At 68.8% G+C, this 57,303-nt stretch carries 47 protein-coding genes, 6 tRNA genes and 1 pseudogene (1 of these 54 cut by a window edge); 28 read left to right on the top strand and 26 right to left on the bottom strand.

What is annotated here, in order from left to right; translation table 11 throughout:
- The 4 genes in view from FS787_RS14795 to FS787_RS14780 are tightly spaced (at most 37 nt apart) and all read left to right on the top strand, a layout consistent with a single transcriptional unit that may run on beyond the window.
- A protein-coding gene (locus FS787_RS14795; protein WP_144673499.1) for a cytochrome ubiquinol oxidase subunit I crosses the window boundary here: on the top strand, window positions 1–139 show its final stretch. The gene continues 1,457 nt to the left of window position 1, outside the view; the window shows 139 of its 1,596 coding nt (coding positions 1,458–1,596); its start codon lies off the left edge, out of view; it ends in the stop codon at window positions 137–139.
- Window positions 140–176: 37 nt separating this feature from the next.
- Window positions 177–1,226 (top strand): cytochrome d ubiquinol oxidase subunit II, encoded by a 1,050-nt coding sequence (gene cydB, locus FS787_RS14790; protein WP_144673497.1) that lies wholly within the window; start codon window positions 177–179, stop codon window positions 1,224–1,226.
- Window positions 1,227–1,232: 6 nt separating this feature from the next.
- The gene (cydD, locus tag FS787_RS14785) at window positions 1,233–4,904 is read left to right on the top strand and encodes a thiol reductant ABC exporter subunit CydD (protein WP_144673495.1); all 3,672 of its coding nucleotides are present in this window, start codon (window positions 1,233–1,235) and stop codon (window positions 4,902–4,904) included.
- A gap of 22 nt (window positions 4,905–4,926) precedes the next feature.
- Complete coding sequence (locus FS787_RS14780; protein ID WP_144673493.1) at window positions 4,927–5,919, top strand: GNAT family N-acetyltransferase; 993 nt, start codon at window positions 4,927–4,929, stop codon at window positions 5,917–5,919.
- A gap of 15 nt (window positions 5,920–5,934) precedes the next feature.
- Here FS787_RS14780 and FS787_RS14775 read toward each other — a convergent pair whose 3' ends face one another.
- A complete protein-coding gene (locus FS787_RS14775; RefSeq protein ID WP_144673491.1) occupies window positions 5,935–6,453 on the bottom strand; it encodes a DinB family protein in 519 nt (172 codons plus the stop codon).
- A gap of 300 nt (window positions 6,454–6,753) precedes the next feature.
- Window positions 6,754–9,273: a DNA topoisomerase (ATP-hydrolyzing) subunit A gene (locus FS787_RS14770; protein WP_144673489.1), complete on the bottom strand. Its 2,520-nt coding sequence runs from the start codon at window positions 9,271–9,273 to the stop codon at window positions 6,754–6,756.
- 67 nt (window positions 9,274–9,340) lie between these two features.
- Here FS787_RS14770 and FS787_RS14765 point away from each other — a divergent pair, with 67 nt between their 5' ends.
- From FS787_RS14765 to FS787_RS14755, 3 genes are all read left to right on the top strand, one after another.
- Window positions 9,341–12,031 (top strand): GNAT family N-acetyltransferase, encoded by a 2,691-nt coding sequence (locus tag FS787_RS14765; RefSeq protein WP_144673487.1) that lies wholly within the window; start codon window positions 9,341–9,343, stop codon window positions 12,029–12,031.
- A 163-nt stretch (window positions 12,032–12,194) separates the two neighbouring features.
- Entirely contained in the window at window positions 12,195–12,938 is a 744-nt protein-coding gene (locus tag FS787_RS14760) for a DUF5998 family protein (protein ID WP_144673485.1), read from the top strand.
- 1 nt (window position 12,939) lies between these two features.
- Entirely contained in the window at window positions 12,940–14,178 is a 1,239-nt protein-coding gene (locus FS787_RS14755) for an alkaline phosphatase family protein (protein ID WP_144673483.1), read from the top strand.
- Between the two features lie 112 nt (window positions 14,179–14,290).
- Here the strand turns inward: FS787_RS14755 and sepH are convergent, their stop codons facing one another.
- Complete coding sequence (gene sepH / locus FS787_RS14750) at window positions 14,291–15,697, bottom strand: septation protein SepH (RefSeq protein WP_144673481.1); 1,407 nt, start codon at window positions 15,695–15,697, stop codon at window positions 14,291–14,293.
- A 357-nt stretch (window positions 15,698–16,054) separates the two neighbouring features.
- Between sepH and FS787_RS14745 the strand changes: the two genes are divergently transcribed.
- On the top strand, window positions 16,055–16,354 hold the full coding sequence (locus FS787_RS14745) for a DUF4193 domain-containing protein (protein ID WP_144673480.1): 300 nt from the start codon (window positions 16,055–16,057) through the stop codon (window positions 16,352–16,354).
- Here FS787_RS14745 and FS787_RS14740 read toward each other — a convergent pair.
- Window positions 16,351–16,833 carry a DUF3093 domain-containing protein gene (locus FS787_RS14740; RefSeq protein WP_144673478.1) on the bottom strand — a complete coding sequence of 161 codons (483 nt, stop codon included), beginning with the start codon at window positions 16,831–16,833 and terminating at the stop codon, window positions 16,351–16,353. The two genes, FS787_RS14745 and FS787_RS14740, sit on opposite strands and share 4 nt — an antisense overlap.
- 120 nt (window positions 16,834–16,953) lie before the next feature.
- Between FS787_RS14740 and dut the strand changes: the two genes are divergently transcribed.
- From dut to FS787_RS14720, 4 genes are all read left to right on the top strand, one after another.
- On the top strand, window positions 16,954–17,478 hold the full coding sequence (gene dut, locus FS787_RS14735) for a dUTP diphosphatase (protein WP_144673476.1): 525 nt from the start codon (window positions 16,954–16,956) through the stop codon (window positions 17,476–17,478).
- 166 nt (window positions 17,479–17,644) lie between these two features.
- A complete protein-coding gene (locus FS787_RS14730; protein WP_144673474.1) occupies window positions 17,645–18,373 on the top strand; it encodes a DUF3710 domain-containing protein in 729 nt (242 codons plus the stop codon).
- Window positions 18,366–18,836: a hypothetical protein gene (locus FS787_RS14725; protein WP_144673472.1), complete on the top strand. Its 471-nt coding sequence runs from the start codon at window positions 18,366–18,368 to the stop codon at window positions 18,834–18,836. The genes FS787_RS14730 and FS787_RS14725 overlap by 8 nt, the downstream gene beginning before the upstream one ends.
- Complete coding sequence (locus tag FS787_RS14720; protein ID WP_144673470.1) at window positions 18,833–19,612, top strand: DUF3159 domain-containing protein; 780 nt, start codon at window positions 18,833–18,835, stop codon at window positions 19,610–19,612. Before FS787_RS14725 ends, FS787_RS14720 begins: the two co-directional genes overlap by 4 nt.
- Before the next feature lie 60 nt (window positions 19,613–19,672).
- Here FS787_RS14720 and FS787_RS14715 read toward each other — a convergent pair whose 3' ends face one another.
- Together FS787_RS14715 and FS787_RS14710 are read right to left on the bottom strand one after the other, a co-directional pair.
- Window positions 19,673–20,398, bottom strand: a complete 726-nt coding sequence (locus FS787_RS14715; RefSeq protein WP_144673468.1) for a TrkA family potassium uptake protein — start codon at window positions 20,396–20,398, stop codon at window positions 19,673–19,675.
- On the bottom strand, window positions 20,399–21,070 hold the full coding sequence (locus FS787_RS14710) for a TrkA family potassium uptake protein (RefSeq protein WP_144673466.1): 672 nt from the start codon (window positions 21,068–21,070) through the stop codon (window positions 20,399–20,401).
- A gap of 227 nt (window positions 21,071–21,297) precedes the next feature.
- On the opposite strand from FS787_RS14710, the gene FS787_RS14705 reads away from it, so the two are divergent.
- The 12 genes and pseudogenes from FS787_RS14705 (at window position 21,298) to FS787_RS14650 (ending at window position 36,758) form a co-directional block, all read left to right on the top strand.
- Complete coding sequence (locus FS787_RS14705) at window positions 21,298–23,274, top strand: APC family permease (protein ID WP_186329213.1); 1,977 nt, start codon at window positions 21,298–21,300, stop codon at window positions 23,272–23,274.
- Entirely contained in the window at window positions 23,271–24,617 is a 1,347-nt protein-coding gene (locus tag FS787_RS14700; RefSeq protein ID WP_144673462.1) for a class I SAM-dependent RNA methyltransferase, read from the top strand. Before FS787_RS14705 ends, FS787_RS14700 begins: the two co-directional genes overlap by 4 nt.
- A 169-nt stretch (window positions 24,618–24,786) precedes the next feature.
- Window positions 24,787–27,600: an aconitate hydratase gene (locus FS787_RS14695; protein ID WP_144673460.1), complete on the top strand. Its 2,814-nt coding sequence runs from the start codon at window positions 24,787–24,789 to the stop codon at window positions 27,598–27,600.
- 130 nt (window positions 27,601–27,730) lie between these two features.
- On the top strand, window positions 27,731–29,704 hold the full coding sequence (dxs, locus tag FS787_RS14690; RefSeq protein ID WP_144673458.1) for a 1-deoxy-D-xylulose-5-phosphate synthase: 1,974 nt from the start codon (window positions 27,731–27,733) through the stop codon (window positions 29,702–29,704).
- Window positions 29,701–30,246, top strand: a complete 546-nt coding sequence (locus FS787_RS14685; protein ID WP_144673456.1) for a DUF402 domain-containing protein — start codon at window positions 29,701–29,703, stop codon at window positions 30,244–30,246. The genes dxs and FS787_RS14685 overlap by 4 nt, the downstream gene beginning before the upstream one ends.
- On the top strand, window positions 30,243–30,800 hold the full coding sequence (locus tag FS787_RS14680; RefSeq protein WP_144673454.1) for a hypothetical protein: 558 nt from the start codon (window positions 30,243–30,245) through the stop codon (window positions 30,798–30,800). The genes FS787_RS14685 and FS787_RS14680 overlap by 4 nt, the downstream gene beginning before the upstream one ends.
- Window positions 30,801–30,866: 66 nt before the next feature.
- Window positions 30,867–31,085: a hypothetical protein gene (locus FS787_RS14675; protein WP_144673452.1), complete on the top strand. Its 219-nt coding sequence runs from the start codon at window positions 30,867–30,869 to the stop codon at window positions 31,083–31,085.
- Between the two features lie 117 nt (window positions 31,086–31,202).
- Window positions 31,203–32,180 (top strand): aldo/keto reductase, encoded by a 978-nt coding sequence (locus tag FS787_RS14670; protein WP_144673450.1) that lies wholly within the window; start codon window positions 31,203–31,205, stop codon window positions 32,178–32,180.
- Window positions 32,181–32,252: 72 nt separating this feature from the next.
- A complete protein-coding gene (locus FS787_RS14665; protein ID WP_144673731.1) occupies window positions 32,253–33,284 on the top strand; it encodes a nucleoside hydrolase in 1,032 nt (343 codons plus the stop codon).
- A 62-nt stretch (window positions 33,285–33,346) separates the two neighbouring features.
- Window positions 33,347–34,244: pseudogene (locus tag FS787_RS14660) on the top strand (ECF transporter S component).
- A gap of 19 nt (window positions 34,245–34,263) precedes the next feature.
- A complete protein-coding gene (locus FS787_RS14655) occupies window positions 34,264–35,022 on the top strand; it encodes an energy-coupling factor transporter transmembrane component T (protein WP_144673448.1) in 759 nt (252 codons plus the stop codon).
- Entirely contained in the window at window positions 35,019–36,758 is a 1,740-nt protein-coding gene (locus tag FS787_RS14650) for an ABC transporter ATP-binding protein (protein ID WP_144673446.1), read from the top strand. The genes FS787_RS14655 and FS787_RS14650 overlap by 4 nt, the downstream gene beginning before the upstream one ends.
- Before the next feature lie 27 nt (window positions 36,759–36,785).
- Here the strand turns inward: FS787_RS14650 and FS787_RS14645 are convergent, their stop codons facing one another.
- From FS787_RS14645 to FS787_RS14600, 10 genes are all read right to left on the bottom strand, one after another.
- The gene (locus tag FS787_RS14645) at window positions 36,786–38,948 is read right to left on the bottom strand and encodes a 3-hydroxyacyl-CoA dehydrogenase NAD-binding domain-containing protein (protein WP_144673444.1); all 2,163 of its coding nucleotides are present in this window, start codon (window positions 38,946–38,948) and stop codon (window positions 36,786–36,788) included.
- A complete protein-coding gene (locus tag FS787_RS14640; protein ID WP_144673729.1) occupies window positions 38,945–40,237 on the bottom strand; it encodes an acetyl-CoA C-acyltransferase in 1,293 nt (430 codons plus the stop codon). Before FS787_RS14640 ends, FS787_RS14645 begins: the two co-directional genes overlap by 4 nt.
- A 344-nt stretch (window positions 40,238–40,581) precedes the next feature.
- The gene (locus FS787_RS14635) at window positions 40,582–41,955 is read right to left on the bottom strand and encodes an HRDC domain-containing protein (RefSeq protein WP_144673441.1); all 1,374 of its coding nucleotides are present in this window, start codon (window positions 41,953–41,955) and stop codon (window positions 40,582–40,584) included.
- Between the two features lie 85 nt (window positions 41,956–42,040).
- A complete protein-coding gene (locus tag FS787_RS14630) occupies window positions 42,041–42,688 on the bottom strand; it encodes a DUF3000 domain-containing protein (protein WP_144673439.1) in 648 nt (215 codons plus the stop codon).
- A 72-nt stretch (window positions 42,689–42,760) separates the two neighbouring features.
- A complete protein-coding gene (locus FS787_RS14625) occupies window positions 42,761–43,849 on the bottom strand; it encodes a low specificity L-threonine aldolase (RefSeq protein WP_144673727.1) in 1,089 nt (362 codons plus the stop codon).
- A gap of 80 nt (window positions 43,850–43,929) precedes the next feature.
- Window positions 43,930–44,742: an SDR family oxidoreductase gene (locus FS787_RS14620; RefSeq protein ID WP_144673437.1), complete on the bottom strand. Its 813-nt coding sequence runs from the start codon at window positions 44,740–44,742 to the stop codon at window positions 43,930–43,932.
- Window positions 44,739–46,148 (bottom strand): DUF6421 family protein, encoded by a 1,410-nt coding sequence (locus tag FS787_RS14615; RefSeq protein WP_144673435.1) that lies wholly within the window; start codon window positions 46,146–46,148, stop codon window positions 44,739–44,741. The genes FS787_RS14620 and FS787_RS14615 overlap by 4 nt, the downstream gene beginning before the upstream one ends.
- Window positions 46,149–46,534: 386 nt before the next feature.
- Complete coding sequence (msrB, locus tag FS787_RS14610) at window positions 46,535–47,047, bottom strand: peptide-methionine (R)-S-oxide reductase MsrB (RefSeq protein ID WP_144673433.1); 513 nt, start codon at window positions 47,045–47,047, stop codon at window positions 46,535–46,537.
- Between the two features lie 14 nt (window positions 47,048–47,061).
- Window positions 47,062–47,550, bottom strand: a complete 489-nt coding sequence (locus FS787_RS14605; RefSeq protein WP_144673431.1) for a hypothetical protein — start codon at window positions 47,548–47,550, stop codon at window positions 47,062–47,064.
- A gap of 9 nt (window positions 47,551–47,559) precedes the next feature.
- Window positions 47,560–47,739: a hypothetical protein gene (locus FS787_RS14600; protein WP_144673429.1), complete on the bottom strand. Its 180-nt coding sequence runs from the start codon at window positions 47,737–47,739 to the stop codon at window positions 47,560–47,562.
- On the opposite strand from FS787_RS14600, the gene FS787_RS14595 reads away from it, so the two are divergent.
- Window positions 47,738–49,054, top strand: coding sequence for a S9 family peptidase (locus FS787_RS14595; protein ID WP_144673427.1), 1,317 nt, complete (start codon window positions 47,738–47,740; stop codon window positions 49,052–49,054). The two genes, FS787_RS14600 and FS787_RS14595, sit on opposite strands and share 2 nt — an antisense overlap.
- 79 nt (window positions 49,055–49,133) lie before the next feature.
- On the opposite strand, the gene ybaK is transcribed toward FS787_RS14595, so the two are convergent.
- Genes ybaK through FS787_RS14580 form a run of 3 tightly spaced genes read right to left on the bottom strand, consistent with a single transcriptional unit; the run spans window position 49,134 to window position 51,069 of the window.
- On the bottom strand, window positions 49,134–49,631 hold the full coding sequence (gene ybaK, locus FS787_RS14590; RefSeq protein WP_144673425.1) for a Cys-tRNA(Pro) deacylase: 498 nt from the start codon (window positions 49,629–49,631) through the stop codon (window positions 49,134–49,136).
- A 40-nt stretch (window positions 49,632–49,671) separates the two neighbouring features.
- Window positions 49,672–50,130, bottom strand: a complete 459-nt coding sequence (locus tag FS787_RS14585) for a SufE family protein (RefSeq protein WP_144673422.1) — start codon at window positions 50,128–50,130, stop codon at window positions 49,672–49,674.
- Between the two features lie 21 nt (window positions 50,131–50,151).
- A complete protein-coding gene (locus tag FS787_RS14580; protein ID WP_144673420.1) occupies window positions 50,152–51,069 on the bottom strand; it encodes a sulfurtransferase in 918 nt (305 codons plus the stop codon).
- A 240-nt stretch (window positions 51,070–51,309) separates the two neighbouring features.
- On the opposite strand from FS787_RS14580, the gene zapE reads away from it, so the two are divergent.
- Window positions 51,310–52,347, top strand: coding sequence for a cell division protein ZapE (gene zapE / locus FS787_RS14575; RefSeq protein ID WP_144673418.1), 1,038 nt, complete (start codon window positions 51,310–51,312; stop codon window positions 52,345–52,347).
- A gap of 177 nt (window positions 52,348–52,524) precedes the next feature.
- On the opposite strand, the gene FS787_RS14570 is transcribed toward zapE, so the two are convergent.
- The 6 genes from FS787_RS14570 to FS787_RS14545 form a co-directional block, all read right to left on the bottom strand.
- Complete coding sequence (locus tag FS787_RS14570; RefSeq protein WP_144673416.1) at window positions 52,525–52,794, bottom strand: antitoxin; 270 nt, start codon at window positions 52,792–52,794, stop codon at window positions 52,525–52,527.
- A gap of 173 nt (window positions 52,795–52,967) precedes the next feature.
- Window positions 52,968–53,042: transfer RNA gene (locus FS787_RS14565), tRNA-Val, on the bottom strand.
- Window positions 53,043–53,080: 38 nt separating this feature from the next.
- A tRNA-Gly gene (locus FS787_RS14560) sits at window positions 53,081–53,153 on the bottom strand.
- A 56-nt stretch (window positions 53,154–53,209) separates the two neighbouring features.
- A tRNA-Val gene (locus FS787_RS14555) sits at window positions 53,210–53,284 on the bottom strand.
- Between the two features lie 39 nt (window positions 53,285–53,323).
- Window positions 53,324–53,394, bottom strand: a tRNA-Cys gene (locus FS787_RS14550).
- Between the two features lie 45 nt (window positions 53,395–53,439).
- Window positions 53,440–53,512: transfer RNA gene (locus FS787_RS14545), tRNA-Gly, on the bottom strand.
- A 327-nt stretch (window positions 53,513–53,839) separates the two neighbouring features.
- Between FS787_RS14545 and FS787_RS14540 the strand changes: the two genes are divergently transcribed.
- A tRNA-Val gene (locus tag FS787_RS14540) sits at window positions 53,840–53,911 on the top strand.
- Between the two features lie 117 nt (window positions 53,912–54,028).
- Complete coding sequence (locus tag FS787_RS14535; protein WP_144673414.1) at window positions 54,029–54,877, top strand: cytochrome; 849 nt, start codon at window positions 54,029–54,031, stop codon at window positions 54,875–54,877.
- Window positions 54,878–55,616: 739 nt separating this feature from the next.
- Here the strand turns inward: FS787_RS14535 and FS787_RS18215 are convergent.
- Window positions 55,617–57,290: an HNH endonuclease signature motif containing protein gene (locus FS787_RS18215; RefSeq protein WP_260982583.1), complete on the bottom strand. Its 1,674-nt coding sequence runs from the start codon at window positions 57,288–57,290 to the stop codon at window positions 55,617–55,619.
- Window positions 57,291–57,303 lie beyond the last annotated feature (13 nt).

Genomic DNA, 57,303 nt, shown 5'->3' with positions numbered 1-57,303 from the left:
GGTCAAGTACATCCGCGGCGGGGTGGTCGCCGCCATGCCGGAACTCGCGCACGTCCCCGTGGACGAGAACGAGGATGCCACCCCCAAGGGTGGTGGCCCCGGCAAGCCCGGGGACGATGTCCTAGCCTTCGCCTACTAAGCCTTCGCTCGCACAAGAAACGCAGAGGATACTCAGCATGGAACTGCTTCCCACCATCTGGTTCATCGCCATCGCGGTGCTGTGGACGGGCTACCTCTTTCTCGAGGGCTTTGACCTCGGGGTCGGGATGCTGATGAAAAGCTTCGCCCGGAACAACACCGAACGCCGCGTCCTGCTCAACACGATCGGCCCGGTCTGGGACGGCAACGAGGTCTGGCTCCTGACCGCGGGCGGTGCCACCTTCGCGGCCTTCCCGCTCTGGTACGCGTCCTTGTTCTCCGCCCTCTACCTGCCGTTGCTGCTGGTGCTCGTGGCCCTGATCTTCCGGGCCGTGGCGTTCGAGTACCGCGGCAAAGTGGACAACCCGCGGTGGCGGGCCCGCTGGGACTGGGCCATCTCCCTCGGCTCCCTCGTGGCGGCCTTCGGCGTGGGAGCCGCGCTGGGGCTGACCACCACCGGACTGCCGATCAACGCCAACGGTGACCGCGAAGGCGGCCCCTTCGCCTGGTTCAGCGGCTACGCCGTGCTCGGCGGGCTCGCCGTCGTCGGATTCTCGCTGCTGCACGGCCTCGCGTTCCTGGCGCTGAAGACCGACGGCGACGTCCGGCACCGCGCACGCCGGTGGTTCGTCCGGCTCCTGCCCGTCCTGCTGCTGCCGATGGCGGGCTGGGCGGTCAGCCTGCAGCTGATCAGCGGCGAAGTGTGGACCGTGGTGGCAGTCGCCGCCGCCGTCGTGGCCGCCGTCATGGCCTGGAACTTCGCCCGCACGGGTGCCGAAGGCCGTGCGTTCCTGGCCCTGGGCACCTTCCTCCTGCTCGGCAGCGCCTCGATCTTCGGCGCCGCGTTCCCCGTTGTGCTGCCGTCCACCCTGAACCCGGAGTTCCACCTGACCATCTCCAATGCCTCCTCCTCGGACTACACACTGGGGCTGATGAGCATCGTCGCCTGCATCGGGCTGCCGCTGGTCCTCGCTTACCAGGCCTGGACCTACTGGGTGTTCCGGCGCCGGGTGAGCCACGCCCACATCCCCGAGGCCCACAACTTCCTCCCCGCCATCGCCGCCAAGGCACTGGCACCCAAGGACTAGCACCCGATGAGACCGCAGTTCCCCTCCGGCCCCGCGAACCGGGCCGCCCTCTACCTGCTGGGCCTCCTCGCTGCGCTGAAAGCTCTGTCCCTTGTGCTGATGGGGCAGGCTGTCGCCTCCATGCTCGCCGGGCTGATGGCCGGCGACCCCGCCTGGGGTGCGCAGCTGTACTGGGGGGTCGCGGGCGTGGTGCTCCGGTCCCTGACGGTCTGGGCGCAGGCCGTGGCATCGCGCCGGGCCGCGCTGGGGGTGAAGGAGGAACTGCGCTCTCAGCTGCTGGAGCGGGCATTGCGCAACGGCACCCGGTCCGCCGGCCCCTCCGACGGCGGCCTCGCCATCCTAGCGACCCGGGGGCTGGACGCCCTGGACAACTACTACACCCAGTTCCTGCCCGCCCTGGTGAACTGTGCCGCGATCCCGCTGCTGCTGGGCGCCCGCATCCTGTACGCCGACTGGATCAGCGCTGCCGTGATCGTGCTGACCGTGCCGCTGGTGCCGCTCTTTATGGTCCTGATCGGCCGGTACACCGAAGACCGCGTCCGGGAGGCCCAGTCGGCCCTGTCCCGGCTGTCCGGCCACATGCTGGAGCTTGCCAAGGGCCTGCCCGTGCTCGTGGGACTGGGACGTGCCGCCGCCCAGCGCAAAGCCCTCGAGGACCTCTCCGAGGAATACCGCCACCGGACCATGGGAACCCTGCGGACCGCTTTCCTCTCCGCCCTCGCACTCGAACTTATCGCCACCATCTCTGTCGCGGTCGTTGCGGTCTTCATCGGTGTCCGCCTAGTTCACGGCGATATGGCGCTGGAAGCAGGGCTGCTGGCCCTGATCCTCGCCCCGGACTGCTACCTTCCGCTCCGGGAGCTCGGCACCGCCCACCACGCCAGTGACGAAGGCCGTGCGGCGCTTGCCGAAACCACCGCCGTCCTCGATGCCCCCGAGGCCACGCCGCTGGTGCCCGATGCTGCAGCCACTGCCGCTGTTGCCGGGGCAGGACCCGGATCCCGCGGGCCCGCGGCCCCTCCCGCCATCAGCGTGGCAGGGCTGACCGTCCGCTACGGCGGCAGGACGGATGCCGCCGTCGGGCCCTTGAGTTTCACCGCCGCCCCGGGCCGGATCACCGCCCTCGACGGCCCCAGCGGCGCCGGCAAGAGCACCGTCCTCGGGGTCCTGGCAGGCACCATCGGAACCGGCGGCGGCTCCGACCGACCTGACGGGCAAACAACCGTCGCCGGACGGCTCGCGGGATTCACGACGGCGGACCTCGCCTGGGTGCCGCAGCATCCCGTCATGGTTGCCCCCACCGTGCTGGACGAGGTCCGGCTGTATCTGGGAGGTGCCGGGGGGCTTGCGACCGGCGCCGACGATCCGGGGCGCGCCGGCGCCGGCGCGGGCGCGACCGTCGACGCCACCACGGCTGACGCCACCGCCCTGCGCTGCCTGGCAGCCTGCGCCGCGGAGCATCTCGCCGCCAAGCACCCCGCCGAGCTCAGCCCGGGGGAGCTGCGCCGTGTCGCGCTGGCCCGCGGCCTCGCCCGGATCGAGGCGGGAGCCCGCGTGTTGCTGCTCGATGAACCCACCGCCCACCTGGACCGGGAATCCGCCACCGCCGTCAGCCGCGCCATCGCCGCGCTCCGCGGAGAGGTCACCGTCCTATTGGTGGCCCACGACCGGCAGACCCGGGAACTCGCCGACGTCGTCGTCGCCGTGGCGCCGGGCGCCGCGGGCACGGCCACCGCCGCCGCTGGAGAAGATGCCGACACCGCGACCGCCACACGCACAGGCGCAGGCGTGGTTGCGGCACCCGGCACCGGCGCCGCGGCCGGGACAGCCGCCCTTGCCGCAGCCTCGTCCGCAGCCGGCCGGTCCTCAGCCGGGCTGCACGAACCTCTGCCGTCCGACACCACGGGCACCGGCGCGACCCAGACACACGCCGCCCAGACACGCGCGCCGCAGGCCGGCACGACCCCGGCCGCGGACCCACGACGCTCCGCAGGCGGTTCCACGGCAGCCCGGCTCCGCCGCCTGCTGGCACCGGTCGCAGCCAAATTCGCCGCGGCCGGCGTCGTCGGCACCCTGGCGGCGCTCTTCGCCGTCGCCCTCGCCGGACTCTCCGGCTGGCTCATCATCCGGGCCAGCGAGCAGCCGCCCATCCTCTACCTGCTCACGGCAATCGTGGGCGTAAGGTTCTTCGGCATCGGCCGGGCGGTCCTGCGGTACCTCGAACGCCTCCTGCTGCACGACGCCGTTTTCGCCGCCCTGACCCGGCTCCGCGGCAGGCTCTGGGAATCGCTGAGCCGCCGCGCCCTTTCGCTGCGCCGGCTGCTGCAGGGCGGCAACGTCCTGGGCACCGTCGTGGACGACGTCGACACCGTCCGGGAGCTGCTGCCCCGCGTGGTCCTGCCGCCGGTGACAGCCGTCGCCGTCGCGGGCGCCGCCGTCGTAAGCTTCGCATTGCTCCTGCCGGCCGCGCTCCCCGCCGTCATCGCGGCCGCCCTGGTCAGCCTGGTGGCAGCCCCAGCCCTGGCACTGGCCGCGGACCGGATGTCCGCCGGAACCGAGCAGCGGCTCCGCTCCGGAGTGCTCCGCCAGGTGGCGGCCGCCCTCGACGCCCGCGCCGAACTCCACGCCAACCACGTGGCCGGCCCGGTGCTCGGCGCCATCACACACGCCGACCGCTCTGCAACCGCCGCCTCCCAGCGCTCGGCATGGGCCGAAGGGCTCGGCCAGGGGCTGACCGTACTGGCCTGCGGCACCGCAGCCCTGGCCAGCGCCGTGCTGGCCGCCCCGCTGGCCCTCAGCGGAGCCGTGGAAGCTTCGACGGTTGCGGTGGTGGTGCTGCTGCAGCTGGCGCTCGTGGAACCCTACGCGGCCATCACGACGGCGGTCCGCCAGTATCCGGCGCTGCGAGCCGTGCTGGAACGCATCGGCGAAGCCGGCGTCCTGGACGGCACCGATGCCGATGCGTCCGGCGGTCTGGTTCCCGTGGCCGGCAGGCCCGGCGGCAAGCCCGGGATCGAACTCCGGGACCTGGCCGCGGCCTGGCCGGGCGGGCCGCTGGTCTTCACCGGCCTCGACGCCACGGCCGAACCCGGGCGCTGGCTTGCCGTCACAGGTGGGTCCGGGTCCGGAAAGTCCACCCTGCTCGCCGTCGTCCTGGGCTTCCTCCCGGCAGCAAACGGCCAGATCCTGCTCAGCGGGCGGGCCGCCTGGTGCCCGCAGGAGGCGCACCTCTTTGACTCGACCATCCGTGGCAACCTGCTGCTGGGGCTCCCCGACGGCGACCGCGGGGGAGCGCCGGAGCAGCGCTTGCAGGACGCCCTGGCCGCCGTGGGCCTCGGGCCGCTGGTCGGTCGGCTGGAGCATGGCCTGGACACACGGATCGGACCGGGAGGGGACTTCCTCAGCGGCGGCGAACGGCAGCGCCTCGCGGTGGCCCGCACCCTCCTGACCGGGGCGGACGTGATCCTGCTGGACGAACCCACGGCCCACTTGGACGCGGAGTCCGGCCGGGCGATGCTCGCTGAGCTCCGGCACGGCCTGCGGGACCGCACGGTGGTGCTTGTGACGCACAACCCGGAGGACATCTCCCCGGACGACAGCCGCCTGGACCTTGACCGCGCGGCGGCCGGGCGTGCGGCACCTGTGGCGGAGCCAATGCCCTTGCTGGCGCGGGGGTAGGCCGGACGTTTAGCCTGTTGCCATGAACGGATACGCCGACCCCTTGGCCAGCCTGGATACCCGCCTGCAGTGGCGTCCCGCCGTGACCGACCACCTCGACGGCTGGGCGGCGCTCATCGCCCGGACTGCCGACGTCGAACGGCCCGTCTGGTTTGAGCGCCGCGCCGACCTGGAACAGGTCCTCGAATCTCAGAAGAACCCGGCCGCGGCGAATACGATTCTCGGCTTCGACGCTCAGGGAACCGCCAGGGCGTACGGCCGGATCACCAAAAACCCGGAGGGCGAGAAGGCGATCGGGTACGGCTGCGTGGACCCGGCCTGGCAGGGCAGGGGCATCGGCACCGGGCTGCTGGGGTGGATGGAGGCCAGGACGCGGCAGCGGTTCGCCGAGGACGCCGTGCCGGGTTCCAGCCCCCGGCTGCGGCTCCACATGGAACAGCAGCACACCCACCAGGCCACCCTCTTCGGCGACGCCGGCTACCGGATTGTCCGCTACTACAACGAGATGCACCGGCCCCTCACGGACGGCCTCCCGGAGCTGCTCCTGGACGACGAGCTGGAGATCGTGGGCTTTGGACCCGCGTTGCACGAGCCCGTCCGGCTGGCACACAACGAGGCCTTCCGGGACCACTGGGGCAGCGAGCCCCGGGACGAGGAGGCCTGGGGCTTTGTGGTGAATGATCCGCTGGCCCGGCCGGACCTGAGCGCCGTCGCCGTCGAGCGCTCCACTGGGCGGGTGGCCGGCTACCAGCTGGCCAGCTACGACGCCGAGAGCGCCCGGACGCGGGGCTACAAGGAGGGCTACACCGACCTGCTGGGCGTGCGGCGCGAGTTCCGCGGCCGCGGCGTGGCTCAGGCCCTTCTCGCCGACGCGATGCGCCGCTTCGCCGCCGCGGGCATGGACAAAGCCTCGCTCGACGTCGATTCGGAGAACCCCACCGGTGCGCTGGCTCTCTATAGCAAAATGGGCTATGTCCCCGTCAACAGCAGCATGGCGTGGGACAAGGAGCTGTAGCTATCCATCCACACGCTATCCGTCCACATCGTGGAGGTGATGGACGACGTCGTGCAGGAAGTACTGCGCGAACGTCAGCACGGTGAACTCCGAGCCGTTGCTGCGGGTGCCTTTGCGGTCCCACTGTTCCTCGGGGACGCGCCCGAACGAGGCGGCGATCTGCTCGCCCTCCGCGGTGAGTTCCGTGCTGACCACGGCCGGGTCGGCGTTGGCATAGTCCTTCTCGACGGCGGTCGCGTCCTGGTCCCAGTCCGCGAACCGGGCGTCGTCCTCGGTCAGCATAAGGCCGAGCCGGTGGTCGAACAGGCTGAACACGTCGCGGACGTGGCAGGCGTATTCGAGGACGGACCACGTGTTTTCGTCCGGGCGTTCAGCCACGTCCGGACGCCGCAGAGCTACCCGCCAGCGGGGTAGCATACTCTCCAGGATCCCTGGCGCTGTGGCAGGTGTCGCCGCGGAGGCATCAAAACCGCATTCCGCGCAGGGCCGCTGCAGCACCCACGTCCAGTCTTTGGTGTCCGGGATGATAGGCATGCGAGCAGTCTAGGGGTATTTCTTCCGGGGCACCGGATCGGCGGAGAGAGCCGTCGGGGGCGGAACGCGGTCCCAATGCGACGCGTGCGGAGCGGAGCGGGGCCCGGCGGCGGGCTTAGTGCAGGCTCGGTGCCGGCCATTCACCACGAATGGCCGCCATGTGGGGACCTATGGGGGCCATTCGTGGTGAATGGGCGGGCGATAACGGCCATTCGTGACAAATGAGCGAGCGGCGGGCGTCACGGCTGCCCCGGGCGCCGCCGGATGGCCCGCCGCCAGCCCCGCAGCCCCCGGGAGGGTCTAGGCTTCCGTCCCGGGCTCCGGCTGCCAGGCCATGCTCGGGCCGATCGCGTCGATGGCCTGGGAGAGCGGGATGCCGGACCCGTCGCGGCGGCCGTGTTCCCCGGGCAGGGACCGTGCCACGCCGGCCAGCGAGGACGCCTTGGCGGGGCCGTGACCGGCCCAGGCGAGCAGCAGGGTGTCCTCACCCTTGAGGAACCGGTGCGCCCGGACCCCGGCGGTGGCGCGCCCCTTGGCGGGGTATTCGGCGAGGGCGGTGACCTTGGCGGCACCCGGGGCGGTGCCGGGCAGTGCACCCTCTGTGCCGGCGATGGTGACAACGACGGCGTCGCTGTCGGCCGGGCTCGCGGCGCCGAAGAACAGCACGCGGTCCCCGGCTGCCAGCTTGATGCCGGCCATGCCACCGGCGGTCCGGCCCTGCGGACGGACCGTACTGGCCGGGAAGCGCAGGAGCTGCGACTGCCGCGTCACGAAGACGAGGTCGACGTCGTCGGACCCCGCGGGAGCCACGCCCACCACGGTGTCCTTGTCCTTGAGCGCGATCACTTCCCAGTCCTCGCGGTTCAGCGGATAGTCCGGCTGGACGCGCTTGACCACGCCCTGGGCGGTGCCGATCGCCAGGACCTCGTCCAGGGGCGCGAAGGCCACCAGCGATTCGCCCTTGAGGAGGGTAATGAAGTCCTTGGCCGGTACTCCGCCGGCCAGGTTCGGGGTGCCTGAGGTGGGCGGCAGCACGGGCATGTCCATCACCTGGAGCCGCAGCATGCGCCCCTGCGAGGTGATGGCCGCGATCTCGCCGCGTGCGGACGTCTTGACCACGGAGGTGAACACGTCGTGCCGGGTGCGCGGGCCGGTCTCGGCGAGGCTGTCCTGGTTGGCGGTCCGGGCGATCTGGCCGGAGGCCGTCAGGATCGCCCAGCAGGGGTCGTCCGCGATCTCCAGTGCCAGGGGAGCGGCCTTGCCTTTGGCCCCGGGCGCGGCGGCCAGGGCAGCGACGGTGGGGGAGACGGCTTCGGATTCGAGAAGCACGGTGCGGCGCGGGGTGCCGTATTTCTCGGCGATCTCGGCCAGCTCGGAGGACACGAGGGCGCGGAGCCGCTCGCTGGAGCCGAGGATGGCTTCCAGCTCGGCAATCTCGCGGCGCAGCTCATCCTGCTCCTTCTCGAGTTCGATCCGTGAGTACTTGGTCAGCTGCCGGAGCCGGAGTTCCAGGATGTAGTTGGCCTGGATCTCAGAGAGGTCGTAGATGGACATCAGCCGGGTCCGGGCCGCGGCCGCCTCGTCCGAGGACCGGATGATCTGGATGACCTCGTCGATGTCCACAATCGCGATCAGGAGGCCCTCCACCAGGTGCAGGCGGTCCTTCTTCTTGCCGAGGCGGAAGGCAGTGCGGCGGCGGACGACAGTGATGCGGTGTTCCACGTAGACGGAAAGCAGCTGGAGGAGCCCCAGGGTCTGCGGCTGCCCGTCCACGAGGGTGACGTTGTTGATGCCGAAGGAATCCTCCATCGGCGAGTAGCGGTACAGCTGCTGGAGCACCGCGTTGGGGTTGAAACCGTTCTTCAATTCGATCACCAGGCGCAGGCCGTGCTTGCGGTCCGTGAGGTCCACGATGTCGCTGATGCCGGTGAGCTTCTTGCCGTTGACGGCGTCCTTGATCTTCTCGATCACCTTCTCCGGCCCCACCATGTACGGCAGTTCCGTGACCACCAGCCCGGTGCGGCGGGCCGAGAGCTGCTCGACCTCCACCTTGGCCCGGGTCTTGAAGGAGCCGCGGCCGGTGGCGTACGCGTCGCGGATGCCGTCCAGCCCGACGATCCGGCCGCCCGTGGGCAGGTCCGGGCCGGGGACGAACTTCATAATGTCCTCGAGCGTGGCGTCCGGATGCTCGATCAGGTGCCGCGCGGCGGCGATCACTTCCACCAGGTTGTGCGGGGCCATGTTCGTGGCCATACCGACGGCGATGCCGGTGGCGCCGTTGACCAGCAGGTTCGGGAACGCGGCCGGCAGGACGTCCGGCTGGGTCAGCTGGTTGTCGTAGTTGGGGACGAAATCGACGACGTCCTCGTCGAGGTGGTCCGTCAGGGTCAGCGCCGCAGCAGCGAGGCGCGCCTCCGTGTACCGCGGGGCTGCCGGGCCGTCGTCAAGGGAGCCGAAGTTGCCGTGCCCGTCGATGAGCGGCAGCCGCAGCGAGAAGTCCTGCGCCATGCGTACCATCGCGTCGTAGATCGCGGTGTCGCCGTGCGGGTGCAGCTTGCCCATGACCTCGCCCACCACGCGGGCGCTCTTGACGTGGCCGCGGTCCGGGCGCAGACCCATCTCGCTCATCATGTACAGGATGCGCCGCTGGACGGGTTTCAGCCCGTCCCGGGCATCCGGAAGGGCCCGCGAGTAGATCACCGAATAGGCGTACTCGAGGAACGATCCTTCCATCTCCGACGTGACGTCGATATCGACGATATTTTCTACAAAGTCCTGGCTGGCTTCCCCTGCCGGGGACGGGGTTTGGCGGCGGGCCATGAGGCGGGTGGGTCCTTCTGAGGGGGGCTGAACGTGTGCTGCAAGAGTTTATGACTAGGCTAAGCCTATGGTGGATCAGCCCGTGGACGGTGTATATCCGGAATATTGGGAAGCCGATGTTGTCCTGCGCGACGGCGGGACGGCACATCTGCGCCCGATCCACCCCGCCGACGCGGACGCGGTCCAGGCCTTCCACGTGGGGCAGTCGCAGAAGTCCATCTACATGCGGTTCTTCGCGTTCAAGTCCAAACTCTCCGCGAAGGAACTCAAACGGTTCACCGAGGTGGATTACAAGGACCGCGTTGCCCTGGTGATCACCATCGGCGGCGAGATCATGGGCATCGGGCGCTATGACCGGCTCGATGATCCCGCGGAGGCCGAAGTCGCGTTCAACATCGCCGACGCGCACCAGGGCCGCGGCATCGGCTCCATCCTGCTCGAACACCTCGCCGCTGCCGCCCGGGAAAACGGGATCCGGAAGTTCAGCGCCGAGGTGCTCCCGGAAAACCGGAAGATGCTGATGGTGTTCTCCGACGCCGGCTACGACGTCAAGCGGCATTTCGACGACGGCGTGGTCAGCCTCGAATTCAACATCGACCCCACGGACAAGTCCCGCGCCGTGATGGAATCCCGGGAACACCGGGCCGAGGCCCGAAGCATCCAGGAGCTGCTTGCCCCCTCCTCTGTGGCCGTGATCGGCGCCAGCCGCAAATGGGGCACCGTGGGCTACCAGCTGCTGGAGCACATTATTGAGGGCCGCTTCACCGGCCCGGTCTACGCGATCAACCCGGAGGCCTTCGAGCTCGCCGGTATGCTCTCCTTCGGCCGGCTCTCTGAAGTGCCGGGACCCGTCAAGCTCGCCATCGTCGCCGTCCCCTACGCCGAGGTCCCCAAAGTGGTGGAGGAATGCGGTGCCGCCGGGGTCAAGGGAATCGTGGTGGCCACCGCCGGCTACGCGGACGACGGCGAACGCGGCCTCGCCCGCCAGCGCGAACTCGTCCGGCAGGCCCGCGCCAACGGCATGCGCGTGATCGGCCCCGCCTCGCTGGGCATTATGAACACCAACCCGGCCGTGTCCCTCAACGCCTCGATGGCGCCCTCGCTGGGGCGCCGCGGCGGGCTGGGCCTGTTCAGCCAGTCGGCCGCGATCGGCGTCTCCCTCTACGCGGCCTCCAGCCGGCGCCGCGTCGGCATCTCCACGTTCCTCTCGGCCGGCAACCGCGCCGACGTCTCCGGCAACGACATGATGCAGTTCTGGGAGGACGACGCCGACACCACCGCCGTCGGGCTGTACCTGGAGTCGATCGGCAACCCGCGTAAGTTTTCCCGGCTGGCACGGCGCCTGGCCCGCACCAAGCCGGTCATTGTGGCGAAGTCCGATGCGATGGGCCTGGGCCTGCCTCCCGGCCACGCCGTCCGCACCACGCAGGCGCCGCCGGAGGCCCTCGACGCGATGATGCGCCAGGCCGGTGTGATCCGGGTTGAGACCATCGAACAGCTCATGGACGTCGCGCAGATCGTCTCCAGCCAGCCCCTGCCGGCGGGCCCGGGGGTCGCTGTGTTCAGCAACTCGCAGGCGCTCGGCAAGGTGGTTGCGGACAGCGCGGCAGCGCAGGGACTCGGCGTGGAGCGGATCGTCACCAACGTGGACCTCGACGCCGGGATGTCCGTGGCGCTGCCGGCGCTGCGGCACAGCCTGCAGGAAGTCCTCACCGTGGACACCGTTCACTCTGCCGTGGTGGCGCTGTTGCCCGCCCGCGGCCTCACCGTGGAAAAGATCGCCGGAGTGCTCGCCGAATGTTCGGTGGCGGCCGGCAAACCCGTGGTGGCGGCGTTCAGCGGGCTGCTGGACCCCTCCATCTACGTGGAAGGAATGGTGGGGGACGAGGCCGGATCAACGATGGTTCCCTGCTACTCCAACCCCGGCGCGGCCGTGGCCGCGCTGGGATCCGTGGTCCGCTACGCCCAGTGGCTGGACCGGGACCAGGGCCTCTTTATCGAGCCCGAGGGCTGTGACCCGGACGGCACCCGCGACGAGCTGGAGAGGCTGCTGTCCGGCGTCGGGGGCGAGCAGCTCGTCCGGCTGGACGCAGAGACGGCCGCGGGCCTGCTGGCCCGCTACGGCATCAGGGTGGTTCCCTCCGTTGGCTTCGACACCGCCGACGAGGCGGTGGCTGCCGCGGACCGGCTCGGCTGGCCGGTGGCCTTGAAGACCACCGACCCCGCGCTGCGGCACCGCCTGGACCTCGGCGGGGTGCGTCTGGATATCCAGGACGCGGACTCGCTGCGGCGGAACGTGCTGGAGATGCGCAGGTCGCTGGAACGCTATGGCTCGCCGTCGCTGGAAGTGCAGACCATGGCGCCGGTGGGGCAGGCCTGCACGTTCCGCGCCATCGAGGACCCGCTGCTGGGCCCGGTGGTCTCGTTCGGCCTGGCAGGTGACGCGGTCAACCTGCTCGACGACTGGGCCCACCGGGTGCCGCCGCTTTCCGGCTCCGACCTCCATGACTTCATCCGGGCCCCCCGGGCCTCGCGGAAACTCTTCGGCTACCAGGGGCTGCCGGCCGTGGACGCCGGGGCGCTGGAGGACCTTGCCGCGCGGCTCACCCGGCTCAAGGACAACCATCCGGAGATCGCCCTGGTCGACTTCAACCCCGTGCTCGCCGGGCCGGACGGGGCCGCCATCCTCTCCGCCGACGTCCGGATCGCCAACGCCGCCCAGCGCACGGACAGTGCCCGCCGCGCCATGCGCAGCTGACGGCCCGCCGCGGCTGACGGCCAGCGATAACCGGGGCCGTGGCTGCTGACGGCGGACCGGCGCCGCTGACGGGCCGGGGGAGCGGAGTGTTGCGGCAGCGGCGGGGCGCCGCCGGGCCGGCAATGGTTAGCATGTCCCCAGCCGATCTGTGAAAATGGAGACCATGAGCTTTCAGTCTCCGACACCCAAGCCCCAGGCAACCATCTCCGGACGCCCGGGCACCCACCACCACGGCCTGCATGACCACAGTGCGCAGGGTCAAAGCCTGGAGGGGGCTCTCCAGCAGGCCGGGTTCTACCCCCGGCTGGTGGCCGACGTCGTTGCCGACGCCCTTGACGGGCGCGACTGCGTGGCCCACCTGGTGCACCTCGAGACGCACTTCGACCGCGCCGAGGTCCGCCGCCACATCACGGTGCTGGTCCTGACCGAGGACATGCTGGTCATCACCCACGTGGACGACCAGCAGCTGGACGACGCCGGAGAGCAGACGGTGGCGCAGGTCTCCACCGAATCCGTGCCCGTGACGCAGATCCGCTCCGTGGTGCTCAGCTACGTGTACGCCCAGCCGCAGGACTACAAACCATCGGATCCGGTCCGCGAGCTGACCCTCTCCATCGCCTGGTCCGGCGGCCAGCGCCTCGACATGGGCCCGGCCAGCTGCGGCGACCCGCAGTGCGAAGCCGATCACGGCTACAGCGGCACCATCGCCCAGGAGGACATTGTGCTCCGGATCAGCGCCGAGGCCGACGGCCTGCAGGCTGTCCAGGACGCCAAGCTGTTCGCCCGTGCGCTCCGCGCCGTGAACACCGGGTCCTCCGCCCCGATGCCCCACACCGGCCCCGGGCTCCCGCCCCGCCCGCGGATGGGCGTCTTCGGAAACCGCGCCAGCCGCGGCCACCAGCGCTGAGATGACGCCGGTCCGCGTGTCCGAACCGACGTCCTCCGCCCCGTCCCTCACCGATGCCCCGGCCCGCAACCTGCCCGCGGCTCCGGCCTTCGGCGACCGCTCTGTCGCCGAAGTGCTCACGAGCGCCGCGGCCAGCCTGGGTGTTCCCGGCTTCGAGAACCGCCTGCACCTGCCCGCCTCCAAGCGCGTCTGCGTGGTCCTCGCCGACGGCCTGGGCCGCAACCTGCTGAAGCAGAAATCGGCGCACACACCGTTCCTTCGCTCCGTGATGCAGTCCGGCCAGGGGCAGGTGCCGGTCGCCCTCGATTCGGCTTTCCCCTCCACGACGGCGGCCTCCCTGGCCAGCTTCGGCACCGGACTCGCGGCAGGGCAGCACGGCATGGTGGGCTACGACGTGCTGGACCCGGATCAGGACCGCGTGGTCAACATGCTCGGCGGGTGGGACGCCGGCGTCGATCCGCAGCAGTGGCAGCCGTTCCCCACCGTCTTCGAACGGGCCGCGGACCACGTCGAGGTCACCACGGTCAGCCTCCCGCAGTTCAGCGACTCCGCCATGACCCGGGCCGCGCTCCGGGGAGGCCGCTATGTCACCGCCACCACCTCGCACGCCAGGACCGCGGCCGCTGCCGAGGCGATGGCCGGTGCGGACGGCTCGTTGATGTACTTCTACGTCAATGAACTGGACAAGGCCGGACACCGCCACGGCTGCCAGTCACCGCAGTGGGAGCACCAGCTCGAGGAACTCGACGCCACCGTGAAACGGCTCAGCGCCACCCTGCCGGCGGGCACCACCATCCTGCTCACGGCGGACCACGGGATGCTCGACGTGCCGGAATCCCAACGCATTGACTATTCGGCCGACCCGGACCTCATTGCCGGGGTCCGCCACACGGCGGGCGAGCCGCGGATGGTCCACCTCTATCTCGAAGAGCAGGACGACGACGCCGGCCGCGTCCGGCTGGTTGACGCCTGGCGGGCCCGTTTCGGCGAACGGATCTGGGCCTTTACCCGGGAGGATGCCATCGCGGGTGGGCTCTTCGGCGAGGTCCGGGCCGAGGTGGCCCCGCGGATCGGCGACGTGATGATCGCTGCCCGGGAGCCGCTGGCTCTCTATGACACGCGGCGCGTCCGGCCCACAGCACTGGAAGTCGTGGGCCAGCACGGTTCACTGACGAGGGCTGAACGCGAAGTCCCGCTGCTGTGCTTTCAGGCGGACGGAAAAAGGGCTCCCCGCTCCTGACTGCGCGTTCAGCCTGCCGGCCCGTTTTGACTGCCGGCCGTTTTTGCCTGTCAGCGGTGTTTGCCTGTCAGCGGTGTTGTGCCGGCCGGCGGGCCGGGACCCGCGGCTTCAGCTAGTCGCCGCGGGCGCCAAAGACGATTTCGTCCCAGCTGGGGATGCTGGAGCGCTTCGATTTCGCCGGCTGCCGCTCGGGTTGGTCCGCATCGCGGTCGTCCGGGGCCGGGGCCGCGGATTCACGCTGCTGGCGCCGCGAGGTCCCGCCGCCCAGGAGTTCGTCGAGCCCCGGGCTGGTTGTGGGACCCTGCTGGCCGACGGGCCGCAACTGGGACGCCGCAATGGTGATTTCCGTGGTTTCGGTGCTGACACCGTCATGCAGTTTGAGCGCATCGTCCGGACCGTCCTCATGGCGCGGAGCAAGAGTCAGCCGCGACATGATCGAGGGCCTGCCGTCGCGGCGGCGTTCCCACGGATCGGAGGCCGGTCCGGGTTCCGTCTCCGCGGCCTGCGGCGCCGGCGTGTCGCCTCCGTCTGCGTAAAGGTCATGGCCGCTGCCGGCCTCGACGCGGTCCTGCCCGTTGCTGTCCTGGTCATCGCCTTCCAAGCCGGCAGGTACTTCGGCAAGGACCTCCGAGGGCCTTGGGTGCGCCGCGGGAACGCTGCTGGTCAGGAGTTTGGCGAGGGCGTCGTCGGCGTCTTCGTCCACGCCGAGGCGCTGGCCCCGGCGGGAACGCAGCATGTCGAGCAAGCCGTCTGACTCCTGCTCCTGCTCCTGCTTCAGCTGCTGGACCACCTGAAGCTGCGCGGTCGCGGTGCGTGCGGCAGCATCGGCGTCGGTCTCAAAATCAAAAGGGCGGTCCGAGACAGCCGTGAGCCGGCGCGCGGGGACCGGTCCGTCGAGGGGCTCCAGTTCGCTGAGCTGCTGAGCCCAGCGGTTCGCGTTCTGCAGGGATTTCCGGGCCGGGCTGAACGTCCACATGGCCGGCGGTTCCTCACCGATACCGACAGGGCCGCCGGGCTTGGCCTCGAAGCGTGCCACCACGTTCCAGCTGCCATCGGGGCGCCGCCAGGAGTCCCACTCCACCGACGAGACTTCGATGCCGTGTGCACTGAGCCGGTGGGCAACCATGTCGCCGAGCAATGCCGGCTGGTCTCCGAACACCGAACGGTACACGTCGTGGCCGGGGGAGGGGGCGGCAACTTCCACCTTGCGGGCCTGCTGGGCAACGTACTCGCGCTCAGCGAGCACGGGACCCTCGTAGCGCTGGACTTTTGCGAGCGGAATCCCGGAGAGCTCCGCCACCTCCGCCGCCGTCGAGCCGCCGCGGATCCGCGCCTGGATATCGCGCGGTGACATGGAAATGGGTGCGGCGGCCGCGACGGAGGCGGCCTTGGCCGTCGTCCGGCTGGCTGCCACCCGCAGTGCTTCATCGATTGGCAGCTGGAACATCTCGCCGCCGGCGCCGCTCAACAGGAGATGCTCCCCGTCGTCGTGGACGCCTACAAGCCGTAGATCCTGCATACAAATCCTCCACCCTGGCATTACTAACAATCGAAACTCTGCCACCGATGCGGACCATTTCCGGTGAGGATGGAGGGCGCGCCGTGATTTTCCGCGAATTTGCGGCTCATTCCGGGTCATCGGCTGCCCCGGCGGGCGCCCGGGCCCGGATGCGGCGGCCGGTGTCCGCAGTCCCGGACCAGAGGACTCTGGCTTTCACCGGAGGCTTAAGCAAAAATGACCCGACATCGGGCACAAAAACCGCGTGACCGGCGTTGACATCGGAGAACCGCTCCCGGAGGGCCAGGGCCACCGCCCGGCAGGACCTTCAGAGGACGGCAACCCAACGGAACGACTGCGGAGTGTGAGCAACAAATAATGGCGACAGACTACGATGCGCCGCGCAAGACCGAGGAGGACCTCAGTGAGGACTCCCTTGACGCGTTGAAAGCGCGCCGCACGGAAAAGCCGTCCACAGTGGTCGATGAAGACGAATCGGACCTTGCCGAAGGCTACGAACTCCCCGGCGCCGACCTGTCCGGGGAGGAACTGCTGGTCCGGGTGCTGCCGGCCCAGGCCGACGAATTCACCTGCGCCTCCTGCTTCCTCGTCCGCCACCGTTCGCAGATCGCCCGTGAGAAGGACGGCCTCAAGTACTGCAAGGACTGTGAGGGCTAAGCCTTCAGCGCGGCGAGCAGTTCGTCCGGGTGGCGGGAGGACGTGAGCCAGTACGGCGTGCGGTCGGACGGATCAGTGATTTCGATCCGGACCACAGGATCGATCCACCCGCGGATGCACAGGAAGGCCAGGCCGTTGAGGCGGGTGCCGCGTTCCGCCGTCGCCTCTTTGCCGCGGTAGGCCGAGGCGGTGCCCACGAAGCGGCGGTCGATGCTGGCCCGGCCGATGCGCAGCGTGGAGCCGGTGACGGTGATGGTGGGGGTGGAGAGGACCAGAAGCACGGCGATGATCGCGAACAGGACAACCGCCGCGGTGAGTCCTGCAGCCATGCTGATGGGCGCGAACACGAAGATCCCGGCGCCCGACAGTCCCGCCGCCACCAGCCAGATCCAGACGTTGGGCCAGAGCTTCTCGTTGTACAGAACGGCGTCGCTGGGGGTGTTGTTGGGGGCAGGCACTGCTGCACTGGATTCGGGCATAGGCCCAGCTTTCCACTTTTCCCGGGCTATTTCACCTTGGCGGCGGAAGCGGCGGCGGGGGTCTGAGAGCGCCGGCCGCGGCTAGGCCGTTCTTCCGTGCTGGCGTTAGAGTGAGGGACTGTGACTGAAGAAACGACTGCAGGAAAGCCCCCGGCACAGCAAGAGACCGCTACCGCGGCGGAATACGGCGCCGCCACGCTGACGGTGGAACTGAAGATGCTCGACGACGGCCTGGAACCGCCGTCGTACGCTCACCCGGGCGACGCCGGTGCGGACCTGCGCGCCCGCGAGGACGTGGTGCTGGAACCGGGGGAGCGCAGGCTGGTCCCCACCGGTGTTTCCATTGCCCTGCCCGATGGTTTTGTGGCCCTGATCCACCCGCGGTCGGGGCTCGCGACGAAGCACGGACTGACCGTGGTGAACGCCCCCGGCACCGTCGACGCCGGCTACCGCGGGGAAATCGCGGTGACCCTGCTCAATACTGACCTCCGGCAGGCGATCGAACTCAAGCGCGGCGATAGAATTGCACAAATGGTCATTCAGCGCGTGGAGTACGCCCGGTTCCTGCCGGTCCAGGAGCTCAGCGGCTCGGTTCGCGGCGGCGGAGGCTTCGGATCCACCGGCGGTTTCGGCGCGCCGGTCTGACCGGCAGCCCGCACCACCCGCAGTATTTACGCAGGGACTTATGAGCAGGACCAACGACAGGACGTATCGGCCGGCCGCTGTTGCTGCACAGAGAGCATCAAGCGGCAGGCGCCGCGCGGTCGCGGACGACGCTGCGGCACAGGATCACAACTAAGGAGAGAACCCCATGGTTTTTGGGCGTGGCAGGAAAACCAAGCAGGAACCGACGGACCCCGGGGAAACCCCGGAGGCAGTTGCCGACGCTTCCGTCGATGACACTGCCGGGACGCCCTCCGCTGTCCCCGGTCGCGGCGCCACGGGTCCCTTCGACGTGTCGGAAATCGAGGACCAGGACGGCTACGTGGACCTGGGCGCCCTCCTGATCGCTCCCGCGGAAGGCCTGCAACTGCGGCTCGAGGTCGAAGAGGCCACGCAGCGGGTCGTCGCCGTCACCATGGACCTGAACGGTTCGAGCCTCCAGCTCCAGGCCTTCGCGGCTCCCCGCTCCGAAGGCCTGTGGGACGAAATCCGCGAGCAGATCGGCCAGTCGGTCGGCAGCCAGGGCGGCCAGGTCGAGGAAGTCCAGGGCGGCTTCGGCACCGAACTGCTCGCCAAGCTCCCGGCCAGCGGCGCCGACGGCAGCCACGGCTACCGCGTGGCCCGCTTCATCGGCGTCGACGGTCCCCGCTGGTTCCTTCGCGGCGTGCTCGGCGGCGAGGCTGCTGTGGACCGCGACGCGGCCGCCGGGCTTGAGGCGCTGTTCCGGCAGATTGTGGTGGTCCGCGGAGAGAACCCGATGCCGCCGCGGGACCTGCTGCAGCTGCGCCTGCCCAAGGACAATGCCGCACCCGCCCCGCAGTCCGCCCAGGACCTCGAGCGGCCCGAACGTGGACCGGAGATTACCCAGATTGGCTGATGCCCGTCGCCAGGATCCGGCTTCCCCGGTCTCCGTGAGGGGGCTGCCGGACCGCGGTCGGGTGGTGTGCCACGGCTTCATTGAGTCGGTCACTTACGCCCCGGCCAGCCAGGTGGCTGCCTTCACGGCGGTTGTTGTGGACCACGATGCGCCCGGCAGTAAGGCGCTGGGGGCCAAGAGCCGCGGCACCGGGGCAGTTCCCGCGGGCCCGGCAGCCGGCCGGCCCGAAACAGTGCAGCCCGGCGCAGCCCGACCCGCCGCATCCCAGCCTGCCGGCGCCCGGCGCCAGCGGCCGTCCGGTCCCAAGGACCGGCTCCGGGTGGTCTGGCTGGGACGCCGCCGCATCCCCGGAGTCGACGCCGGCACCGAACTCCGCCTGCAGGGCATGGTCACCATCCGCGACGGCCTGCCCACCATGTTCAATCCCCGCTACGAAATACTCTCCCGCCAGGAGGAGCAATGACCGTGCCCGAGAAGTCCGAACCAGCAGCCGGGCAGGACCCGGCAGGGCAGAACCCGGCACGGAAGGTTCCAGCCGGGCAGGTTCCGGTTGACCAGCCCGCGGCACCTCAGCCGACCGTCGCGGACCTCGCCGAAGGCTACGCGGCCAAGGCCGGGCTCCACCGTTCCAGCAACGGCAACATCGACGTGCTCAAAAGCGCCGGCGGGATCCAGGGCATCGCCGAAAGCATCCTTCCCGGCCTGGTGTTCCTGGTCACTTTCACGATCACCCGCGAACTGCCCCTGGCTCTGATCCTTTCGCTGGCCGCGGCCGGCACGTTCACCGTTGTCCGCCTGGTCCAGCGCAAACCGCTGACGCAGGCACTGGCGGGGATCGTCGGCGTCGGGATCTCCGCGTGGCTTGCCAACAGCACCGGCAAGGCGGAGGACTTCTACGTTCCGGGGTTCTTCACCAACGCCGCCTACATTGTGGCGATGGTGATCTCGATTGCCGTCCGCTGGCCGTTCGCGGGGCTGATCTTCGGCTTCATCCGGAACGAGGGCCTGGACTGGCGGAAGGATCCCGCCAGGGTCAAGGCGTACCAGATCGGCACCTGGGTGATCATCGCGGTGCTTGCCCTGCGGTTGCTGGTCCAGGTCCCGCTGTACTTCATGGGCGAGCAGGGCTTCGCGGCCCTCGCCACCACACGGCTCCTGATGGGCGCGCCGCTGTACATCCTGGGCATCTGGATCGCCTGGCTGCTGACCAAGCCCGCTCCGGCCGCCAAAACCGTTTGACCTGTCAGTTGGAGCGGTTATCCGGGTGCGATAACCGCTCCAACTGATAGCGCAACGGAGTCAGCCGTCGAAGCCGTCGTCGGCGGCAGCGGCCGCCGGCTCATGCTCAGGCTCGTCCTCGTCCGCAGGCTCAGCGGAGAGCAGGGCGCGCAGCTCGTCCTCAGCCGCAATCGTGGTCACGAAGAACAGTTCGTCCCCGCCGTCGATTACGTCGTCGCGGCTCGGGGTGATGGGCGCCTGGTCCCGCAGGATCGCCACGAGGGTGGAGTCCTCCGGCCAGTCAATGCTTCCCACCGTCAGCCCGATCACGTGCGAATCATGGGGAACCGTGAACTCGACCAGGGATGACACCCCGGTCTGCAGGGTCAGCAGGCGGACCAGGTCGCCGATCTCCACCGCCTCCTCCACCAGTGCGGTCATCAGCTGCGGGGTGTTAACCGCGACGTCGACGCCCCAGGAATCATCGAACATCCAGTCGTTCTTGGGGTTGTTGACCCGGCCCACCGTCCGTCCGACGCCGAATTCGGTTTTCGCGAGCAGCGAGACTACCAGGTTCACCTTGTCGTCGCCGGTGGCGGAGACCACGACGTCGGCGTCCTCCAGTTTCGCGTCCTGGAGCGTGCTCAGCTCGCAGGCGTCGCCGACCAGCCAGTGGGCACCGCGCAGGCCGCTGCGCCCGATCACTTCCGGCTTCAGGTCGATCAGCAGGATCTCGTGTTTGTGGGCCAGCAGTTCGCGCGCGATCGAGGAACCGACGCTTCCCGCCCCGACAATGACGACTTTCATTTAGGACTCCTTGGCGGGGGACTTGGCAAGAATGTGGGCGACTTCGGTGCTCCGGTCCACGCCCAGCATGGCATGCACGGTGTCGCCGTCCTGGTACAGGGTGCCGGCCACGGGCAGCATGCCCTCGCCGAACCGGGTGAGGTAGGCGACCCGGATACCTGCCGCCTTCTCGATCGCGGTCACCGGGTGGCCGATCCACTCAGGGTCCAGGTCCACCTCGGCGAGGACCAGCCGGCCGGAGGGGTCCCGGAAATCGCCGGCGAGGTGCTGTTCGGGCAGGATCCGCCGGAGTACCTGGTCGGCGCTCCAGCGCACGGCGGCGACCGTGGGGATGCCCAGCCGCTGGTAGATCTCCGCGCGGCCCGGATCGTAGATCCTGGCGACGACGTGGGGCACATGGAAGGTTTCGCGGGCCACCCGGGTGGCCAGGATGTTGGAGTTGTCGCCGCTGGAGACAGCCGCGAAGGCATAGGCGTCCGTGACGCCGGCCTGCTTCAGGGTCTCCCGGTCGAATCCGACGCCGGTGACCTTGCGGCCCGTGAAGCCCGCGCGGAGCCGCCGGAACGCGCGGTCATCCTGGTCAATGATGGCCACGGAGTGGCCCGCGTCCTCGAGGGTGTGCGCGAGGGTTGCCCCCACGCGGCCACAACCCATGATCACGAAGTGCGCCAACCGTGCCTCCTACTTATTCCTTTGACTGCTGCTGCGTAAAACAATACCGGCCACTGCCGGGCACGGAGCCAGCCGCGCAACCTGCCGCGCAACCTGCCCTGCAGCAGCGCGGAGCCACCCGCCCGGCAGCCTGCCCGGCCGCCCGCCCGGCGGCCCGCACGGAGGGCTAGACGGGCAGGGAATGCCGCCGTCATGACATCGGGTCCGATTGGGACTAGCTTTGTGTGGTGCCGACAATTTTCAATGCCGTGAAGCGGGTGCTGGTAGGCAGGCCGTTCCGGAACGACAACCTGGCCCACACCCTGCTTCCCAAGCGGATCGCCCTGCCCGTTTTCGCCTCTGACGCGCTCTCCTCCGTGGCGTACGCACCGGACGAAATCCTCCTGACGCTGGCGCTGGCCGGCGTCAGCGCCGTGGCATTCTCGCCGTGGGTGGGACTCGCCGTGATGGTGGTCCTGCTGACCGTGGTCGCTTCCTACCGCCAGAACGTGCACGCCTACCCCTCCGGCGGCGGCGACTACCAGATCGCGAACGAGAACCTGGGCAAGTACGCCGGACTCACCGTCGCCTCCGCACTGCTGGTCGACTACGTGCTGACCGTCGCCGTGTCGATGTCCTCCGCCGCCACCTACCTGACCACCGCCGTTCCCGCGCTGCACGGCCAGCAGGCGGGCATCGCGGCGATCGGCGTCGTGATCCTGGCCCTCGTGAACCTGCGCGGCATCAAGGAGGCCGGCACCCTCTTCGCCCTGCCGACCTATATTTTTATGGCGTCCATCCTCGGCATGACCGCCGTCGGCGTCTTCCAGGCCGCCACCGGCCAGCTGGGCGAGGCGCCCTCGGCAGCCTTTACGATTGTTCCCGCGCCCGGCTTCGACGAAGGCCTTATTGGCCTCGCCGGCGCGTTCCTGCTGCTCCGTGCGTTTTCCTCCGGCGCCGCGGCGCTGACCGGCATTGAGGCCATCAGCAACGGCGTGCCCAACTTCAAGAAGCCCAAGAGCAAAAACGCCGCCACCACGCTGCTGCTGCTCGGCGTGATCGCCGCTTCCATGCTGGCCGGGATCATCTACCTCGCCAATGCCACAAAGGTGCACATCGTGCTGGATCCGGCCACCGAGTTTCTGCTGAACGGCCAGCCGCCCCCTGAGGGGTACATCCAGAGTCCGGCGATCAGCCAGATCGCCCAGACCATCTTCGGCGGCGGGTCCATCTTCTTTTTCATCGTGGTTGCCGCCACCGGGGTGATCCTCGTGTTCGCATCCAACACGGCGTTTAACGGTTTTCCTGTCCTGGGCTCGATCCTGGCCCAGGACGGTTACCTGCCCCGCCAGCTGCGCACCCGGGGGGACCGGCTGGCCTTCAGCAACGGCGTCCTGGCCCTGGCCGCCGGCGCCCTGGTGCTGATCATCGCGTTCAACGCGGACGTCACCAAGCTCATCCAGCTCTACATCGTGGGCGTCTTCATCTCCTTCACGGTCAGCCAGCTGGGCATGATCCGGCACTGGGGCCGGGAGCTGAAGCTCGCCAAGGACCCGGCGGTGAAGCGGCGGATGGTCAAGTCCCGCACCATTAACACCATCGGCTTCGGCATGACCGCGCTGGTTTTGGTGATCGTCCTCGTCACCAAGTTCCAGCAGGGCGCCTGGATAGCGCTGGTGGCCATGTTGGTGCTGTTCCTGATCATGTGGAGCATCCGGGCGCACTACGACAACGTGGCCAAGGAGCTCGCGGTGGACGAGGACACCTCGCCGCGCGCCCTGCCCACCCGCGTGCACGCCGTGCTGCTGGTCTCGCACGTCCGCAAGCCGGTGCTCCGGGCGCTGGCTTACGCCCGCGCGTCCCGGCCCTCCCGGCTGGACGCCATCACCGTGGACATCAGCACCGAAGAGACCGAACAAACGGTCGCGGACTGGGAGAAGCTGGAAATCCCGGTACCGTTGACGGTGCTGGCCAGTCCGTTCCGCGAAACGGTGACGCCCATCATGGAGTACATCAAGAACATGCGGCGCGATTCGCCCCGTGACCTGATCGTCGTCTACATCCCCGAGTACGTGGTGGGCAAGTGGTGGGAGCAGCTGGTGCACAACCAGACAGCGCTGCGCATCAAGACCCGGCTGCACTTCGAACCGGGCGTTATGGTGGCCAGTGTGCCGTGGCAGCTGAAATCATCCGAAGAAGCCAAGAGACTGCAGGACATCCAATGAGTTCCGAGACCCAGACGCAATCCCATACCGAGCTGACCGTCGACGTCGGGCCGGTGGCCCACGGCGGGCACTGCGTGGCCCGGCATGAAGGGCGCGTGGTGTTCGTCCGCCACGGCATTCCCGGTGAAAAGGTCCGGGTCCGCCTCACGGAGTCCGGCCCGGACGCGAAGTTCTGGCGCGCCGACGTCGTGGAAGTGCTTGCCGCTTCCCCGGACCGGGTGGAGCACTTCTGGGACCTGGCAGATTCCGTACGTTCCTGGTCCCACCGCCACCCGCCTGTGGGCGGCGCCGAACTCGGCCACATCTCCCTGGAGCGCCAGCGCAGCCTCAAGGCCGAGGTACTGGCCGAACAGCTGCGCCGCCTGGCCGGCGTCGACCGGCCCATCACCGTGGAAGCGGTGGGGGAACCCGGAACGCCGCAGACGGCCGGCCTCGCCTGGCGGACCCGCGCCGGCTTCGCCGTGACCCCGGCCGGGAAGCTCGGCATGCACGCGCACCGCTCCGAGACCGTCCTCCCCGTCCGGGACATGCCCCTGGCCGTGGACGCCATCAACGCGCTCAGACTCTGGGACATCGACCTGCAGGGCATCGACCGCATTGAAGTGGCCGCCCCGGCCAACGGTTCCCGCCCGCTGGTGCTCCTGGTCCCGGCCGCGGGAACCCGCGCGAAGCGGCTTAGTGCGGTTCTCTCCCACTTGCCCGAGGACGTCTCGGTGGCCAGCTTCGACCCGGTCAAGGGCGAGGTCCTGCGGCTGCGCGGGCGCACCTACGTGCAGGAATCCGCCGCCGGCCACGACTACCGCGTCACCGGCGACGGTTTCTGGCAGATCCACCGCGACGCCCCGGACACCCTCATCGGCGCCGTCACCGGCTTCCTGCACGACGGCGGCTTCCTGGACGCCGGCGCCGCGGTCGCGGACCTCTACGCCGGGGCTGGCCTTTTCACCGGGCCGCTCGCGGACGCCGTGGGCGTCACCGGGTCCGTCCTGTCCGTGGAAGGCTCGCCCGGGACCAGCCGGGACGCCCGCAAGAACCTCCATGACGCACCCCAGGTCGAAATCGTCCAGGGCCGGGTGGAGCGGGTGCTGCGCGATAAGGCGCGCACGTTCGACGCCGTCCTGTTGGACCCGCCGCGGGCCGGCGCCGGAAAGGCCGTAGTGAACCAGCTGGTCGCCGCCGGCCCCCGGGCCGTCGCCTACGTGTCCTGCGATCCCGCGTCCTTTGCCCGCGATGTGGGCTATTTCCAGCAGTCCGGCTGGGAACTGAACGGGCTGCGGGCGTTTGACCTGTATCCGCACACACATCACATGGAGACTGTGGCGCTGCTGACTCCCCGGGGCTGAGGCCACTAGGATGGGCGGAGTAGTCCGACGTCGCGCTCCGTAATCACGGCTGACCTCCTGCACCTTACTGATCCTTGTGCGAACAAGGCCAAGCATTAGTTAGGACCACCTAACTAGCAAGGGGTCTGCGGCGCGACAAAGATGAAACTGTTGCGAGAGGAGTCCTGCGATGAGCATTGTGGACAGCTTCGGTTCAAAAGGCAAACTTAATGTAGCCGGTACCGAATACGAAATTTTCCGGTTGAACTCCGTTGAAGGTGCAGAAAACCTTCCGTTCAGCCTCAAGGTATTGCTTGAAAACCTGTTGAGGACCGAGGACGGCGCCAACATTACGGCCGATCACGTCCGAGCACTGGCCGGCTGGGACCCCAGCGCCGAGCCCGACACTGAAATCCAGTTCACGCCGGCGCGCGTGATCATGCAGGACTTCACTGGCGTGCCCTGCGTTGTGGACCTTGCCACCATGCGTGAAGCAGTCAAGGAACTCGGCGGAGACCCCAAGCGGGTCAACCCCCTGGCACCTGCCGAGATGGTGATCGACCACTCCGTGCAGATCGACGCCTTCGGCAACTCCGGCGCACTGGAGCGCAACATGGAGATCGAGTACCAGCGCAACGGCGAGCGGTACCAGTTCCTGCGTTGGGGCCAGACCGCGTTCGACGACTTCAAGGTGGTCCCGCCGGGAACCGGCATTGTGCACCAGGTCAACATCGAGTACCTGGCCCGCACCGTGATGACCCGTGAAGTTGACGGAGCTCTCCGGGCCTACCCGGACACCTGCGTCGGCACCGACTCCCACACCACCATGGTCAACGGCCTGGGCGTGCTGGGCTGGGGCGTGGGCGGCATCGAAGCCGAGGCAGCGATGCTCGGCCAGCCCGTCTCCATGCTGATCCCGCGCGTCGTGGGCTTCAAGCTGACCGGGTCCATCCCGGCCGGCGCGACCGCCACCGACGTCGTCCTGACCATCACCGAACAGCTGCGTAAGCACGGTGTGGTGGGCAAGTTCGTGGAATTCTACGGCGAAGGCGTCGCGGCTGTGCCGCTGGCCAACCGCGCCACCATCGGCAACATGAGCCCGGAGTTCGGCTCCACGGCCGCCATGTTCCCGATCGACGACGTCACTCTCGACTACCTGCGCCTCACCGGCCGGTCCGAGGAAAACGTTGCCCTGGTGGAGTCCTACGCGAAGGAACAGGGCCTCTGGCACGACCCCTCCCGCGAGATCAAGTTCTCCGAGTACCTCGAGCTGGACCTGTCCACGGTTGTACCGTCGATCTCCGGCCCGAAGCGCCCGCAGGACCGCATCATCCTCACCGAGTCCAAGGACCAGTTCCGCCAGGACCTGCGCAACTACGTGAAGGAAGATCTGGTCGACGGCAGCGTGGACGAGGCCATCGACGAAAGCTTCCCCGCTTCCGACTCGCCGTCCTTCACGGGCTCCGGCAGCCACCTCACGGACGAGGCCCCGCACGCGCACGGCCCGGCGGCCAATGGCCGCCCGTCCAACAAGGTCAGCGTCACCACCGCGGACGGCCGCGAGTTCGAGCTGGACCACGGTGCGGTGTCGATCGCCTCGATCACGTCCTGCACCAACACGTCCAACCCGTCCGTGATGCTGGCCGCCGCACTGCTGGCCCGCAACGCCGTCGACAAGGGCCTGACCTCGAAGCCGTGGGTCAAGACCTCCGTGGCTCCCGGGTCCAAGGTGGTCACGGACTACTACAACAAGTCCGGCCTGACCCCGTACCTGGAGAAGCTCGGCTTCTACATCGTCGGCTACGGCTGCGCGACCTGCATCGGCAACTCCGGCCCGCTCGACGCCGAGATCTCCGAGGCCATCCAGGCCAACGACCTCTCCGTCACCGCTGTGCTGTCCGGCAACCGCAACTTCGAAGGCCGCATCAACCCGGACGTGAAGATGAACTACCTGGCCTCCCCGCCGCTGGTCATCGCCTACGCCCTGGCCGGGACCATGGACTTCGATTTCGACAACGATGCCCTGGGCCAGGACGAGGCCGGCAACGACGTCTTCCTGAAAGACATCTGGCCGAACCCGGTTGAGGTCCAGCAGGTCATCGACTCCTCGATCGACAAGGACATGTTCGCCCGCGGCTACGAGGGCGTCTTCGAAGGCGACGACCGCTGGAAGGCACTCTCCACCCCGGCCGGCGACACCTTCGCCTGGGATCCGAAGTCCACGTACGTCCGGAAGCCCCCGTACTTCGAGGGCATGAAGGCGCAGCCGGAGCCCGTCAAGGACATCACCGGCGCACGCGTGCTGCTGAAGCTCGGCGATTCCGTCACCACGGACCACATCTCCCCGGCAGGTTCCTTCAAGTCGGACACCCCGGCGGGGCAGTACCTGCTGGCCAACGGTGTGGAACGCAAGGACTTCAACTCCTACGGTTCACGCCGTGGCAACCACGAGGTCATGATCCGCGGAACGTTCGCGAACATCCGCATCAAGAACCAGATCCTGGACGGCGTCGAGGGTGGCTTCACCCGCGACTTCACCCAGGCTGACGGCCCGCAGGCCTACGTCTACGACGCCGCGCAGAACTACCAGGCCGCCGGCATCCCGCTGGTGGTCCTGGCCGGCAAGGAGTACGGCTCCGGCTCATCCCGTGACTGGGCAGCCAAGGGCACCGCGCTCCTGGGCGTCAAGGCCGTCGTAGCCGAAAGCTACGAGCGCATCCACCGCTCCAACCTGATCGGCATGGGCGTCCTGCCGCTGCAGTACCCGGCCGGCCAGAACGCTGCCAGCCTCGGGCTGACCGGCACGGAAACCTTCGCGGTTGAAGGCGTCACCGCCCTCAACGAAGGCACCACGCCGAAGACGCTCAAGGTCACTGCCACCGCTGTTGACGGCACCGTCACGTCCTTCGATGCGGTCCTGCGCATCGACACCCCGGGCGAGGCGGACTACTACCGCAACGGCGGCATCCTGCAGTACGTGCTGCGCCAAATTTCGGCGAGCTAGCGCAGACCAGCAGTCCAACGAGAAAGCCCCGGCCCGTCACCGACGGACCGGGGCTTTCCCGTTCCGGCACCAGGGCTTCTCCGGAGGCGTTAGAGTTAAAAGGCATGTCTACCACCCGAAGGAGGGGCCGTTGGGAATCTTGGAGACCATCCGGAATCCGCAGGACCTGAGCAAGTTGTCCGAGGCGCAGCTGGATCAGCTGGCAGCCGAGGTCAGGGAATTCCTGATCGGCAACGTCTCCCAGACGGGCGGGCACCTGGGTCCCAACCTCGGCGTCGTTGAACTCACTATCGCTGTCCACCGGATCTTCGATTCCCCCCGTGACAGCATCGTTTTCGACACCGGCCACCAGTCGTACGTGCACAAGCTCCTCACCGGACGCCAGGACTTCAGCACCCTGCGCCAGCAGGGCGGCCTGTCCGGCTACCCGGACCGCGCCGAATCCGAGCACGACATCGTCGAAAGCTCGCACGCCTCCTCCTCGCTCTCCTGGGCGGACGGGATCTCCCGCGCCCGGCAGCTGACCGGCGACGGCGACCGGTACGTCATCGCCGTCGTCGGCGACGGCGCCCTCACCGGCGGCATGGCCTGGGAGGCCATCAACAACATCGCCGCGGACAAGAAACGCCGCGTGGTGATCGTTGTGAACGACAACGGCCGCTCCTACGCGCCCACCGTGGGCGGATTCGCGGACTACCTCGCCTCGCTGCGCCCCACCATCGATTCCTTCCGCGCCGCACCCGCCTACGAGGGCACCCTGGACTGGTGGCGGAGGAAGCTGCAGAACGGCGGACCCGCGGGCCAGTTCACCTACCGCAGCCTGCACGCCATGAAAAAGGGCGTCAAGGACTGGTGGGCCCCGCAGGGCATGTTCGAGGACCTCGGGATGAAGTACATCGGCCCCGTGGACGGCCACAACCTCCAGGCCATGGAAGCCGCACTGGCCACCGCCAAGAACTACGCCGGTCCCGTGATTGTGCACGCCATGACCGAAAAGGGCCACGGCTACGCGCCCGCCCGCGCCCACGAAGCCGACCAGTTCCACGCCGTCGGGATTATCGACCCGGAGACCGGCGAACCCACCGAGGCCGGCGGCGCGAAGTCCTGGACGTCCGTCTTCGCCGACGAGATCGCCGACATCGCGGATGAGCGGCAGGACATCGTGGGCATCACGGGCGCCATGCTGATCCCCGTCGGGCTGCACAAGTTCGCGGCGCGGCACCCGGAGCGGGTGTTCGACGTCGGCATCGCCGAACAGCACGCCCTCACCTCCGCCGCCGGCATGGCTTTCGGCGGACTGCACCCCGTCGTCGCGGTCTACGCGACGTTCCTGAACCGCGCCTTCGACCAGCTCCTGATGGACGTCGCCCTGCACAAGGCCGGCGTCACCATCGTCCTGGACCGGGCCGGTGTCACCGGACCCGACGGCGCCAGCCACCACGGCATGTGGGACATGGCCATGGTCCAGATCGTGCCCGGCCTGCACCTCGCCGCACCCCGCGACGCCACCCGGCTGCGCGAGGAGCTGCGTGAAGCCGTCGCCATCGAGGACGCCCCCACGGTGATCCGCTACTCCAAGGGCACCGTCGGGGCCGAGGTGGAGGCCATCGAGCGGCTCAGCGACGGCGTGGACGTGCTGGCGCGCCGCCCGGCCGGCTCCAGCGACAACGACGTGCTGATCGTCAGCGTCGGGGCGATGTCCGAACTCGCCCTGGACGTGTCCAACCGGCTCGGCGCGCAGGGCATCAGCTCCACGGTGGTGGATCCGCGCTGGGTCCTCCCGGTTCCCCAATCCGTCATCGCCCTCGCCTCCCACCACCGCCTCGTCATCTGCATCGAGGACGGAGTCCGCGCCGGCGGCGTCGGGTCCCGGATCCGGCAGGAAATGCGGGCCGCCGGGGTGGACACCGCCCTCAACGAGGTGGGCCTCCCGGTCGAGTTCCTGGTCCACGGATCCCGCAGCCAGGTCCTGGAGCGGGTCGGCCTGACCGCGCAGCAGATCACGCACGACGTCGTCGCGCAGGTCCTGGGGACCAAGGTGCCGTTCGCGCGGCCCCTTCCCGGGCAGACGCATCCCACCACGGGCAGCCTGCCGATTCAGTGAGGACACCCGACGGCCTGGCGCCGGGCGACCTGGTGGTCTCCCGGAACCGGAAATGGAACGGCACAGCGCACTGGGTGGTGCCCGGGACGTATCTTGGCGAGGACGCCCATGGCTGGTGGATCTTCCAGGGAACCAATGAGTTCTGCTCCCGCCCGGGCGCGGCGTTCTATGCCGAATCCGACGCCGTGCTGCTGGTCCCGCGCTCCGGCGAGTACGTGGCCACCTTCTACGACGAAGCCCACCCCGCCGGGGTCCAGGTCTACGTGGACCTGGCGACGGACCACGGCTGGATGCCGATCCGGCCGGGAGTCACCGAGTTCCACCTGATCGACATGGACCTGGATGTGATCCGGACCGTGGACCGCGGAGTGTACGTGGACGATGAGGACGAGTTTGCCGAGCACCGGATCGAGATGGGCTACCCCGCAGACGTGGTGGACCGGATCACCGCCGCGTCAGATCAGCTTTACCAGGCCGTCAAGGCACAGCAGCCACCGTTCGACGGCACAGACCGCGAATGGTTCAGGAGAGGACGGGCATGAGCGGAATTATCCGGGTCTATAAGCGGGACGAAGAAGGCACCCTGCAGTTCAGGGAAGCCTGGATCGACGAGGAGTTCAACGAATTCGTCATGAACCACGGCGTCGTGGGGCACCAGAGCACCACGGAAGAGACCGACGCCGCCGACTCCGAGGCCGCGGAGCGGCTTATGGATGCCTTCGCCGTGCAGTGCGCCGAAGACGGGTACGCCGAAATTCCCGAGGGGGAGCAGTTCTGGGTGGTGGCCCAGTACGCACTGAAAACCAAGGACGGGACCTCCCGGGACCGGTACCTCGAGGAAAAGGCCAAGGACGCGCTCATCAGCCACCTGGCCTGGCGCGGGCTCGGAGTCGTGGACCGCTCGGAGTTCTCCGACGCCAAGCTCAACATCTTCATCCTGACCCCGGACGTCAACAAGGCCGTCAATGCCATCAAGGTCTGCATCCGCGGCGAGGACCTCGACTTCACCAAGCTGAGCATCGGCGCCGCAGCGTTCGGCGAGACGTCGTTCAAGCTCAAGCACTCACCGAAGCCGGCCAACAGCTTCACGCTTTAGGAACACCTGCACGGAGCCGGGCACGGCTCGCATCAGTTTGGGGGCAACCGACTGAAAGGCAACGCAATGACGCGCAGATCATCCCAACCAGGCAACACTCCGCTCCCCGCGGGACTGGCGGCGCCGGCACGCAGGTCGCTGGCGCACGCGGGGGTGGAAACCCTCGAACACCTCGTGCAGCTTGGCCGGCGCCGGCTTGCCGGGATGCACGGTATCTGCCCGCGGACACTTGCCCAGCTCGAGGATGCCCTGGACGAACGAGGGCTGGAACTGCCCGCAGGGTGACCGCGCTGCCCCCAGACGCGCCCACAGTCGCGCCCACGGCCGCCTGACGCCGGCTGCCGGGAGCGGCCCCGCCTGCCCTGCCCGGGAGCGGCGCCCGGCCGTTATAGGCTGAACCCCATGACTGAATACCGCCGTGTGGGAAATTCCGGACTGACCGTCTCCGTCGTAGGGCTGGGTTGCAACAACCTGGGCCGGGCCAATACGGCCACCGAGTCGCAGGAGGGGACCGACGCCGTTGTGCATGCGGCCCTGGACGCCGGCATCACCTTCTTCGACGTCGCGGACACCTACGGCAAGGAACCTGGCCTCAGCGAGACCATGCTGGGCAAGGCCCTGCGGGGCCGCCGCGACGACGCCGTGATCGGCACGAAGTTCGGCATGGACATGCGCGGCGCCAACGGCAACGACTTCGGTGCCCGCGGCTCCCGCCGCTACATCATCAAGGCCGCCGAGGCCTCGCTGCGCCGGCTCGGCACGGACTGGATCGACCTCTACCAGTTCCACACCCCCGACCCCCTGACCCCGATCGAGGAGACCCTCGACGCCCTCGACGAGCTCGTCACCAGCGGCAAGGTCCGCTACATCGGCCACTCCAACCGCGCCGGCTGGCAGATCGCCGAGGCCGAATTCGTGGCCCGCGCCCGCGGCGGAGCGCGCTTCATCTCCAGCCAGAACCACTACAACCTGCTGGACCGCCGCGCTGAACTTGAGGTCACCCCCGCCGCCGAAGCCTACGGCCTGGGCGTCCTGCCGTACTTCCCGCTGGCCAACGGCCTGCTGACCGGCAAGTATGCCAAGGACACTGCTCCCGAGGGCTCGCGCCTCAGCCACACCCGCACCAACCTGGTTCACGACGCCGACTGGGACCAGCTGGGTGCCTTCACTGAATTCGCCGCCGAACGCGGCCTGAACGAAATCCAGGTTGCGTTCTCCTGGCTCGCGGCCCAGCCCTCGGTCAGCAGCGTCATCGCCGGCGCCACCCGGCCCGAACAGGTCCGTCAGAATGCGGCCGCCGTGGCCTGGGTCCCCAGCGCCGCGGAACGTGCCGAGCTGGGCGACCTCTTCCCGCGGACGCCGAAGGTCGCGCTGTTCTAGATGGAGCTGACCTCCACGGCCGCCATCCCGGGGGCCCTGCCTGACGTGCCCGCTGCACGCCGGAGAATCCTGATGGACGTCGACACCGGAATCGACGACGCACTGGCCCTGGTCTACCTCCTCTCCCGCCCGGAGGTCCACCTCCAGGCGATCACCTGCACGGCCGGGAACGTTGGTGCCCGGCAGGTGGCGCTCAACAACCTGGCGCTGCTGGAGCTCTGCGGCCGGCAGGGCGTCGAAGTGGCCGTCGGAGCCGAGGTGCCGCTGGAAATCCCGCTGGTCACTACCGAGGAGACCCACGGGCCGCAGGGGATCGGCTACGCCGAGCTGCCGGCACCGGCCGCCCGCATCTCGCCGCGGCACGCCGTCGACATCTGGGTGGACGAAGTCAGGGCGCACCCGGGGGAGATCACCGGGCTCATCACGGGCCCGCTGACCAACTTCGCCCTCGCCCTGCGCCGCGAACCCGAACTGCCGCGGCTGCTCAAAGGCCTCGTGATCATGGGCGGCAGCTTCTACTACCAGGGCAACACGACGCCGACGGCGGAATGGAACACCTCGGTGGACCCGCACGCGGCCAAGGAGGTCTTCGCCGCCTTCCGCGGCCTGCCGGAGGACAAACTGCCGCTGGTGTGCGCGTTGGAGACGACGGAGCGCATCGAGATGCTGCCCGACCATCTCCGGCGCCTCGGCGAGGCCGCCGGCGCGGGGCCGGAACTGGTCCTGCCGGAGCAGCCGGAGGGCCTCCGCAGCGCCTCGGCCAGCCCGCTTGTGGCCTGCCTGTCCGACGCCATCCGGTTCTACATGGAGTTCCACCGGCTCTACGATCAGGGCTATGTGGCGCACATGCATGACGCCTTCGCGGCCTGCGCCGCCGTCGGACGCACCCCGTTCACGGCCCGCCTGGCCACGGTCGACGTCGAAACCGCCTCGCCGCTGCTGATCGGCACCACGGTGGCGGACTTCCGCGGTCGCTGGGGCGTGCCGCCCAACGCCCGGATCGTGGCCACCAACCACCCGGAGCAGTGCTTCGAGGAGCTGATTTCCTCCATCGGCGCACTGGCGCGGCGGATCACGTCCGCCGGGCCGCCCGCAACTGGTTAGGATGGTAGCTGCGCCGAGGTGACATAGGCGGATGTTGCAGCTCCCATCGAAGGACCATCCCCATGTCACAGCAGTCCCTGACCCTCCCTGCCACCGGCTCCGCCGCCGGCAGAACTAAGGCACAGCGCAACCGCCGCCTGCTGGAACTGGGCGGCGCCGCCGCGATCGCGGCCACCTACCTCTTCCTGGTCCTCACCCAGCCGGCGGACATCGCCAACGGCCCGGCCAGCTTCCCGGCGCTCGTGGCCCTTGGCGGATTCCTGCTGGGCGCCGTCCTGCTGATCGCCGCGGCGCTTCCGGCCCTCCCCACCTCCACGCTGGTGCTCATGCCGGTGGCCCTGGTCCTGAACGTCGTGCTGGGGCAGCTCATGGGCACCACCGGGCTGCCGTTCTACGTCGACGCCATCGGCACCGTGCTGATCGCGGTCCTCGCCGGCCCCGCCGCAGGAGCCGCCACCGGCGCCCTCAGCACCATTGTGTGGTCCTTCATCAACCCGACCGTGCTGCCTTTCGCGGCCGGGGCTGCGCTGATCGGCTTCCTGGCCGGCCTGGCAGCCCGCAGCGGTCTGTTCCGGCGCTTCTACCTCGCGCCCGTGGCTGGCTTTGTCACCGGCATCCTCGCCGGCGTCGTCTCCGCCCCGATCGCGGCTTTCGTCTTCGGCGGCACCGCGGGCCCTCGGCACCGGAGCGGTGGTCAGCGCGTTCCGCGCGATGGGCGACACCCTGCTCGCCGCCATCACCAAGCAGGCGTTGATCTCCGACCCCATGGACAAGGCCATTGTCTTCGCTATTGCCGCCCTGCTGGTCTATGCGCTGCCGCGGCGCACCACCTTCCAGTTCCCGTTCGTCCGCAAGTTCCGGGTGCTCGCCGGTAGGAGCGTTGCCGCGCCGGAGCGCCAGCAGCAGACTCAGACGGAGAGGCAGGCGCAGACGCAACCGGACAGTCAGCCGCAAGCCTGAGCTGGAAGCGCCCACAAGAATGCCCTCCACCCTTCACCCGCTGACGTCGCTGACGGCGGCCGGCTGCGCCGCGGTGATGACGACGGCGGCAGGCCACTGGCCGCTGTCCGTCGCGGTCGCCCTCGCGGCGGCCCTCCTGGCCATCCGAGCCGGAGTCGGCCGCCGCGTGCTCGCCGCAGCGGCGGCGGTCCTGCTGCCCCTGGGGCTGTCGCTGCTGATGCTTCACGGGCTGTTCTTCCCGGAGGGACGCACCGTCCTGGCTGCCTGGGGGCCGGCCCGGGTCACGGTGGAAGGACTGTCCTTCGCCCTGGAGGCGGGCACCCGGACAGGCGCCTGCGTGCTGGTGCTGTTGCTCTTCTCCTTCACCGTCAGCGCCCCCGACCTGGTCGCCGCGCTGGCCGCGCGGGGGCTGCCGCCGCAGTTCGGCTTCGTCCTGGCCTCCGCGCTGACACTCCTGCCGGCCATGGCCGGCAGGCTCGATGCCGTCAGGGCGGCGCAGGAAGCCCGCGGACTGGTGGTCCGCGGCGGTGTGGTGTCCCGGCTCGTTGCGGTACGGGTCCAGATGGTCCCGCTCGTCCTGGGCCTGATGGAGGACTCCGGGAACCGCGCCCAGGCCCTGGACGCCCGTGGCTTCGGCACCCCGGGCCCCACCACCAGCTACCGCGAAGTGCAGGACCCGCCCGCCCAGCGCCGGTTCCGGGCCGCGCTCCTGGTGCTCGCCGGTACCGCCGTGGCACTCCGGCTCGGGGCCTCCTGGCCGGCCCCGGGATTCCCATGACAACCGGCGCACCCACGACAACCGGCGCACCCACGACAACCGGCGCACCCACGACAACCGGCGCACCCACGACAACCGGCGCACCCGTGACGGCAGCTACCGTCACCACGCCCGGGCACGCCGTGCTGACCGCCCGGATCGGCAGCTTCACCTTCCACGGGGATACTGATCCTGCGCTGCGGGACGTCGAGGTCAGCGTCCCGTCCGGCATGTTGACCGCCGTCCTGGGCGGATCCGGCAGCGGCAAAACCACCCTGGGGAAGCTGGTGGCCGGCTGGCTCCGGCCCGGACAGTCCGGAACGCTCGCCGGCGCCCTGGGGTTGGCGGGAGAGCTGCTGGAGTTCCGCGGCGGCCCGGACGATCCCCGGATCAATCCCGCCGCCTGGGCGGGCCGGGTGGGCTACGTCCCGCAGGATGCGGCCGCCATGCTCTCCACTGTGCGCTCCACGGTGGCCGAGGAGATTGCCTTCGGCCTTGAGAACCGTGGCACCGCCCGGCCGGACATGGTCAGGGAGGTTGCCCGCATCGCGGAGCTGACCGGGCTGGCCGCACTCCTGGGCAGGGACCCCGCCACTCTGTCCGGCGGAGAACTGCGCCGGCTGGCCATCGCCTGCGCTGTTGTGACCGGCCCCGACGTCCTGGTGCTCGATGAGCCGCTGGCCTCCCTGGACGCGGCCGGGGTCATCCTGGTCCGGGACCTCGTCAGCCGGCTCACCGGTGCCGGTACCGCCGTCGTTGTCTTGAGCCAGGCGGTTGACGGACTGGTCCGCCCCGCCGCGCACTGGCTGCTCCTCGACGGCGGCACCGCCACCGCCGGCGGCCCGCCCCGGGAGCTGATCCGGTCAGCCGAACTCGCCCGGACCGGGACCGTGATCCACGCAGTGACCCACACCGCTGCCGCCCGCACTGTTAGCCAAGCTCCGGTCATCCAAGCTCCGGTCATCCAGGCTCCGGCCGCCCAACCGCCGGTCGTCCAAGCGTCGGGCATCCAACGGCAGGCAGCCCTCCGGGACGCCCGGCAGGAGCCAGCGCCCGCGCACCAGCCCGAGTTCCAGCCCAAGCCCCAGCCCGCGCCGGCCCTGGAGCTGAACAGCGTCGGGTTCAGCTTCCCGCCGGACGGCCGGGCTGTGGCGGAGCCGGTGTTGCGGGATCTGAGCCTCGCGGTGCGGCCCGGCGAGATTGTTGCCGTCACCGGAAGGAACGGGGCCGGGAAGTCAACGCTGCTGCGCCACCTCAACGGGCTGCTCCGCCCGGACACCGGGGAAGTGCGGGTCTCCGGAACCAGCATTGCCGGTCTCCCGGCCGGCCGCGTGGCAGCTTCGGTGGGACTGCTCTTCCAGCACCCCCGGGACCAGCTGTTTGAGCGGACGGTGCTGCGGGAGGTCAGCTTCGGCCTCCGGAGGCTCTTTGGCAAGGAGGCCGGCGCCCGGGCGCAGGCGGCGCTGGCCGCCGTCGGGTTGTCCGCGGACGCGGAAACGCACCCGGCGGAACTGCCGTCCTCGAAACAGCGGCTGCTCGCCCTGGCGACCGTCCTGGCCCGCGAACCTGCCGTGCTCGTCCTGGATGAGCCGGCCGTGGGACTGGACCGGCATGGACTGGAGTTCCTGCACCGGGCCATCGAGGACTCGGCCGCGCGGGGCGTTGCCGTCGTGCTTGTCACCCACGACCTCAGCTATGCCCGGGCGACTGCACACAGGGTCTTAAAGCTCAGCGGCGGCGGGCTTCAGGAACTCTGAAGACCGCCGCCGCTGAGGGGAGCCTGCCTAGGCGGGTTCGGACGCCACGCCGGGGGCCAGGAACTTCCGGCCATTGACCCGTTCGGAGGCGCCCACCCGGTCAAGGTACGGGGTGATGCCGCCGAGGAACATCGGCCAGCCGGCGCCGAGGATCATGCAGAGGTCGATGTCCTCCGGGCCGGCCACCACGCCTTCGTCCAGCATGAGCCCGATTTCCTCGGCCAGGGCGTCCTGCGTGCGGCGCAGTACTTCCTCGCCCGTGGAGGGGGTGTCGCCGAAGGACATCAGCGCCAGGGTTTCGGCGGGGATGGACGGCTTGCCGGCTGTCACCGAGGCCGGATCCCAGATGGATTTCACCCCGTTGTCGATGAGCTTCTGCAGGTTCTGCGAGACCGGGAACCGGTCCCCGAACGCCGTATGGAGCGATTCCTGGACATGCTGCGCGACGGGGAGTCCCACCATGGCGCCGAGGACAAACGGCGTCATCGGCAGGCCCATCGGGCGCAGCGCGTTGTCCGCGACGTCAGCCGGGGTGCCCTCGTCGAAGGCGGCCGTCACTTCGCCCATGAGGCGCAGCAGGAGGCGGTTCACCACGAACGCCGGGGCGTCCTTGACCAGCACAGCGGACTTCTTGAGCCCCTTGGCGAGCTCGAACGCGGTGGCCAGCACGGCGTCGTCGGTCTTGGGGGCGCGGACGATTTCCAGCAGCGGCATCACGGCCACGGGGTTGAAGAAGTGGAAGCCGACCAGCCGCTCCGGGTGCTCCAGGTCTTCGGCCATCGCGGTGACGGACAGTGAGGACGTGTTGGTGGCGAGGATGCACTCCGGCGAAACGATCGCCTCCACTTCCTTGAAGACCTGCTTCTTGACATTGAGTTCCTCGAAGACCGCCTCGATGACGAAGTCGGCGTCGGCGAAGGCCTCCTTGGACACCGATCCGGTGACCAGCGCCCGGGTCCGGTTGGCTGCGTCGGGGCTGATGCGGCCCTTCTGCAGCAGCTTGTCCACTTCGGCGTGCACGTAGCCCACACCCTTGTCCACGCGGGCCTGGTCGATGTCCGTCATCACCACGGGCACCTTGAGCTGGCGGGCGAAGAGCAGGGCCAGCTGGCTGGCCATAAGGCCGGCACCCACGACGCCGATCCGCGTCACCGGGCGCGCGAGCTTGCGGTCCGGGGCGCCGGCGGGGCGCTTGGACCGGCGCTGCACGAGGTCCAGGAAGGCGTAGACGGTGGAACGGAACTCGTCCGTCTGCATGAGGTCCGCGAGGGTCTCGCATTCCAGCTCCGCGGACTGGGCCTGCGTCAGCGTGCGGGTGGCCTCCATGACCTCCAGGACCTTGGCCGGTGCGGGGGAGGCGTTAGAGGTCTTGGCTTCTACGAAGGCGCGGCCCGCAGCGATGGCGCCGGCCCAGCGGGCGGCGACCTCGGGCTCGGTGGGGTCGACGGCGTTGGCGCGCTCGGGCGCCACGGCGCCGGCAATGACCTGCGCGGCCCACGCGACGGACTGCTCGACGAAGTCCGCCGGCTCGAACATGGCGTCCGCCACTCCCAGCTTGAACGCCTGCGGCCCGGTGAGGGTGCGGTTGTTGCTCAGCGGGTTCTCGATCATCACCTTGAGGGCGTTTTCCGGGCCGATCAAGCGGGGCAGGATGTACACGCCGCCCCATCCCGGGATCAGGCCGATGAAGGCCTCGGGCAGGGCCAGCGCCCCGGCCGCGGTGGACACCGTCCGGTAGGTGGACTGCAGTGCGATCTCCAGCCCCCCGCCCAGGGCGAGGCCGTTGATGAAGGCGAAGCTGGGGACGCCCAGGTTCGCGAGGGTGGAGTAGACCTCGTGGCCGAGCTGTGCCATCCAGAGGCCCTGTTCACGGCCGCTGACCGACTTGACCGTGGACAGGTCCGCGCCCGCGACCAGGAAGTAGGGCTTGCCGGTGACGCCGACGCCCACGATTTCCCCGCGCGCTGCACGCTCCTTCAGGCTTTCCAGGACCGTGCCGAGTTCGATCAGGGTGTTGGGGCCCAGGGTGGTGGGTTTGGTGTGGTCAAGCCCGTTGTCCAGCGTGACCAGGGCGAACGTGCCGGGGCTGCTGCCCTTGACGGCCGGTAGTTTGATGTCCTGGACGTAGGAGTGGGTGACCGTCTCGTTCGGGAAAAGCTCGGCAAGCTTGCGGAAATCTGCGGCGCTCATGCTGCGGCTCCAGTCTCGGTGGTGGTGGCGGTGGCCTTGTCAATGTCGAAGCCGTAGTCGGCGTGGTGCGGGTTCTCCCAGATCACGGTGGCGCCCATGCCCAGGCCGATGCACATCGTGGTCATGCCGAAACGGACCGTGGGATCCTCCTCGAACTGGCGGGCCAGTTGGTTCATCAGCCGCACGCCGGAGGAGGCGAGCGGATGCCCGACGGCGATCGCCCCGCCGTAGCGGTTGACCCGGGGGTCGTCGTCGGCGATGCCGAAGTGGTCCAGGAAGCTGAGCACCTGGACGGCGAAGGCCTCGTTGATTTCGAACAGGCCGATGTCCTCGATGCCCAACCCGGCGTTCTTGAGCGCCTTTTCGGTGGCCGGGACCGGGCCGATGCCCATGACCTCGGGTTCGACGCCGGCGAAGGCGTAGCTGACCAGGCGCATCTTGACCGGCAGGCCAAGTTCCTCGGCGGCGTCGGCGGAGGCCAGCAGTGCGGCCGTGGCGCCGTCGTTGAGGCCGGCGGCGTTGCCGGCCGTGACCCGGCCGTGGGCGCGGAACGGGGTCTTGAGCGCGGCGAGGTCGTCCACGGAGGTGCCCGGGCGCGGTGGTTCGTCCACCGTGTTCACAGTCCAGCCCTGGCCCGGCTTCATGGTCGCGACGGGCACCAGGTCAGGCTGGATCTGGTCCTTGGCGTAGGCGGCCGCCAGCTTGTCCTGGGAAGCAACGGCGTAAGCGTCGGTGCGGTCCTTGGTGATGGCGGGGAAGCGGTCGTGCAGGTTTTCGGCGGTGTTGCCCATGTTCAGGGCGGCCGGGTCCACGATCCGTTCGGACATAAAGCGGGGGTTGGGGTCCGCGCCGGCGCCCATCGGGTGGTTGCCCATGTGCTCCACACCCCCGGCGATCACAACGTCGTAGGCGCCGAAGCCGATGCCGCTTGCCGTGGTGGTCACGGCGGTCATTGCGCCGGCGCACATCCGGTCGATCGCGAAGCCCGGCACGGTGCGCGGCAGCCCGGCCAGCAGGGCGGCGGTGCGGCCGATGGTCAGGCCTTGGTCGCCGGTCTGTGTTGTCGCCGCAATGGCCACTTCGTCGATCCGCTCGGCGGGCAGGGACGGGTTGCGACGCATCAGTTCCCGGATGCACTTGACCACAAGGTCGTCGGCACGCGTTCCCGCGTAGATGCCTTTCTCGCCGGCGCGGCCGAACGGGGTGCGGACGCCGTCGACGAAGACGACCTCGCGCACTGTCCTGTTTCTGGTGGGCTTTGCGCTGCCGTTTCTGCTGCTGGCGGGCATTGCGCCGGTGTTACTTCCGCTGCTCGGGCGTTCGCTCACGTGGTACTCCTCATCGAGACATGGGTGCCGGGTCCCGGCCCTGGGCTGGGGGAGCCAAGGGCAGCACGGATCCGGGCGACATCAGACAACATGTTACTCGTGAGTAACATAGCTGGCAAGGAGCCCGGCGCGGTGCTTTCAGAGCCCCGGCCGTCGAAGAAGTTTGTGTCGTCGGTCAGTCGCGCCCGTCGAGGGATTGTGTGCCGTCGAGGGAGCCGCGCCCGTCGAAGGATTGTGTGCCGTCGACGGAGCCGCGCCGTCGGGGGAGTCTTCCGGGAGCTGGCGAGGGGCGGGCGCGGGGCGGCCTAGGGGGCCGTGTCCGGTGCCGGCGCGGCGGGCGCGGCCTTGGCTTCCTTAACCGGCAGCGGCTGCGGGTTAAGGAAGGCCTCGGTGATCAGCGGTGCGACGAGTTCGATCTGCCACTGGCGGGCCCCAAGGTTGGCCAGTTCCTCGGCGATCCCTTCCTCGCTGGTCTCGGCCGGCGGGCGCCAGCAGACACGGCGGAGGTAATCCGGCGTCAGCAGGTTCTCCACCGGCATGTTCAGCTCCTCGGCCTTGGCTTGCAGCAGCGGCCGGGCGGTGGCGAGCCTCGCGGCGGCCTCCGGGTCCCGGTCCGCCCAGACGCGCGGGGGCGGGGGAGCATTGGTGGGAAGGTGTAGGGGCGGGAGGTCCTCCAGGGCCCGGGCGGTGCTGATGCAGCGCAGCCACCGCGGCGCTTCGCGCTGGGCCGCGCGGCCGTGGAAACCCTTGGTACCCAGCAACTGCGGCACGGTGGTGGGCATGGCTTTGGCGGCGGCGACGAGGGCGGAATCGGGGATGAGCCGGCCGGGAGCGACGTCGCGCTTCTGCGCAAGGGAGTCACGCTCCATCCACAGTTCGCGGACCGCTGCAAGCTGGCGCCGGTCGCGGATCTGGTGCAGGCCCGAGGTCTTGCGCCACGGGTCGACGCGCGGCGGCGCCTGGCCGGCTTCGAGGATGGCGGCGAATTCCTGTTCGGCGTAGTCCAGCTTGCCGTCTGCCACCAGGAGCTCGATGAGTTCCTCACGCAGTTCGGTGAGGACCTCGACGTCGAGCGCTGCGTAGCGCAGCCACGGCTCCGGCAGCGGTCGGGTGGACCAGTCGGCGGCGGAGTGTTCCTTCGCGAGGCCGAAGCCCAGGAGTTGTTCGATCACCGCGGCGAGGCCCACGCGGGGCAGCCCGGCGAGGCGGGCGGCGAGTTCGGTGTCAAAGAGCTTGTCCGGCCACATGCCGAGTTCGGACAGGCAGGGCAGGTCCTGGCTGGCGGCGTGGAGAATCCACTCCACACCACGCAGGGCATCGTTGATGATGTCCAGGTTCCCGAAGGGTTCCGGGTCGATCAGCCAGGTGCCGGAGCCTTCGCGCCGGATCTGGACCAGGAAGGCGCGCTGGCCGTACCGGAAGCCGGAGGCGCGTTCGGCGTCCACTCCCGCGGGACCGTGGCCTGCGGCGAGGGCCGCGGCGCAGCGTTCCAGGCCGGACTGGGTTTCAATGACGAGCGGCACGCCGTCGCGGGGGGCGTCGAGGTCGATGACCTCGGGGACCAGGCTGTCGAAGCCGTCCACCGCGATGTGGGCTGTGGCGTCGGCGGCCTCAGCGTTGGTTGGTGCTGTGTTGGCGGCCGCGCCCGCGGTGGTGATTTCCGGAATATGAGGGGTCATGATGACTTTAGTTTAGCGACAACACGGTGTTGCGGGCCGCGCATTCGCTAAAACCGGGCCATTGTCCGGGTTCGCCGGGCGCGGCTCAGGCCGGGCCGCGGCGCCAGCGCGGCAGCGGTATGACGCCTTCAGGCAGCGGCGGAAGGCCTGCGAAGGTGCAGACCATGTCCGACCACGCCTCGAGGTGGGAGGTGATGTCCGGCGTGGCGGGCGTCCAGGATGCCCGGAGTTCAATGTCGATCGAGTCGGGCCGCTCCGACAGGGTTCCGAAGCTTTCGGAGAGCACCCGCGTGGCGGTGCCGCCGGCCGAGCGGTACGGCGCCGCGTGGTTCTGCAGGGCTTCGACGAGCCAGGTCCAGGCGACGGAGCCGAGCATCGCGTCATTGCCCATTTCCGGTTCAAGCTGGGCGCGGATGTACGTGACGATTCGGAATTCGCCCTCCCAGACGTCGGAGCCGTCAGGGTCGTGCAGCAGGATGAACCGCCCGGTGGCCAGTTCGACGTCGTCGCTTCCAGACGCGGGGGACAGGGCGGCCGCCGCGGGGCCGTGGGCGGCGCCGGAGGGGGCCGGTTCGCCGGGGGCCACAACCTCCGCCCCGAGCGCGACGGCGAACGGTGCCAACCGGGCGGGCGCTGGAATTTCCTCCAGGCGCAGCTCACTCCTGGTTCGTGCCTGCCGCAGGGTTCCCAAGGCAAAAAGAAAATCTGCCGGAACCTGGTCGATTGCGTTCACAGTCGAAGATTATGCAAGGGGCGCTCCCCGGCCCGGCAGGCTCGCCGCCGGGCACGGGAAGCCGCGCAGGGCTCAGCCGGCAGCGAGTTCGCGTTTGATGGCAGCAATGAAGGAATCAACGTCCTCCTCGGTGGTGTCGAAGGAACACATCCAGCGGACCTCGCGGGCCGCCTCGTTCCAGTCGTAGAAGCGGAAGGACTGCCGCAGCCTGTCGGCCACGCCGGCCGGGAGGACGGCGAAGACGCCGTTGGACTCGGTCTTCTGGCTCAGTTCGACGCCGGGGATGGACTCGACGCCGGCCCGCAGCCGCGCCGCCATGGCGTTGGCGTGGGCGGCGGACCGCAGCCAGAGGTCACCCTCGAGCAGGGCGATGAACTGGGCGGACATAAAACGCATCTTGGAGGCCAGCTGCATGTTCATCTTGCGCAGGTAGATCAGCCCCTGGGCTGCCGCCGGGTTCAGGGCGATGACAACCTCGCCGAAGAGCAGGCCGTTCTTGGTGCCGCCGAAGGAGAGGATGTCCACCCCGGCGTCGCGCGTGAAGGCCCGCAGCGGCACGTCCAGGTGCGCGGCGGCGTTGGCCAGCCGGGCGCCGTCCATGTGCAGCTTCATGCCCTTGGCGTGGACATGCTCCGCGATGGCCCGGACCTCGTCCGGCGTGTAGCAGGTGCCGAGCTCGGTGGTCTGGGTGATGGACACGGCCAGCGGCTGGGCGCGGTGCTCGTCGCCCCAACCCCAGGCTTCCTTGTCGATCAGCTCGGGGGTGAGCTTGCCGTCTGGCGTGGGGACCTGCAGCAGCTTGATGCCGCCGATCCGCTCCGGGGCGCCGTTCTCGTCCATGTTGATGTGGGCGGTCGAGGCGCAGACCACGGCCCCCCACCGGGGCAGCAGGGACTGCAGCGAGAGCACGTTGGCGCCGGTGCCGTTGAAGACCGGGAAGCATTCGATGCCTTCGCCGAAATGCTCCTCCATCAGCTGCTGCAGCCGTGCGGTGTAGTCATCCTCGCCGTAGGAGACCTGATGGCCCTCATTGGCGGCGGCGAGGGCAGCCAGCACCTCGGGGTGGACGCCCGAGTAGTTATCCGAGGCAAAGCCGCGGACGGAAGGATCATGGAGCCGCGCTGCGGTGCGGGCAGGGGCAGTTTCAACTGTGCTTGTCATCGATTTGCTCACGCTTTCAGTCTAAGGAGGTCCGGGCCCAACGGCTAAGTGCGGTGCGCGGGCTCAGTCCGTTGCCGGTTTCAGCGTTTGGGTTCAGCGTTTGGGTTCGGTCCCAGCAACAGCCGCTGGCCGTTCAGGTCCGCCGCGGGGGAGGAGAAGAGCCCGACGGCGGCAGCGGCCAGGTCCTCGACGTCGGTGAAGCCGGGGAACTTGCGTTCCGGGGACTTGGCCCGCATGGCCGGGTCCACAAGGGCCTTCACCACGAAGATCACCGCGGCGCTGTGTTGTTCGAGGGCGCTGTGTTCTTCGACGGCGCTGCTCTGTCCGGCGGGGTTGGCGCCGCTGCCTGGGCTGGCCTGCGCTTTCCGGAAACCGTCGGCGACGGCCAGGGTCCAGGCCTCGGCGGCGGACTTGGCGGCCACGTAGCTGGCGCCGCCCGCCGTCGGCTTGCTCACGGCCGTGGAGGAAACCATGGCGAAGCGCCCGGCGTCGGAGGCTGCGAGGTCATCGAAAAAGACGCGCGTGACGTTCCGCAGCGTGGTGATCGCGCCGCGTTCCAGGAACTCCCAGTCTTCGTCGCTTTGGTCGGTGATGCCCTTGGCGCCGCGCCAGCCGCCCACCAGGTGGATGACGCCGTCGACGGCCCGGCCGGTTCCGGCCAGCATGGCATGCACGCTCGCGTGCAGCGACCGGACCTCCGCGAGGTTGGCGAGGTCGCACACGAGCGGCGTGACGCCGCTGCCGGCTTCCGCGGCGGCCGCCTCAATCCTGGGCCTGTCCGAGCCCACGGTGAAGACCGTGTGCCCGGCGTTGCGCAGGGCGCGGGCGGCGGCGATCCCCGAAGGGCCGCTGCCGCCCGTGACCACTACGTTCAGCGCGCGTCCGGCGCTCATCCGGCGTTCATGGCAGCGTTTGTGGCGGTGCCCGCCGCGCCCGTATCCGACGCGCCCGTGATGCCGGCCGTGGATTCGATGACGGGACGCATCTTCTTCTCGAGTGCCTCGTAGAACATGGAGAGCGGGAACTCGTCGTCGAGCACCTGGTCGGTGAGCCCGCGCGGCGGGCCGGCCAGGGGCAGCGCGTCCGGGCCCTTGGCCCAGACGGAGGCCGGGTTGGGTGTGACGGTCCCGGAGATCAGCTCGTAGGCGGCGAGCCAGTGGGCCATCTTGGGGCGGTCGATCGAGCGCCAGTACAGCTCCTCGATCCGGGCGCCGAGTTCAACCACGACGTCGGCCGCTTCGTCCCAGTCGATGCTGAGCTTGCTGTCGGTCCAGTGCAGGACGTGGTGCTGGTGCATCCAGGCGAAGAGCAGCTGGCCGCCGAGACCGTCGTAGTTGCGGACGCGGCTGCCGGTGATGGCGAAGCGGAAGATCCGGTCGAAGATCACGGCGTACTGGACCAGCTTGGCGTGGCGGCGTGCCTCCGGGGCGGCTTCCTCGTCCTTTTCGATCTTGACGGATTCGCGGAAGGCGGTCAGGTCGCAACGGAGTTCCTCGAGGGAGTAGAGGAAGTACGGCATGCGCTGCTTGATCATGAACGGGTCGAAGGGCAGGTCGCCGCGCATGTGGGTGCGGTCGTGGATGAGGTCCCACATCACAAAGGTTTCCTCGGTGAGCTCCTGGTCCTCGAGCAGGCCGGCGGCGTCCTCGGGAAGCTGCAGCGAGGTGATGTCCGCGGCGGCCCGGAGCACACGGCGGAAGCGGGCCGCCTCACGGTCGGCGAAAATGGCACCCCATGTGAACGTGGGGGTTTCCCGCACGGCGACGGTCTCCGGGAACAGCACTGCGGAGTTGGTGTCGTAGCCGGGCGTGAAGTCCAGGAAACGGATGGGGACGAAGAGCTTGTTGGAGTACTCGCCCTCTTCCAGGCCGGCGATGAACTCGGGCCAGATGACCTCGATCAGCACGGCTTCGACCAGGCGGTTGCTGCTGCCGTTCTGGGTGTACATCGGGAAGACGACGAGGTGCTGCAGGCCGTTCACCCGGTGCCGCTGCGGCTGGAATGCCTGCAGGGAGTCCAGGAAGTCGGGCACGCCGAAGCCGCCGTCGGCCCAGCGGCCGAAGTCAGTGACGAGGAGGGAGAGGTAGTCGGCGTCGTGCGGGAAGGACGGTGCCAGGGCCTGGATGCCCGCCGTGATGGTGCGGACATACCCGGCGGCCGCCTCATGGTCGGCGCTCTCCGGAACGGAGCCGTCCTGGACCTGGAGCGCCTGCAACGCGGTGGCGGCGGCCTTGAGCTGCAGCCATTCCGGGGAGGTGGCCGGGATCGGGGCAGTGGTGGTGAAAGCGGTGGTGGTCATCGCAGCGGGCACCTTTCTCTGTGCTGGGAGCGTCGCTCGTCAGTAGCTAAATTGAGCGTAGCAAGAGATCAGGGTTTCTAATGCAAAATTGACCTGAGCGTAAGAAGGTCTGTGGCAAGTCGACTCTTCAGCCCGCGCCAGCTCCAGCAGTGGGGTGGGTGCGTTCGTGGTGTTCCCCGCCCGAACGGGAGAGGGCCCCCGCCGCGGCCGCCGATGCGGCGTCGGGCGGGGACCCTCCACGTGCTTCACCCCAGGGGAATCCCGGGAACTGCCTTGGGACTCCCGGGAACTGCCCGGGGGCACCGGGGCGGCCGGGCCCGGGACCTAACCGGAAATGCCGGTACGCCGGGGGCGCCCGGGCTGCTGGCGGGGCAAGTGACCAGGCGCTACTGGCCGGCGTCGTCGGCCGAGACCAGCTTCAGTGAGACGGAATTGATGCAATAGCGCTGGTCGGTCGGGGTTCCGTAGCCTTCGCCCTCGAATACGTGGCCCAGGTGGGAATCACACGCGGCGCAGCGGACTTCGACCCGTTCCATGCCCAGGGTCCGGTCGTGGATGTACTTGACGGTACCCTCGGCAAGCGGGGCCCAGAAGGAGGGCCAGCCGCAGTGCGAGTCGAACTTCTCACGGCTGGTGAACAGCTCGGTGCCGCAGGCCCGGCACTGGTACACGCCTGCGGTGTGGGTGTCCCAGTACTCGCCGGTGTAGGGCCGCTCCGTCCCGGCCTGGCGCAGGACCCGGTACTCCTCAGGCGTCAGTTCCTGGCGCCACTGCTGGTCAGACTTTTCAACCGGCGACTTTTCGACGGGCGGATGTGCGGCCTGGCCGGCGGCACCGCCGTCCGCCCCGGCAGGGGAAGCAACGGGCGAAACTTTGGGCTTGTTACTGAAGATGCTCATAGTTGGACTAACGCTCAGGAGTCCCCGATAAATCCCGATCCGGCGTACAGATGCAGGACCGGAAGGCCCAGTTTGTCCTGGGCCTTGGTAGCCCAGTCGGTGTGGAAGGTGTCCGCAACGGCGTGCGGTCGGGTGATCACTACGGCCTGTCCGGCGCCGAGTTCCGTGACTTTGGCGACCATTCCGTCGACGGCCTTGCCCTCGACAATTTCTCCGGTCACGCCGCTGCCGAGCCCGGCCAGTGCAGCGAGCGAGGCCGCCAGGGTTTCAGCGGCTTCGGCGCGTTCCCCGGCGGGATCGGCGTGTGCCGTCAATTCACGGAAGGCCTTGGAGATCTCCAGCAGGGAGAGGTTCTCCAGGAAATCCACCAGGAGGTGCCGCTCCGTGCTGGCCGGAACGAGGACCACCAGCGGCGCATCACCGCCGGCAAGCAGGGTTTCGATGTTGACGCGGTCGTCCGCGCCGAGGGGCTCTTCTGTCAAAATGACGATTGGATCACTCATTCCCCCAGCCTAGTCGCGCGCCGGGGCACCCGCACGGATTGGGGCGCCGACTGCCCGCACAGCGCCGCGTTGCCGGCCTTGCACGGCAGCTGGGGAGCGTGCCGCGGACACCAGCAGGATCTGCCCGCCGGGGTCCGTGGCGCCCGCGGATGCCACGCCGGGCGGGGAGTTCGGTAAGAATGGTGCCATGGCTTCCTCCTCACGCCTCCTGCCGGACCCGCACCGGATCTCCACCGCCCGTGGAAAGGCCGCCCGCGCTGTCGCGAACTCCGCCGAAGTTTCCGTTCCGGGCAGCGCCAAGTGGGCGGTGGCCGGCGTCATCGGCGGAAGCGCCGCGGCCGGGCTGCTGGCTGCCGGCTCTTCAGCCTTGGCCCTCTATTTTGCCCGCAGGGTGATCACCCCCGCCCGGGTCAGGGAGGAGGACCAGGAGGTGCTCGCGGTGATCCGGGGCGCGCACGGGCTGCAGCTCATCCTCGCGGCCACCCCTGACGCCACGGTCGAGGGCGTCTACGGGTTCTTCTTCGACGGCGGCCGGGGCCACGCCCGGATCGGTCGAATCGTGTCCTACTCGCCGGCCGAGCGCACCGTGCAGCGCGAAGTCGAAACCGTCTACAGCGGGGACCTCAGCACGGCCCGCCGCGGATACTGGAGCGGGGCCGCGTACCCCGACCCCGCCAGCATCGGCCTGCCCTCGGAGGACGTGGACATCGAGGTCGACGGCGGGACCGCGCCGGCGTGGCTCGTCCGGGCCCCGAAGGAATCGGGCATCTGGGCGATTATGGTGCACGGCCGCGGCGCCAGCCGGCAGGAATGCCTGCGGGCCGTCCGGACCGCCCACGAACTGGGCATGTCCAGCCTGGTGATCACCTACCGCAATGACGGGCTGGCGCCGTCGGCGCAGGACGGGCGCTACGGCCTGGGCTCCACCGAGTGGCGCGACGTCGAGGCGGCCATCGGTTTTGCGCTGGAGCATGGCGCCCGGGAAGTGGTGCTCTTCGGCTGGTCCATGGGCGGGGCCATCTGCCTCCAGACCGCCGATTTGTCCCACTACCACCCCCTCATCAGGGCGATGGTGCTGGACGCACCCGTCATCAACTGGGTAAACGTGCTGGCGCACCACGCCGAGCTCAACCGGATCCCGTCGGCAGTGGGCAGGTACGGGCAGCTGATGATGGGCCACAAGCTGGGCCGGCGGCTGACCGGACTCGCCGCGCCGGTGGACCTGAAGGCCATGGACTGGGTTTCCCGTGCCGTGGAACTGCGGACGCCCACGCTGATCATCCACAGTGTCGACGACGAATACGTCCCCTATGGCCCGTCCGCTGCCCTGGCCGAGAAGAACCCGGAGATGGTCACCTTCGAGACCTTCGAGCGCGCCCGGCACACCAAGGAATGGAATGTGGATCCGGAGCGCTGGGAGCGGCTGGTCACGGCCTGGCTCGGTCAGCAGCTCGCGCCCCGCGTGAATCCCGGCCAGCCCAACCCCGAGGCGTCTGCTCCCTAGGCGCAGGTCCCGGAGGCTCCTGAACCCGAGGCTCCTGAACGCGACTGCGGGCCCGCTGCTCCAGCCCGTTCTTTCCCGGCTATTTCCTGCCGGCCCCGATCCTTGCCGTGCGTGCCCCGGTGAGACGGATCAGTTCCGCCGGACTCAGCTCGATGTCCAGGCCGCGCCGGCCGCCCGAGACCAGGATCGTGTCCAGGCCCAGGGCGCTGTCATCCAGGACGGTGGGGGAGGGCTGCCGTTGTCCCAGCGGCGAGATGCCCCCCAGCACGTAGCCGGTGCGGCGCTCGGCTGCTGCCGGGTCCGCCATGGCCGCTTTCTTGCCGCCCAGCGCGGCCGCCATCGCCTTGAGGTCCAGGTTCCTGCTCACCGGCACGACGCCGACGGCGAGCCGGCCGTCGACGTCGACCATCAGGGTTTTGAACACCCGGGCAGGGTCGACGCCGAGCACCTCCGCCGCTTCGAGGCCGTAACTGGCGGCAGCGGGGTCGTGGCTGTAGGGGTGCGCGACGAAGGGAACCCCGGCGGCCGCCAGTACGGCGGTGGCCGGGGTTCCCTGTGACGCCTGTTTGCGTGCCATGGGTTTCCGTTTATCCGGGTCCCGAAGTGACCGGATACCGTCAGGGCTGCTGCGGGAGGGCAGCAACCTTGCGCTTGATCCGGCCCAGCATTGCAGTCATCCCGCGCATCCGCAGCGGAGTGATGGCCCTGGTCAGTCCCAGCAGTTCCGGCATGTCATCCGGGACGGACAGGATCTCCGCCGGGCTCAGCCCGTCGAGGCCTTCGTGCAGCACGCCCGCGAAGCCCCGGGTGGTGGGGGCCTCCGGCGGTGCTTTGAAGTAGAGCCGGACGGCGTCGGCCGCGCCGCCGTCGGACTTTTCCGTTTCGATGGTCAGGAACAACGGTGACTGGCACTCGACCACCTGCTCCATCAGCTCCGGATGGTCCTTGAGCCGTTCCGGGGGTTCCGGAAGGTCGCGGGAGAACTCGAGCAGCAGTTGGAGCCGTTCGGGCTCGGTGACGGCCTGGAAGTCGTCGACAATTTCCGCCAGTGCGGTGGGAAGGGCAGCAGTATTCATCTCTTCCAGCTTACGCCCGGGCTACTTGGCGGCCGGAACCGTGCCGCGCTCGGTGCCCTTGACGATGGGGGCGCGGACGGCGTTGCCCCATTCGGTCCAGGACCCGTCGTAGTTGCGGACCGTTTCGAAGCCCAGCAGGTACTTGAGCGCGAACCACGTGTGGCTGGAACGCTCGCCGATACGGCAGTACGCCACGACGTCGTCGCCTTCCTTCAGCCCGGCCTCGCCGAGGTAGAGGGCCTCGAGTTCGGGGCGGGTGCGGTAGGTGCCGTCCTCGGCAGCCGCACGCGCCCACGGGATGGACGCCGCGGTGGGGATGTGCCCCCCGCGCAGGGCGCCTTCCTCGGGGTAGGCCGGCATGTGTGTGCGCTGGCCCGTGTACTCCTCGGCGGAGCGGACGTCGATCAGCGGCTTGCCGAAGTGGGCCAGGACGTCTTCCTTGAAGGCGCGGATCGGGGCGTCGTTGCGCCCGACGACGGGGTAGTCACCGGGCGTGGTGGCCGTCTTGTCCGTGGTGATGGGCCGTCCCTCGGCGATCCACTTGTCCCGGCCGCCGTCGAGCAGCCGGACGTCCTCGTGACCGAACAGCGTAAAGACCCACAGCGCGTAGGCCGCCCACCAGTTGGATTTGTCGCCGTAGATGACCACGGTGCTGTCGCGGGAGATCCCCTTGGCCGCAGCGAGGGCGGCAAAGGCCTCGCCGTCCACGTAGTCGCGCGTGACCTCGTCGTTCAGGTCGGTGTGCCAGTCGATCTTCACGGCTCCCGGGATGTGGCCGGTCTCGTACAGCAGCACGTCCTCGTCGGATTCCACCACCACAAGCTTGCCGTCCTGGAGGGCGCCGGAGTCGATCGCGGCAGCCAACCACTCGGTGGACACGAGCCGCCCGGGGTGGGCGTAGGCGGCGAACTTCTCGTTCTGCTCAACGGGGTAGGGCATTAAATGGCCTTTCACTGAAGCGGTCAGGAGGCCGGGCCATGGAGGAATCGCATAAGGGCGCCGGGCCTCCTCCAACCCTAACCACGCCCCGCCGGGATTGCGCCACCGGGTTCACACTCGGAAATATGGTCTTCGTCACGTGAAGCCCTCCCGTCCACGCCGCCCGGCGGCGGGCTGACAGGCGGCCCGCGCATTGCCGGTATTCTTTCTGGGGACAAGAGACCAGCAGAACGGACCACCTTGGTACAGATCGAACAGCTCGCCGCCCGCACCCCGGCAGTTTCAGTGGATGAACTCCTCAACGGTTTTTATCCCTCGCCGCGCTTCGGTGAGGTTTCGTTTTCCAGCTACCGGCCGGATCCGTCCCAGCCCAGCCAGGCCGCCGCGGTCAAAGCGCTGGAGGGATTCGCGGCAAACGTCGGCGCGCGCGACGGGGACGGGCTCTTCAAACGCCTCTTCGGCAAGAAGGATATGTCCCGGGCCGGGATCTACCTCGACGGCGGCTTCGGCGTCGGCAAGACCCACCTGCTCGCCTCGCTGTGGCACGCCGCCCCCGGGCCCAAGGCCTTCGGCACGTTCGTTGAGTACACCAACCTGGTGGGGGCGCTGTCCTTCCGCAAGACGGTCGAGGCCCTGAGCCACTACAAGCTGGTCTGCATCGACGAATTCGAGCTCGATGATCCGGGCGACACCGTGCTGATGTCCCGGCTCATGCGTGAACTGGCCGACGCCGGCGTCAAGCTTGCCGCCACGTCCAACACCCTGCCCGGGTCCTTGGGCGACGGCCGGTTTGCCGCCGTCGACTTCGCCCGTGAAATCCAGGTGCTGGCGGACCAGTTCGACGTCGTCCGCATCGACGGCGAGGACTTCCGTCACCGCGGTCTGCCCGCCGCGCCGCAGCCGCTGCCGAACGAGCAGCTGACGCACCACATGCAGAACGAGTTCCACGGGAAAACGGTGGCGCGCGATGAGTTCAGCACCCTGATCGACCACCTGGCCGGCGTCCACCCGAGCCGCTACCGCCAGCTGCTCGACGGCATCGAGGGTGTGGTCTGGAAGAACGTCCACACCATCACCGAGCAGGCCGTCGCGCTGCGCTTTGTGGTTCTCGCCGACAGGCTCTACGACAAGGACGTGCCCATCCTGGCCAGCGGAGTGCCGTTCGACCAGCTGTTCACCGAGGAAATGATGACCGGCGGGTACATGAAGAAGTACTTCCGCGCTGTTTCGCGCCTCACCGCCCTGGCCCGTGAAGGCCAGAACCACGAACCCTCCTGACGTTCACAAGCAACGCGGGGTTTACCGCACTGACAGCCCATCCTGAGACACCGGATGGACGATGAGTGACCCCGCGTTGCGTCGTTATGAGCGGTTAAACGCCGTTAGGAGCCGTTAAGCGCCGGAGGTGCCGGCGCCGCCTCTCGGCGGGACCGGCACCTCGCTGACGTATCTGGGTCAGAGGCCAGGCTGGCGGGGATCCCCGGCAACGGGGGGCTTACCGGCGACAGGATTCTGATCGGCGACCGGCGGCGTATTCGGCTGGTCGTTCGCCTTGTCCACGAAGTCGGAAGCGCCTCGCTGCACGGAATCGATTTTGTCGGCGTGCTTTCCGCCGGTTTTGGAGTCGACGAAATCGCCGGCCTTTTCGATGCCGTCCTTGATGGCTTGTTCGTTGCCACCAATTACTTTCTGAGCCTTGCCCTTTAGATCGTCAAGTAAACCCACGGGCACCTCCCTTCGGTCGCGGAGCCAGATCGCTCCTAGCGATTTCTACCCTAGCGGGAGCTGGTGGGGGTGCCAAGGGTGTCCGCCCACAGGGTAAAAGAAGCCGTTTTCGGCGAACAGGGTAGAAGGACCCGAAGGGCACAAAAAAAGCAGCTCCGGGGGAGCTGCTTTTGTGGTGGGCGATACTGGGATCGAACCAGTGACCTCTTCCGTGTCAGGGAAGCGCGCTACCGCTGCGCCAATCGCCCGCAACCGGAAGGATCCGGTGTGGAGTTGTAATGAAGAGAGCGGACGACGAGATTCGAACTCGCGACATCCACCTTGGCAAGGTGGTGCTCTACCAGCTGAGCTACGTCCGCATTTTAGTCCATGCCGGCTGGGCCGGTGGTACTGCATCAAGCAAGTTGCCTTACTTTGGTGGGCGATACTGGGATCGAACCAGTGACCTCTTCCGTGTCAGGGAAGCGCGCTACCGCTGCGCCAATCGCCCCTTGCATCCGACCTGAACCGGAAACCAGGGTTTTCACCGAGGTGGGTACGGGATTCGAACCCGTGTATACGGCTTTGCAGGCCGCTGCCTCGCCTCTCGGCCAACCCACCGTGTAGATAGGATTCCGAAGAACCATACCGTGACAGTGTCCTGCGAGCGGACGACGAGATTCGAACTCGCGACATCCACCTTGGCAAGGTGGTGCTCTACCAGCTGAGCTACGTCCGCAATATTGTCTGCAATTCCCCGCCGCAATCGGCATTTCCTCGCGTTCCAACGAGTAAGAACTCTATAGGAGGTTCAGGGAACTTACAAATCGGGACGACGACGGCGCGGGCGGGGACCCTCGCATCCTTGAATTCTAGCGGTTCTTGCTAATTACAGCCCTGTAATTAGCAGTCCTTTTCGGGTGCCGCCGCGGGGTCCGCCACCGTTGCCGACGGGACTCGCCGGGTTTGTAGGGTGCCAGGTGGACGGCTTAGTTGGCGGCCGTGGCGCGACGTTGAGCCCCGATTTCTAAATTCCGCCAGGGTGGGCTAGCATTCAATGGCATTGGGGCGATTGGCGCAGTGGTAGCGCGCTTCGTTCACACCGAAGAGGTCACTGGTTCGAACCCAGTATCGCCCACCCAATAAATGGTCCGTTCCGCTCACCGAGCGGGGCGGACCATTCTTGTTAGCGCATCGGGCAGTGCGGCCCGCCGCCGTTTTATCCACTGTCAGACCCCCGTGAAAGAGTCTTCCCATGACCGCCCCTCTTCTTGCCCATGCCACGGAATACGGCCGGATGTATGCGCGCTCCACGTCAGAGCAGTTCTCCGTTCCCTCTATCACCACCGTGATCGGTCAGCAGCCCCACGGGCTGGACGGTTGGTTCGGGTACATGGGCGCCAATAGCCTCGCCCAGGACCCCACACTGCCCGGCATCCTGGGCAGCCCTGCCAAAGTTCGCCAGGCAGTGAGCCGTGCGGCCAAGGCGGCAGAGTCTTACCGCGACGACGCTGCGAAGCGCGGTGACCGTGTCCACAACTACTGCGAGCAGGTTGCGCTGCGTGCGCTGGGCCGCCCGCATCAGATGAAGGAAACCCGGGAAGCCCTTGCCGCCAACGGTGAAGAAGCCTTCGCGGCCCGCTTCGATGAGTGGTGGGACCTCTTCCAGGTGGAGCCGATCGCTCCGGAGATCACGGTCTGGAATAAAACCGTTGGCTACGCCGGCACCCTGGATCTTGTGGCCAGGATCAACGGCCGGATCTGCCTCATCGATTACAAGACCAAGGGGACCAGCCGGGACGGCACGGTCAAACCCCTGGATGACAAAGTGGTCATGCAGCTGGTGGCCGGTATGAAGGCAGAGGAAAGCCTCGTGGATCCGGTGGCAGGGGAGTGGGAAGCCTGGCAGCACGGCGATTCCCCCATTTTGCTGGCAGTCGCAATCGGGCAGACGGAAGTCCGTCCACTGCGTGCCAACCCGGAGGTCCTGAAGCACCACTGGTGGAAGTTCTGCGCCCTGCGGCGGGTGTGGGAGATGTCCGCCGACACCGTTGCAGCCGGAACCGCGTTGCTCCCGCTGGCCCCACCACCTCTCACCCGGTAGGGCCCACACGGCCGCCCGTCGGGCCGTCGAACAAGCTGCGTGCCCAGGATGGCGCCGGGCATTCTGAAGAACATGGCCCTGGGCATGCCGAATAAGACGCGGGCGCGTCGAAGGTGGCGCGGGGGTGCTGAACACTGGCACGAGGCGTGTCGAGGGTGGCGCGGTGTGTGCCGGTATCGGCGGCATCCCAAAGCGGCGGGGAATCTTCCGCAGTCCCGGGCAATTTTTGCAACACATTCAGCCGCAGCCCGTAGCTTTTGCGAACTTATCCCATTCTGGTTTCCGGCCCCGGTAGGTCGCTCGCTTCTCTTGACCGCTCTTGACCGCACGGATCGCTCGCTTTCTTGACCGCACGGTTCGCTCGCGCTTTTTGATCGCAAGGTTCGCCATCGCCGCCGGCTAACCCAGAAGAGACCGCCCGGTGCCTGCACGCGGCCTTCTGCTGCCGATGCCATCGTTGGCGGCCCTCCCAATTCACGTGCGAGGGGCGCCGCACCTGCCGTCACTAGTGGCCCGCCTATTTCCCGCCTATTTCACGTGCGAGGGGCGCCGCACCTGCCGTCACTAGTGGCCCGCCTATTTCCCGCCTATTTCACATGCGAGTGCGCCGCGCATGAACTCATGCCCCCGTCAGAAGGCGTTGATGACCCCAGCTGACGCGTGCCAACGCGCGTGGAGTCCCTGAAGCATGCGGGAGAGCCTGAGGACAGATCGGCTTCACCTGACACAACTGCCGGTATCAGGCGGCGGTGTTGAGGTCTGCGGGGTGGAAGTAGTAGTTGCGCCGGGGTGCCTGGCGTGGGTCGATGTGGGGTGGCGGGATGAACCAGGGGATGCCGGTGCGGATCTGGATGGTCCATTGCTCTTTGTGGATCACGTGGTGGTGGTGTGAACAGAGCAGGGTTCCGTTTTCGGTGCCGGTGGGGCCGCCGCGGGACCAGTAGGTGATGTGGTGGGCTTCGCACCAGGGGGCGGGGATGGTGCAGCCGGGGAAGGCGCAGCCCTGGTCGCGGGCGGTGAGGGCTTTGCGGATGTGGGGCGGGAAGACGCGTGAGGCGCGTCCGATGTCCAGGATCCGGCCTTCGCCGCCGAGCAGGACCGGGATGATGTCGGCGTCGCAGGCGATCTTCCGGACGGTGGAGGCGGTGACAGGGCCGGTGAAGAGCATCGTGCCGGTGTGCCCCGTCGGTCCGCCGGGCCGGAAGGAACGTGTTGTGGCCTCGCGGGCTGTGGTGTCGTCGCGGTTGTTTCCGGGCTGGTCGGTGTTGCCGGTGAGGTGTTCGAGCCGGGCGAGGAGGTCGCGGTAGTCGATGGTGACCATGACCTGCGGGCGGAGCCCTCCGGCGGCGGGGAGGGAGCCGGTGGCGAGGGCGATTTTGGCAGCGCCGACGAGGCCGTCCAGGCGTTTCTGCGGCTGCGAGCGGAGGTCCAGGCACGCGGCACCGAGGTCATTTTCCGGCGTGCCGGCGGCGCCGTCGCAGGCTGCCGTGCCTGCCGCGGCACCGGGGTCATTTTCCGGCGTGCCGGCGGCGCCGGCTGCACCGGAGGAACCCTCGCAGGCTGCCGTGCCTCCCGCGGCACTCCCTTCTTCAGGTGCCGCGGGTGTCCCGGTGTGGGTGGTGCGGGGGTTGGTGGCGTTGTTCATCACGGTGAGGAGGTGTTCGAACTGTTCGGGGGTCGCGAAGATTTCGAGGTGCTGGAGGCCGTGGCGGGGTTTGCGGATGAAGGCGCCCTGGAGCTGGCGGAGGAGTTCTTCGGTGGGTTCGGCGCCGTCCTGGTCCAGGGCGTCGGTCCAGTTCCGGGCTGCGCGGGCGAGGATGTCGGGGTCGTTCTCGGCCGCGGTGCGGGTCAGGGCGTGTTCCATCCCGGCGGCGGCTTCGGGGTTGCAGGTGTGCCGGACCCGGTCCAGGGCCAGGGTGATGATGGTCGCGGCCCGGGACGAGACGTCGCCGGCGGCGACGGCGGCGCCGAGTTCCTCCCGTACCGGGGGCAAGGGGTTCCCGGAGAATCCCTGCCGCGGCAGCAGATCCCCGGCGAGGGCGAGCCGGCGGCGGGCCTCGGGGGCGCTGATCCGCAGCCGCGCCCGCAGGAACTCCGTGGTGTTCCGGTACCCGTCGTCCACGGCCATGCGGGCATCCGCGGCACCGTATACAGCCGCGGCATCTCCGCCACCCGCGGCGCCCGCGGCAACTTCCGATCCGGATACAGCCAACGCGCCCACGGCGACGGACGCGTTGCCCGGCCCGGCGGTGCCGTTCGTGGAGTCGTCCCGCCAACCGGTGGCCCACGCAGTCCCGCCTTCCGCTGCCGCCGCGACGGACACGTCATCTGGTCCGGCCGTGGCATCGGTGGAGTCGTCCCGCCAACCGGTGGCCCACGCAGTCCCGCCTTCCGCTGCCGCCGCGACGGACACGTCATCTGGTCCG

The organism is Arthrobacter sp. U41 (assembly GCF_007679325.1).
In the GTDB taxonomy this organism is placed as follows: domain Bacteria; phylum Actinomycetota; class Actinomycetes; order Actinomycetales; family Micrococcaceae; genus Arthrobacter.
This window is presented reverse-complemented; position numbering and strand designations above follow the sequence as displayed.

Coding starts and splice junctions, on each gene's coding strand:
- ybaK (WP_144673425.1), bottom strand. CDS start 49,631: ATGGCACGCAAACAGGCGTCACAGGGAACCCCGGCCACCGCCGTACTG.
- FS787_RS14755 (WP_144673483.1), top strand. CDS start 12,940: ATGACGCCGGTCCGCGTGTCCGAACCGACGTCCTCCGCCCCGTCCCTC.
- FS787_RS14580 (WP_144673420.1), bottom strand. CDS start 51,069: ATGCCCTACCCCGTTGAGCAGAACGAGAAGTTCGCCGCCTACGCCCAC.
- FS787_RS14615 (WP_144673435.1), bottom strand. CDS start 46,148: ATGACCACCACCGCTTTCACCACCACTGCCCCGATCCCGGCCACCTCC.
- cydD (WP_144673495.1), top strand. CDS start 1,233: ATGAGACCGCAGTTCCCCTCCGGCCCCGCGAACCGGGCCGCCCTCTAC.
- FS787_RS14775 (WP_144673491.1), bottom strand. CDS start 6,453: ATGCCTATCATCCCGGACACCAAAGACTGGACGTGGGTGCTGCAGCGG.
- FS787_RS14645 (WP_144673444.1), bottom strand. CDS start 38,948: ATGAGCGCCGCAGATTTCCGCAAGCTTGCCGAGCTTTTCCCGAACGAG.
- FS787_RS14680 (WP_144673454.1), top strand. CDS start 30,243: ATGAGCGGAATTATCCGGGTCTATAAGCGGGACGAAGAAGGCACCCTG.
- FS787_RS14740 (WP_144673478.1), bottom strand. CDS start 16,833: ATGCCCGAATCCAGTGCAGCAGTGCCTGCCCCCAACAACACCCCCAGC.
- FS787_RS14720 (WP_144673470.1), top strand. CDS start 18,833: ATGACCGTGCCCGAGAAGTCCGAACCAGCAGCCGGGCAGGACCCGGCA.
- cydB (WP_144673497.1), top strand. CDS start 177: ATGGAACTGCTTCCCACCATCTGGTTCATCGCCATCGCGGTGCTGTGG.
- FS787_RS14655 (WP_144673448.1), top strand. CDS start 34,264: ATGCCCTCCACCCTTCACCCGCTGACGTCGCTGACGGCGGCCGGCTGC.
- FS787_RS14635 (WP_144673441.1), bottom strand. CDS start 41,955: ATGACCCCTCATATTCCGGAAATCACCACCGCGGGCGCGGCCGCCAAC.
- FS787_RS14625 (WP_144673727.1), bottom strand. CDS start 43,849: ATGACAAGCACAGTTGAAACTGCCCCTGCCCGCACCGCAGCGCGGCTC.
- FS787_RS14585 (WP_144673422.1), bottom strand. CDS start 50,130: ATGAATACTGCTGCCCTTCCCACCGCACTGGCGGAAATTGTCGACGAC.
- msrB (WP_144673433.1), bottom strand. CDS start 47,047: ATGAGCATCTTCAGTAACAAGCCCAAAGTTTCGCCCGTTGCTTCCCCT.
- FS787_RS14770 (WP_144673489.1), bottom strand. CDS start 9,273: ATGGCCCGCCGCCAAACCCCGTCCCCGGCAGGGGAAGCCAGCCAGGAC.
- FS787_RS14640 (WP_144673729.1), bottom strand. CDS start 40,237: ATGCCCGCCAGCAGCAGAAACGGCAGCGCAAAGCCCACCAGAAACAGG.
- FS787_RS14730 (WP_144673474.1), top strand. CDS start 17,645: ATGGTTTTTGGGCGTGGCAGGAAAACCAAGCAGGAACCGACGGACCCC.
- FS787_RS14535 (WP_144673414.1), top strand. CDS start 54,029: ATGACCGCCCCTCTTCTTGCCCATGCCACGGAATACGGCCGGATGTAT.
- FS787_RS14695 (WP_144673460.1), top strand. CDS start 24,787: ATGAGCATTGTGGACAGCTTCGGTTCAAAAGGCAAACTTAATGTAGCC.
- FS787_RS14760 (WP_144673485.1), top strand. CDS start 12,195: ATGAGCTTTCAGTCTCCGACACCCAAGCCCCAGGCAACCATCTCCGGA.
- FS787_RS14675 (WP_144673452.1), top strand. CDS start 30,867: ATGACGCGCAGATCATCCCAACCAGGCAACACTCCGCTCCCCGCGGGA.
- FS787_RS14765 (WP_144673487.1), top strand. CDS start 9,341: ATGGTGGATCAGCCCGTGGACGGTGTATATCCGGAATATTGGGAAGCC.
- FS787_RS14665 (WP_144673731.1), top strand. CDS start 32,253: ATGGACGTCGACACCGGAATCGACGACGCACTGGCCCTGGTCTACCTC.
- FS787_RS14700 (WP_144673462.1), top strand. CDS start 23,271: ATGAGTTCCGAGACCCAGACGCAATCCCATACCGAGCTGACCGTCGAC.
- FS787_RS14715 (WP_144673468.1), bottom strand. CDS start 20,398: ATGAAAGTCGTCATTGTCGGGGCGGGAAGCGTCGGTTCCTCGATCGCG.
- FS787_RS14620 (WP_144673437.1), bottom strand. CDS start 44,742: ATGAGCGCCGGACGCGCGCTGAACGTAGTGGTCACGGGCGGCAGCGGC.
- FS787_RS14745 (WP_144673480.1), top strand. CDS start 16,055: ATGGCGACAGACTACGATGCGCCGCGCAAGACCGAGGAGGACCTCAGT.
- FS787_RS14650 (WP_144673446.1), top strand. CDS start 35,019: ATGACAACCGGCGCACCCACGACAACCGGCGCACCCACGACAACCGGC.
- FS787_RS14600 (WP_144673429.1), bottom strand. CDS start 47,739: ATGGCACCATTCTTACCGAACTCCCCGCCCGGCGTGGCATCCGCGGGC.
- sepH (WP_144673481.1), bottom strand. CDS start 15,697: ATGCAGGATCTACGGCTTGTAGGCGTCCACGACGACGGGGAGCATCTC.
- FS787_RS14670 (WP_144673450.1), top strand. CDS start 31,203: ATGACTGAATACCGCCGTGTGGGAAATTCCGGACTGACCGTCTCCGTC.
- FS787_RS14595 (WP_144673427.1), top strand. CDS start 47,738: ATGGCTTCCTCCTCACGCCTCCTGCCGGACCCGCACCGGATCTCCACC.
- FS787_RS14780 (WP_144673493.1), top strand. CDS start 4,927: ATGAACGGATACGCCGACCCCTTGGCCAGCCTGGATACCCGCCTGCAG.
- FS787_RS14605 (WP_144673431.1), bottom strand. CDS start 47,550: ATGAGTGATCCAATCGTCATTTTGACAGAAGAGCCCCTCGGCGCGGAC.